At 36.9% G+C, this 57,671-nt stretch carries 56 protein-coding genes and 1 tRNA gene (2 of these 57 cut by a window edge); 24 read left to right on the top strand and 33 right to left on the bottom strand.

Annotation, left to right across the window (positions count from 1 at the left end; all coding sequences use genetic code 11):
• Positions 1-74, top strand: the end of a protein-coding gene (locus A3H37_03090) for a hypothetical protein (GenBank protein OGL50810.1). 565 nt of this gene lie to the left of the window's left edge; 74 of the gene's 639 nt are visible here — the last part of the coding sequence; its start codon lies beyond the left edge, outside the window; its stop codon occupies positions 72-74.
• A 7-nt stretch (positions 75-81) separates the two neighbouring features.
• On the opposite strand, the gene A3H37_03085 is transcribed toward A3H37_03090, so the two are convergent.
• Positions 82-1,053, bottom strand: coding sequence for a hypothetical protein (locus tag A3H37_03085; GenBank protein OGL50809.1), 972 nt, complete (start codon positions 1,051-1,053; stop codon positions 82-84).
• A gap of 223 nt (positions 1,054-1,276) precedes the next feature.
• Between A3H37_03085 and A3H37_03080 the strand changes: the two genes are divergently transcribed.
• From A3H37_03080 to ihfA, 3 genes are all read left to right on the top strand, one after another.
• Positions 1,277-1,606, top strand: coding sequence for a hypothetical protein (locus A3H37_03080; protein ID OGL50808.1), 330 nt, complete (start codon positions 1,277-1,279; stop codon positions 1,604-1,606).
• A complete protein-coding gene (locus A3H37_03075) occupies positions 1,607-2,821 on the top strand; it encodes a bifunctional ornithine acetyltransferase/N-acetylglutamate synthase (protein OGL50807.1) in 1,215 nt (404 codons plus the stop codon). It begins immediately after the preceding gene.
• Between the two features lie 97 nt (positions 2,822-2,918).
• Positions 2,919-3,197, top strand: a complete 279-nt coding sequence (gene ihfA / locus A3H37_03070; GenBank protein ID OGL50942.1) for an integration host factor subunit alpha — start codon at positions 2,919-2,921, stop codon at positions 3,195-3,197.
• A gap of 7 nt (positions 3,198-3,204) precedes the next feature.
• Here the strand turns inward: ihfA and A3H37_03065 are convergent, their stop codons facing one another.
• The gene (locus A3H37_03065) at positions 3,205-3,753 is read right to left on the bottom strand and encodes a uracil-DNA glycosylase (GenBank protein OGL50941.1); all 549 of its coding nucleotides are present in this window, start codon (positions 3,751-3,753) and stop codon (positions 3,205-3,207) included.
• Positions 3,754-4,022: 269 nt separating this feature from the next.
• On the opposite strand from A3H37_03065, the gene A3H37_03060 reads away from it, so the two are divergent.
• The 8 genes from A3H37_03060 to A3H37_03025 all read left to right on the top strand — a co-directional run bounded on the left by A3H37_03060 (position 4,023) and on the right by A3H37_03025 (position 9,716).
• On the top strand, positions 4,023-4,688 hold the full coding sequence (locus A3H37_03060; protein ID OGL50806.1) for a hypothetical protein: 666 nt from the start codon (positions 4,023-4,025) through the stop codon (positions 4,686-4,688).
• Positions 4,689-4,729: 41 nt separating this feature from the next.
• Positions 4,730-5,029: a hypothetical protein gene (locus tag A3H37_03055; protein ID OGL50805.1), complete on the top strand. Its 300-nt coding sequence runs from the start codon at positions 4,730-4,732 to the stop codon at positions 5,027-5,029.
• A 52-nt stretch (positions 5,030-5,081) separates the two neighbouring features.
• Entirely contained in the window at positions 5,082-6,560 is a 1,479-nt protein-coding gene (locus tag A3H37_03050; protein ID OGL50804.1) for an anthranilate synthase component I, read from the top strand.
• A gap of 8 nt (positions 6,561-6,568) precedes the next feature.
• The gene (locus A3H37_03045; GenBank protein OGL50803.1) at positions 6,569-7,153 is read left to right on the top strand and encodes an anthranilate/aminodeoxychorismate synthase component II; all 585 of its coding nucleotides are present in this window, start codon (positions 6,569-6,571) and stop codon (positions 7,151-7,153) included.
• Between the two features lie 28 nt (positions 7,154-7,181).
• Positions 7,182-8,195 (top strand): anthranilate phosphoribosyltransferase, encoded by a 1,014-nt coding sequence (locus tag A3H37_03040; protein ID OGL50940.1) that lies wholly within the window; start codon positions 7,182-7,184, stop codon positions 8,193-8,195.
• 93 nt (positions 8,196-8,288) lie between these two features.
• On the top strand, positions 8,289-9,092 hold the full coding sequence (locus A3H37_03035) for a DNA repair protein RecO (protein OGL50802.1): 804 nt from the start codon (positions 8,289-8,291) through the stop codon (positions 9,090-9,092).
• The gene (locus A3H37_03030) at positions 9,092-9,373 is read left to right on the top strand and encodes a hypothetical protein (GenBank protein OGL50801.1); all 282 of its coding nucleotides are present in this window, start codon (positions 9,092-9,094) and stop codon (positions 9,371-9,373) included. The genes A3H37_03035 and A3H37_03030 overlap by 1 nt, the downstream gene beginning before the upstream one ends.
• A 61-nt stretch (positions 9,374-9,434) precedes the next feature.
• Positions 9,435-9,716 (top strand): hypothetical protein, encoded by a 282-nt coding sequence (locus A3H37_03025; GenBank protein OGL50800.1) that lies wholly within the window; start codon positions 9,435-9,437, stop codon positions 9,714-9,716.
• On the opposite strand, the gene A3H37_03020 is transcribed toward A3H37_03025, so the two are convergent.
• Positions 9,717-10,445: a hypothetical protein gene (locus A3H37_03020; protein ID OGL50799.1), complete on the bottom strand. Its 729-nt coding sequence runs from the start codon at positions 10,443-10,445 to the stop codon at positions 9,717-9,719.
• Between the two features lie 177 nt (positions 10,446-10,622).
• Between A3H37_03020 and A3H37_03015 the strand changes: the two genes are divergently transcribed.
• From A3H37_03015 to A3H37_02995, 5 genes are all read left to right on the top strand, one after another.
• Positions 10,623-10,862 carry a cytochrome B5 gene (locus A3H37_03015; GenBank protein OGL50798.1) on the top strand — a complete coding sequence of 80 codons (240 nt, stop codon included), beginning with the start codon at positions 10,623-10,625 and terminating at the stop codon, positions 10,860-10,862.
• A 73-nt stretch (positions 10,863-10,935) separates the two neighbouring features.
• Positions 10,936-13,356, top strand: coding sequence for a DNA topoisomerase I (locus tag A3H37_03010; protein ID OGL50797.1), 2,421 nt, complete (start codon positions 10,936-10,938; stop codon positions 13,354-13,356).
• Between the two features lie 123 nt (positions 13,357-13,479).
• On the top strand, positions 13,480-14,415 hold the full coding sequence (locus tag A3H37_03005) for a hypothetical protein (GenBank protein OGL50796.1): 936 nt from the start codon (positions 13,480-13,482) through the stop codon (positions 14,413-14,415).
• A 14-nt stretch (positions 14,416-14,429) separates the two neighbouring features.
• On the top strand, positions 14,430-14,957 hold the full coding sequence (locus tag A3H37_03000) for an HslU--HslV peptidase proteolytic subunit (GenBank protein OGL50939.1): 528 nt from the start codon (positions 14,430-14,432) through the stop codon (positions 14,955-14,957).
• 45 nt (positions 14,958-15,002) lie between these two features.
• On the top strand, positions 15,003-16,370 hold the full coding sequence (locus tag A3H37_02995) for an HslU--HslV peptidase ATPase subunit (GenBank protein OGL50795.1): 1,368 nt from the start codon (positions 15,003-15,005) through the stop codon (positions 16,368-16,370).
• Here A3H37_02995 and A3H37_02990 read toward each other — a convergent pair.
• Positions 16,350-16,685 carry a hypothetical protein gene (locus A3H37_02990; protein ID OGL50794.1) on the bottom strand — a complete coding sequence of 112 codons (336 nt, stop codon included), beginning with the start codon at positions 16,683-16,685 and terminating at the stop codon, positions 16,350-16,352. The two genes, A3H37_02995 and A3H37_02990, sit on opposite strands and share 21 nt — an antisense overlap.
• A gap of 120 nt (positions 16,686-16,805) precedes the next feature.
• Between A3H37_02990 and A3H37_02985 the strand changes: the two genes are divergently transcribed.
• Together A3H37_02985 and A3H37_02980 are read left to right on the top strand one after the other, a co-directional pair.
• Positions 16,806-17,669 carry a hypothetical protein gene (locus A3H37_02985; protein OGL50793.1) on the top strand — a complete coding sequence of 288 codons (864 nt, stop codon included), beginning with the start codon at positions 16,806-16,808 and terminating at the stop codon, positions 17,667-17,669.
• Positions 17,670-17,763: 94 nt separating this feature from the next.
• Complete coding sequence (locus tag A3H37_02980; GenBank protein ID OGL50792.1) at positions 17,764-19,143, top strand: hypothetical protein; 1,380 nt, start codon at positions 17,764-17,766, stop codon at positions 19,141-19,143.
• A gap of 9 nt (positions 19,144-19,152) precedes the next feature.
• Here A3H37_02980 and A3H37_02975 read toward each other — a convergent pair whose 3' ends face one another.
• The 13 genes from A3H37_02975 to A3H37_02915 all read right to left on the bottom strand — a co-directional run bounded on the left by A3H37_02975 (position 19,153) and on the right by A3H37_02915 (position 34,394).
• Positions 19,153-19,884 (bottom strand): hypothetical protein, encoded by a 732-nt coding sequence (locus A3H37_02975; GenBank protein ID OGL50791.1) that lies wholly within the window; start codon positions 19,882-19,884, stop codon positions 19,153-19,155.
• A 133-nt stretch (positions 19,885-20,017) separates the two neighbouring features.
• On the bottom strand, positions 20,018-21,511 hold the full coding sequence (locus A3H37_02970) for an aldehyde dehydrogenase (protein ID OGL50790.1): 1,494 nt from the start codon (positions 21,509-21,511) through the stop codon (positions 20,018-20,020).
• Between the two features lie 77 nt (positions 21,512-21,588).
• Positions 21,589-22,332 (bottom strand): hypothetical protein, encoded by a 744-nt coding sequence (locus A3H37_02965; protein OGL50789.1) that lies wholly within the window; start codon positions 22,330-22,332, stop codon positions 21,589-21,591.
• A 32-nt stretch (positions 22,333-22,364) separates the two neighbouring features.
• Positions 22,365-23,915, bottom strand: coding sequence for a methylmalonyl-CoA carboxyltransferase (locus tag A3H37_02960; protein OGL50938.1), 1,551 nt, complete (start codon positions 23,913-23,915; stop codon positions 22,365-22,367).
• 127 nt (positions 23,916-24,042) lie between these two features.
• On the bottom strand, positions 24,043-25,287 hold the full coding sequence (locus tag A3H37_02955) for a beta-ketoacyl-[acyl-carrier-protein] synthase II (GenBank protein ID OGL50788.1): 1,245 nt from the start codon (positions 25,285-25,287) through the stop codon (positions 24,043-24,045).
• A gap of 70 nt (positions 25,288-25,357) precedes the next feature.
• Positions 25,358-27,721: a hypothetical protein gene (locus tag A3H37_02950; protein OGL50787.1), complete on the bottom strand. Its 2,364-nt coding sequence runs from the start codon at positions 27,719-27,721 to the stop codon at positions 25,358-25,360.
• A 337-nt stretch (positions 27,722-28,058) separates the two neighbouring features.
• Positions 28,059-28,535, bottom strand: a complete 477-nt coding sequence (locus A3H37_02945; protein OGL50786.1) for a hypothetical protein — start codon at positions 28,533-28,535, stop codon at positions 28,059-28,061.
• A gap of 42 nt (positions 28,536-28,577) precedes the next feature.
• On the bottom strand, positions 28,578-29,483 hold the full coding sequence (locus A3H37_02940) for a hypothetical protein (GenBank protein ID OGL50785.1): 906 nt from the start codon (positions 29,481-29,483) through the stop codon (positions 28,578-28,580).
• 199 nt (positions 29,484-29,682) lie between these two features.
• A tRNA-Leu gene (locus A3H37_02935) sits at positions 29,683-29,763 on the bottom strand.
• Between the two features lie 153 nt (positions 29,764-29,916).
• The gene (locus A3H37_02930) at positions 29,917-30,597 is read right to left on the bottom strand and encodes a glucose-1-phosphate thymidylyltransferase (protein ID OGL50784.1); all 681 of its coding nucleotides are present in this window, start codon (positions 30,595-30,597) and stop codon (positions 29,917-29,919) included.
• A gap of 87 nt (positions 30,598-30,684) precedes the next feature.
• Positions 30,685-32,496, bottom strand: a complete 1,812-nt coding sequence (locus A3H37_02925) for a glutamine--fructose-6-phosphate aminotransferase (protein ID OGL50783.1) — start codon at positions 32,494-32,496, stop codon at positions 30,685-30,687.
• A gap of 12 nt (positions 32,497-32,508) precedes the next feature.
• Complete coding sequence (locus tag A3H37_02920; protein ID OGL50782.1) at positions 32,509-33,705, bottom strand: hypothetical protein; 1,197 nt, start codon at positions 33,703-33,705, stop codon at positions 32,509-32,511.
• Between the two features lie 119 nt (positions 33,706-33,824).
• Positions 33,825-34,394 carry a hypothetical protein gene (locus A3H37_02915; GenBank protein OGL50781.1) on the bottom strand — a complete coding sequence of 190 codons (570 nt, stop codon included), beginning with the start codon at positions 34,392-34,394 and terminating at the stop codon, positions 33,825-33,827.
• Positions 34,395-34,530: 136 nt separating this feature from the next.
• Between A3H37_02915 and A3H37_02910 the strand changes: the two genes are divergently transcribed.
• Both A3H37_02910 and A3H37_02905 read left to right on the top strand, forming a co-directional pair.
• Positions 34,531-34,716 carry a hypothetical protein gene (locus tag A3H37_02910; protein ID OGL50780.1) on the top strand — a complete coding sequence of 62 codons (186 nt, stop codon included), beginning with the start codon at positions 34,531-34,533 and terminating at the stop codon, positions 34,714-34,716.
• Positions 34,706-35,230 (top strand): hypothetical protein, encoded by a 525-nt coding sequence (locus tag A3H37_02905; GenBank protein OGL50779.1) that lies wholly within the window; start codon positions 34,706-34,708, stop codon positions 35,228-35,230. The genes A3H37_02910 and A3H37_02905 overlap by 11 nt, the downstream gene beginning before the upstream one ends.
• On the opposite strand, the gene A3H37_02900 is transcribed toward A3H37_02905, so the two are convergent.
• Both A3H37_02900 and A3H37_02895 read right to left on the bottom strand, forming a co-directional pair.
• Positions 35,219-38,791 (bottom strand): DNA polymerase III subunit alpha, encoded by a 3,573-nt coding sequence (locus A3H37_02900; GenBank protein ID OGL50778.1) that lies wholly within the window; start codon positions 38,789-38,791, stop codon positions 35,219-35,221. The two genes, A3H37_02905 and A3H37_02900, sit on opposite strands and share 12 nt — an antisense overlap.
• On the bottom strand, positions 38,791-39,612 hold the full coding sequence (locus tag A3H37_02895) for a nucleoside triphosphate pyrophosphohydrolase (GenBank protein ID OGL50777.1): 822 nt from the start codon (positions 39,610-39,612) through the stop codon (positions 38,791-38,793). The genes A3H37_02900 and A3H37_02895 overlap by 1 nt, the downstream gene beginning before the upstream one ends.
• 233 nt (positions 39,613-39,845) lie before the next feature.
• Between A3H37_02895 and A3H37_02890 the strand changes: the two genes are divergently transcribed.
• Positions 39,846-40,586, top strand: a complete 741-nt coding sequence (locus A3H37_02890; GenBank protein ID OGL50776.1) for a hypothetical protein — start codon at positions 39,846-39,848, stop codon at positions 40,584-40,586.
• An 87-nt stretch (positions 40,587-40,673) separates the two neighbouring features.
• Here A3H37_02890 and A3H37_02885 read toward each other — a convergent pair whose 3' ends face one another.
• From A3H37_02885 to A3H37_02860, 6 genes are read right to left on the bottom strand one after another with little or no spacing between them, the layout of a single operon-like run.
• On the bottom strand, positions 40,674-41,438 hold the full coding sequence (locus A3H37_02885) for a tRNA pseudouridine(38-40) synthase TruA (protein OGL50775.1): 765 nt from the start codon (positions 41,436-41,438) through the stop codon (positions 40,674-40,676).
• Positions 41,439-41,446: 8 nt separating this feature from the next.
• On the bottom strand, positions 41,447-42,655 hold the full coding sequence (locus tag A3H37_02880) for a hypothetical protein (GenBank protein ID OGL50774.1): 1,209 nt from the start codon (positions 42,653-42,655) through the stop codon (positions 41,447-41,449).
• A 21-nt stretch (positions 42,656-42,676) separates the two neighbouring features.
• A complete protein-coding gene (locus A3H37_02875) occupies positions 42,677-44,038 on the bottom strand; it encodes a hypothetical protein (GenBank protein ID OGL50773.1) in 1,362 nt (453 codons plus the stop codon).
• 1 nt (position 44,039) lies between these two features.
• Positions 44,040-44,927: a site-specific tyrosine recombinase XerD gene (locus A3H37_02870; protein ID OGL50937.1), complete on the bottom strand. Its 888-nt coding sequence runs from the start codon at positions 44,925-44,927 to the stop codon at positions 44,040-44,042.
• A gap of 26 nt (positions 44,928-44,953) precedes the next feature.
• Positions 44,954-45,451, bottom strand: coding sequence for a hypothetical protein (locus tag A3H37_02865; GenBank protein ID OGL50772.1), 498 nt, complete (start codon positions 45,449-45,451; stop codon positions 44,954-44,956).
• A gap of 12 nt (positions 45,452-45,463) precedes the next feature.
• Complete coding sequence (locus A3H37_02860; GenBank protein OGL50771.1) at positions 45,464-46,561, bottom strand: LPS export ABC transporter permease LptG; 1,098 nt, start codon at positions 46,559-46,561, stop codon at positions 45,464-45,466.
• A 165-nt stretch (positions 46,562-46,726) separates the two neighbouring features.
• Here A3H37_02860 and A3H37_02855 point away from each other — a divergent pair, with 165 nt between their 5' ends.
• Together A3H37_02855 and A3H37_02850 are read left to right on the top strand one after the other, a co-directional pair.
• On the top strand, positions 46,727-48,913 hold the full coding sequence (locus tag A3H37_02855) for a recombinase RecD (protein ID OGL50770.1): 2,187 nt from the start codon (positions 46,727-46,729) through the stop codon (positions 48,911-48,913).
• A 191-nt stretch (positions 48,914-49,104) separates the two neighbouring features.
• Positions 49,105-49,512, top strand: coding sequence for a hypothetical protein (locus A3H37_02850; GenBank protein ID OGL50769.1), 408 nt, complete (start codon positions 49,105-49,107; stop codon positions 49,510-49,512).
• A 4-nt stretch (positions 49,513-49,516) separates the two neighbouring features.
• On the opposite strand, the gene A3H37_02845 is transcribed toward A3H37_02850, so the two are convergent.
• From A3H37_02845 to A3H37_02810, 8 genes are all read right to left on the bottom strand, one after another.
• Positions 49,517-51,094: a hypothetical protein gene (locus tag A3H37_02845; GenBank protein ID OGL50768.1), complete on the bottom strand. Its 1,578-nt coding sequence runs from the start codon at positions 51,092-51,094 to the stop codon at positions 49,517-49,519.
• A gap of 2 nt (positions 51,095-51,096) precedes the next feature.
• Entirely contained in the window at positions 51,097-52,113 is a 1,017-nt protein-coding gene (locus A3H37_02840; GenBank protein ID OGL50767.1) for a hypothetical protein, read from the bottom strand.
• Positions 52,114-52,116: 3 nt separating this feature from the next.
• The gene (locus tag A3H37_02835) at positions 52,117-52,992 is read right to left on the bottom strand and encodes a hypothetical protein (GenBank protein ID OGL50766.1); all 876 of its coding nucleotides are present in this window, start codon (positions 52,990-52,992) and stop codon (positions 52,117-52,119) included.
• A 125-nt stretch (positions 52,993-53,117) separates the two neighbouring features.
• Complete coding sequence (locus A3H37_02830) at positions 53,118-53,729, bottom strand: phosphoribosylglycinamide formyltransferase (GenBank protein ID OGL50765.1); 612 nt, start codon at positions 53,727-53,729, stop codon at positions 53,118-53,120.
• A gap of 275 nt (positions 53,730-54,004) precedes the next feature.
• On the bottom strand, positions 54,005-55,168 hold the full coding sequence (locus tag A3H37_02825; GenBank protein OGL50764.1) for a multidrug ABC transporter permease: 1,164 nt from the start codon (positions 55,166-55,168) through the stop codon (positions 54,005-54,007).
• A gap of 9 nt (positions 55,169-55,177) precedes the next feature.
• Entirely contained in the window at positions 55,178-56,332 is a 1,155-nt protein-coding gene (locus A3H37_02820; protein OGL50763.1) for an ABC transporter ATP-binding protein, read from the bottom strand.
• 1 nt (position 56,333) lies between these two features.
• Complete coding sequence (locus A3H37_02815) at positions 56,334-57,008, bottom strand: ABC transporter ATP-binding protein (protein OGL50762.1); 675 nt, start codon at positions 57,006-57,008, stop codon at positions 56,334-56,336.
• Positions 57,005-57,671: the 3' portion of a hypothetical protein gene (locus tag A3H37_02810; protein ID OGL50761.1), read on the bottom strand. Its footprint extends 575 nt past the window's final position; only the last 667 of its 1,242 coding nucleotides appear in the window; its start codon lies off the right edge, out of view; the stop codon is at positions 57,005-57,007. The genes A3H37_02815 and A3H37_02810 overlap by 4 nt, the downstream gene beginning before the upstream one ends.

Genomic DNA, 57,671 nt, shown 5'->3' with positions numbered 1-57,671 from the left:
TGAATCAAACTGATGGAGATGGTGTTATGACGCTGAATATAATAAAATGTTTTCAGATTAACAATGAACAATAGGTCATGATTATTTTAATACTTTTATTGCCTTTTCAAACGAATCTTCATCTTCAATACAATGGACTCTGACTTTGCGGTCAATCCATCTTATTTGCTTTGACAAAACTCCTCCACCGCCAACTTCCAGAAAACAATTAATTCCTTCAGCAATCAATGCTTTTATTGAGCTTTCGAAAAAAACAGGTTTTGTAATATGCTCAGAAAGAAGCATTTTTATTTCCTGCCCGGAATTAAACAGTTTTACCTCTGTATCACAAAAAACAGGAATATCCGGGTCATCAAAGTTTATGTTATTAAGTGTTTCATGCCATAAGGGTGATAATTTTAAAAAATTAGTATGTATCAAATAATCAGCTTTTAAAAATAATTGGCAGAAAGCATCCATCTTTTTAGATAACTCTATTAATTTTAAAATTTCTTGTTCATTTCCGGAAACAATGAAATGGTTTTGAGCATTGAAATGACTTATTGAAAGAGAGCTTTCTGACAGGGAATTTTTAATTAATGAAATAAGTGTTTTTTCATTTAGTCCTGAGATTTCAGCATATGCAGGGCTGATATTATCTGAGTTTTGAGAAATGCTGTCTATTAACGATTTTATAAGATAGTTGCTTTCATCAAAGCTTATGCTTTTAGCCGCAAAAAGAGCTGCATATATTCCAAGGCTTGAACCAAGAAACGCTTTAGAAGTGATATTATAGTATCTCAAAATGTTGGCAAAAAGACAGCTTAATATGTGCGATGAAAGTAGTTTTTTTATCTCAGAGTCATATGTGTAGTCAAATCCGTTAATGCACGAAGAAGCTAATTCGCTTCCAAAAGAGATATTCGCATTTGTAAAAATTCTTTCAGCCGCAGGATAGGATTTGAAGAAAATCTTTCCTATCCCATTAAATTTTGTAATTTTTCCGGGGAATACAATAGCTAATCTTATATTTTCCATTACTGTTAAATTATTTTCAGAATTCTTGTTTGTCAATACCTTTTTAGAACTTTCTTGAGTATATTTCAGGTAGAGACATTAATGAAAATGTATGGCGAACGAATATATAAAAACTTATTCATTACAATCTGAGATTTCATGCAGTTTGTTGCATGGAACTTCAATTGCCAAGAATTGTTTATTATTGACATTTTACTTATATCTATTTAAAAAACTAAAATCTGTTTCATTTTACTTAATCCTTTATCTGGAGGACAATATGCGCACAGATGATGATGTAAGGATGGATTTGAAACAATTCCAAAAACTTTTTCAGAGACTTCTAGTGGAGAAAGAAAGAGAAGTAGCTCTTGCAAGGTCAGATAAAATGCTTTTTGCTGCTGAGATAAGGGAGATGCGGGAGATTGAAGCTAACATTGAAGCAATCTTTGAGAGAAATTCAATTATAACAAATTTAAGAGTGAAAAAACTTATTGAAGCAGAAAAAAGCAAGTATGAACTGAGCATGAAGGGCTGGAAAAACAGAAAAGATTATGCACTGCAGGTATTTGAAAAATTATTAAAAAAGAAGGATACACCAGGAGAATAGATGGTTTTATCAAAAATGAAAAAAATCTCAGGAGGAATAAATGCAGTCAGGGGGTTTAAGTCCGCAGGAATAAATTGCGGGATTAAAGGGAATGGCAAAAAAGATCTACTGCTTGTTTTATCAGAGAAATTAGCTTCTGCTGCAGGAGTATTTACAACAAACAGGGTAAGGGCATCATCCGTTATCGAGACTATCAAGAGAGTAAAAAATGGAATAGCAAAAGCCATTATTGCTAACAGCGGTAATGCAAATGCATGTACAGGGAAGAAGGGCGAAGAAACCACATTAGAGATTATAGAATTTACAGGAAAAAATCTGAAGATTTCAGGTGAGAATATTCTGGTTGCTTCAACAGGAATAATAGGAAGGTTGCCTGAGGTTGATAAAATCAGAAAAGGGGTCATGAGGCTTATGAAAAAGATTGATTCTGGAGATCTCTCAGGTGCTGCAGATGCAATTATGACAACAGATACTTTTTCAAAAGAAATCGCAATAGAGATTGAATTGAAAAATAGCAATATACGGATTGCTGGTATTGCAAAAGGAGCAGGAATGGTTTGCCCTAATATGGCAACAATGCTTGCTTTTATAGTGACAGATGCAACAATAAAAAAGAATATTTTACAAAAGGCTTTAAAAGAGGCTGTAGATAAGTCTTTTAATATGATTACGATAGATGGTTGTATGAGTACAAACGATATGGTCCTATTGCTTGCAAATGGCATGTCAGATTCTCAGGAAATAAAAAAAGGTTCAAATGAACTAAGACTCTTCAAGGCAGGGCTAGATTTTGTTGCAGGAAAGCTTGCAAAAATGATAGTTTTAGATGGAGAAGGGGCAACAAAACTGATTAAAATATCTGTCTTAGGAGCAAAGACAAAAAAATCAGCAAAGAATGCAGCAATGGCAATTGCCAATTCAAACCTTGTTAAGACTGCCTTTTTTGGTGAGATATTAAACTGGGGAAGAATAACTGCTGCGCTTGGTGCTTCAGGAATAGAGTTTTCTCCTGAAAAGATTGATATATATTTTAGCGGTAAGAAAATTGTTAATAAAGGGTGCGGGTGCGGTTTTAATGAAAAAGAAATCAAAAAGATTTTGAAGAATAAAGAAATAACAATTGAAGTCAGTCTAAACAATGGGAATAAGGAAGCCATAGTTTTAACTTCAGACCTTTCTTGCGAATATATTAGAATTAATGCGTCGTATAATTAAAAGGAATATCAATATTTTACCTTGACAGAAAAAATGGTTGTGTTATGAAAAACATTATAAAAGTAATGACTTAGAACAAAAAAAAGGGGGAATAAATATGACAAGAGAAGACTTGAAAGACAAGGTGAGAGAAGATCTCGGCCTGACAAAACAGGAAGCATCAGAAGTTGTGGAAGGAGTAATAGATACAATAAGGAATGCGTTGAGTGAAGGAGAGGAAATCATAATAAGCGGATTTGGAAAATTTGCTGTACGTACAAAAAGAAGAAGAACCGGAAGGAACCCAAAAACCGGCAAGGAATATGATATTTCTTCAAGAAAAGTAGTAAGTTTTAAACCTTCGAAAATTTTTAAAGATCTTTTAAATACAAAATAGTTTTAAGTTAGCTGATTTTCTTTCCTAGTTCTTTCATAATAAGCTTAACATCTTCCCAAACGACTTTCTTTTCATTCTGGTTTCTCAGGAGATAGGCAGGGTGAAAGGTTGGCATTAATTTAATTCCTTCATATATATGAAACCTGCCGCGAAGGAGAGATATTCTATCCTGAGTTTTTAATAGAGTTTGAGCGGCAAAGGTTCCGAGCGCACATATTACCTTTGGTTTTATAATTGAGAGCTGTTTCATAAGAAATGGCTCGCATGTTTTTATCTCATCCGCTTCCGGATTACGGTTGTTGGGAGGTCTGCATTTTATTATATTTGCAATGTAAACATCTTTTCTGTCATAACCCATTGACTTGATAATTTTAGTCAGAAGTTCTCCAGCCCTTCCGACAAATGGTTCACCCTGAATATCTTCATCAGCTCCGGGTGCCTCGCCAACAAAGATAAGCTCGGAGTTTAAATCACCGGTTCCAAAGACAAGGTTTTTTCTTGTTGGATGCAGCTTACAGCGTTTACAGTCTCCGATATCGTGTCTGAGTTTTTTAATTGAAACCTCTTTTGACTCATTTCTGCTTGAAGAGACATCAATACCTATTATTTCATTTACTCCGAGTGATTTCTGAAAATTAAGGTAATTTTCAATATCCTGAAGAAGGTTAAAAAGACTTTTCATAAGCCCAATCCTAAAAAAATAAAATATCTGTCTTTCACGGCTATTTTATGATATAAAATTTAAAAATAAATTAAAACTAAAAAATTTGCTTCTATATTAATACCTGAAGGTTTTTAAAAAACAGAAACAGATAGAAGGAAGTTATGTATAAAGTTATAAAAAATTTAACAGGATTTATTCTCGTTCCTCTAGTTTCAAGTGCAACGTTATCATTTTATAAAACTGCAGAAGATTTTTCAAGGCGGGAAGAAAGCATTATTTATCTTTTAACAGGGATTATCTCATACCTTGTTATTAGATTGATAATTTCAAAGATTGGTTCCTCGATTATGGAGTTTGCAGAGGTTTTTTATCATGAATTAATTCACACTATTTATTCAGTAATATTCTTAAAGGGAATAAAATCTTTTTTTGCATCTGATGCAAAAGGTGGTGAGATTCAAACTTCAAGAAGCAATTTTATCATTGAACTCTCGCCATACTTCTTCCCTTTTGTTGCAGTTTTCTTTTCCCTGATAAAACCAATAGTTGTTGAAAAATATCATGGGTACCTGATTTTATGTGCAGGAACCGGGATAGGTCTTCATCTCTCATCAGTTTTTCACGACCTGAAGGTTAAGCAAAGTGATATAGATAAAAACGGTATTTTATTCTCTTTTGTTATCATATTCCTATTAAATATGATTTTTCTTGGAATAATCTTTTCCCTGCTGGATTCCGGTTATCCAAGAATTATGGAGTTTTTTGATGATTTTCTTGAAAATTTCAGAGATTTGATTAAATTTCTGACAAAGAAATTTATTGACTGAAAGGGTTAAAAAAAATAAGCTTGCTATAAAAGGAGAGTAACATGAAATTTAAAAACTTTGAAACATTGACCAGTCTTATTGTTTTAATCTTCTTACCTTTATCATCAGGATGCTATATAAACAGAATAAGCGAACTTGACAGTGAAATCCAGGAACTTAATGGAAGAATCGCAAGGATAGAAAAAGACAGGAGCGAGGAAAAACAGCAAATTGAGACAAGAATGAAGACATTGGAAGACAGCTTTAAAAACAACAGTTCAAGAATAGACCAGCTGATGCAGAGGTATCCATTGATTGGGGGAAGAGTAGAAGAAGAACAGATAACAGAAGGAGCAAAATAGAAAAACTTATAAATTAGAGCTTACAGCATGCTACTTTACAGCTTCAAAAAAAATGTTCTATCCTGATTTCAAAGAGTTTAAGAAAAAGGCAAAAGAGGGGAATCTTATTCCTGTCTACAAGGAAATATATGCTGACATGGAAACCCCTGTGTCAGCCTTCTGCAAGATAGACGACGGAGATTTCTCATTCCTCCTTGAAAGTGTTGAAGGTGGCGAGAAATGGGCGCGCTATTCATTTCTCGGATCAAGTCCCTCTATGATATTTAAAAGCAAGGGAAATAAAATAACGATAATCTCTGATAACAAGGAAAAAAGCTTTGAAGGTGAAAATGACCCTTTATCTGCTCTAAGAAATATCATGGGAGGATATAAGGCAGTAAAGGTGCAGGGGCTTCCAAGGTTTTTTGGCGGAGCAGTCGGTTTTATAGGATATGATTTTGTAAAATTCTTTGAAAAACTTCCTGATTGCACAAAGGATGAATTGAATCTTCCCGATGCATTTTTTATGTTAACAGATACCCTGCTGATTTTTGATAATGTAAGCCATAAGATAAAAATTGTATCAAATTGCTATGTTGACGGGAAAAAGAGCCTTGAGAAATTGTATGAGAATGCACAGAAAAAAATAACAAATCTAATAGATAAACTGAAGAAAAAGAATGTTCAGAAAACATGGTTTGAACAAAAGAGTTCTTCTGGAAATATAAAACCTAAATCAAATTTCAGCAAAAAATCTTTTGAGAAAATGGTTAACAAGGCAAAAGAATATATAAAAAGAGGAGATTTGATTCAGGTTGTTCTTTCCCAGAGGATGAAAACAAAAATCAGTAAATCGCCTTTTGATGTTTACAGGGCATTGAGAATAGTGAATCCTTCCCCGTATATGTTTTACCTGAAGATGAAAGAGTTCTGTATGGTTGGGTCATCTCCCGAGGTACTTGTGAGGGTTGAGGATAAAAAAGTTGAACTTAGACCAATTGCCGGAACAAGGAAAAGAGGCGAGACAGAACAGGAAGACATAAAGCTTGAGAATGAGCTTCTCAGAGATGCAAAAGAGAGGGCAGAGCATATAATGCTTGTTGATCTTGGCAGAAATGATTTGGGAAGAATAGCAAAGACCGGAAGCGTTGAGGTAAATGAGCTGATGATTGTAGAGAGATATTCCCATGTAATGCATATAGTTTCAAATGTGAGAGGAATACTTGCTGAGGGGAAAAATGCTTTTGATGTTGTCAGGGCTTGTTTTCCTGCAGGTACAGTAACAGGCGCTCCAAAGGTAAGAGCCATGGAAATCATTGAGGAATTAGAGCCGACAAAAAGAGGTCCCTATGCAGGAGCTGTCGGGTATTTCAGTTTTACCGGAAACATGGACACCTGCATAACAATAAGGACGCTATTTTTTAAAAACAATGAGGTTTATATTCAGGCAGGTGCAGGTATTGTGTTTGATTCAAAACCTGAGCTTGAATATAAGGAGACAATTAATAAGGCAAAAGCAATGGTTAAGGCTTTGGAATTGGCAAATGGGTAGGAGTTTGGATGAAAGTAAATATCCTTATAGATAACTACGACTCTTTTACATATAATCTTGTTCAGTATTTTGGTGAATTGGGGGAAAATTTCCTGGTTTTCAGAAACGATAAAGTTACTATTGGTGAAATTGAGAAAAAGAATCCGGGGAGGATAGTTGTTTCACCGGGGCCAGGAACTCCTCAAAAAGCAGGAATAACGATAGATGTTATAAAACATTTTTCTGGAAGAGTTCCAATATTGGGTGTGTGCCTGGGACATCAGGCTATTGGAGCAGCATATGGAGCCAGGATAATTCAGGCAAAAAGAATTATGCATGGAAAAACATCAGAAATTCATCATGACGGGAAATATATTTTTAAAAACCTTCCAAATCCGTTTACTGCCACAAGGTACCATTCATTGGCAATTGACAGGGAATCGCTTCCGCCATCTCTTGAGGTTGTTGCCCGCTCAGAGGATGATGAAATAATGGGAATCAGGCATCGGGAACTTTCAGTTTATGGTGTACAGTTTCATCCTGAATCTGTGCTGACAAATGCAGGAAAAGAGCTTTTAAAAAATTTTCTTGAACTTTCACTTGAGCGCTTGTAATGATTTTTTCAAAGAAAAACGCAAATCAATGATACGTAATGCTATTTCCAAGCTTGCAGATAGAAAAGACCTTTCAGAAGAAGAAGCTGGCGAGTCCATAAAAGAAATACTTGAAGGAAAGGCAACCAGTTCCCAGATTGCTGCTTTTCTGATGGGATTAAGAGTTAAAGGCGAGAAGATTCCTGAGATACTCGGAAGTGCAAAAGCCATGCGCGAAAAGGCTCTTACTCTTAAAGTAAATGCTGAAATGGCAGTTGATACATGCGGCACTGGAGGAGACAGAGCCAATACATTTAACATTTCAACAACAACTGCCTTTGTTGTTGCCGGTGCGGGAGTCCCTGTTGCAAAGCACGGGAACAGAGCCGTTTCAAGTCTATGCGGAAGCGCTGACCTTTTAAAGGAATTAGGAGTTAATATAGATTTATCTCCTGATAAAGTTGCAAGGTGCATTGATGAAATAGGCATAGGTTTTTTATTCGCACCACTCTTCCACACTGCAATGCAGTTTGCTGCAGGTCCCAGAAAGGAGATAGGGATAAGAACGATTTTTAATCTTTTAGGACCGCTGGTAAACCCTGCAGAGGTGAAAGCCCAGATTCTTGGGGTTTATTCAAGAGAATTGACAGAGCCTTTGGCGTATGTTCTTGAACGGCTTGGTACTAAAAGGGCATTTGTAGTGTGTGGTTCTGACGGGCTTGATGAAGTTACAATAACAGGTGAGACAGCAGTTTCAGAGGTTAGTAACAATGAAGTAAAAAGCTACATGCTTATACCAGAGGATTTTGGGATAAGAAAAAGTCCAGCAGATGAATTAACCGGAGGCGATGCTTTTTATAACAAGGAAATACTAATAAGAATTTTAAAAGGGGCAAAAGGCGGGAAGCGTGATATTGTTCTTGTAAATTCTTCAGTTGCTTTGATTGCAGGAGGAAAAGCGAAAAATTTTAAAGAAGGTGTCAAGATTGCTGAGGAATCAATTGATTCAGGAAAAGCCTTTAAGAAACTTAACGCGCTGATTGAGTTCACTAATAAAAAATGAGTTGTAAGTTATAAGCTGTAAGCCATTATTTCTATTCTGTGAGTAGTACCAAAATACTTTGACAAACAGCACTTCTAATGATATTTATTAAGCGTGGGAATTCAAAGAACAAAGGCAATTGTTTTAAAAAGCTTAAATTTTGCTGAAACTGATAAGATTATTACTCTTTACACGCAATCCTTTGGAAAAATAGGAACTATTGCCAAGGGTGCACGCAGAATAAACAGTAAGTTCGGAAGCAGTCTTGAGCCGGGAACTTTGCTAGATGTCATTTTTTATGAAAAAGAGAGCAGTAATCTGTCAAATGTCAGTCAGAGCAGTATCATAGATTCTTTCAGAGAGATAAGGGATGATTTTACACTGTTATCAGGGAGTTTTTATATACTTTCAGCTATTAATGAGATGACAAGGGAGAAGCAGAGCAATTATTTACTGTTTAATCTGCTTGAGGAGAGCTTATTGTTTCTTTCGAAAATAGGTGATGTTTTTAAATCAATAGCTTTCTTTGAAATTAAGATGCTTAAAATACTCGGTTATGAGCCAAATTTAAGCGAATGCTCGGAATGCAGGAAAGAGATTTACGGGAGAGAGGTGAGTTTTTCTGTTTCCGGCAGCAGTGTTGTTTGCAAGAAATGCACAGAGCCATGGGACAACCCAGTTACTGTATCTATGGGTACAATAAAGACCCTTGAAAAAATGAAGGAGTGGAGCATAAAAAAGTCAATAAACCTTAAGCTTTCTTCAACAAGCATGGAAGAGATAAAAAAAATATTATACCCGTGCATCAGGTATCATCTTGGAAAGGAAATTAAAGCGAGAAGATTTCTTGAGAACACGCATCAGGAATATTCACAAGTGGTTGCTGCAGAAGGAAACAGTTTTTTGGGGTGGGAGTGATGAAAACGCAGAAACAAATGGTGGACTTTTTAGCAAAGACAATAGTAACAGAACTTGTAAAACGAAGGAAAGTAATATTGAAGACGGAAGAGTCAAAGCTGATAGAAAATATTGCTGATATACTTCTAAAGGATCTGCATCTTGAAGAAGAAATAAATTCTCAGGTAAGAGAAATTTTAAAAGAACATAGCCAAAAACTGAACAATGCAAATGTGGATTATAATAGAATGTTTAATTTGATAAAAAAGAAGATTATGGAAGAAAAGGGATTAGAGGTTTAGAACTTAGCAGTAAAGTTCAAATTACAAAGCACAAAATCCAAAATAGCCACAGGGAACTATAGTGAGGTTTAGTCAGGAAAGAATAAACAAGGTTTCAAAGGAAATTACTCATAAGATTCTTGAAGACGGATTGGTTGTCAATAAAACAGGTGATGATAATGAACTGAGGGTAATTATAGCAAGAATTCTTACAGATGAGTTCAGGGTAGAAGAGTTGGTTGATGAGGAAGCAAGAAAAATTCTTGTAAGTTACTCTAAAAAGATTGTTGAAGGAAGCAGAGAGTGGGATATTCTGTATAAGAAGCACTACGAAGAACAGATGCAGAAAAGAAGGAGATTTTAATTAGAATTTATAAAAGCATAGTTCAAATTTAGTCCCGTCATATTTCAGATAAGAACGTTGTGTTAACCAGTCACCCAGATATATTAAAACCTTTTCCTTTCCATTTATATTTTTTTTCTGTATCTTGGGATTATGGCTGTGTCCAAGAATTATAACATCAGTTTCTTCAGAGAGTTTTTTCTCTGCAAAACGCTCATATGCTTCAATAAGTTTTTTGTTTCCACTATCAAGCCGGTTCCTGCTGAATTTTGAGACAATCCTTGCTATTTTCCACCAGAATCCAGGATGAGAAAGCCCTACAATCATATACACAGGAGGGTTTTTGATGAAAAAGTTTAAAACCTTGTGTCCAAGGTCAATTGTATCTATTGAATCGCCATGGGTCAAAAAAATCTTTTTGCTGTCTATCTCAGTTTCTAAATATCTTGGATGAACATTTGCTTTAAGCACGTTTCCGAAAAAGAGATCAAACCTGAACTCGTGATTTCCTTCGAGAAAATAAAGATTGATTCCTGCATTTTTGAGTTCAATGAGTTTATTTAAGATTGGAATATATTCGTGGTAAACTACACTTTTATATCCATACCAAAAATCAAAAAGATCACCCAGAATGTAGAGGCTGTGAGTAGTGTTTTTTATAGAGTCAAGAAACGAGACAAGGGAGAGATGGCACTCCTCGTCAATCTTTTGTATATGGACATCAGATAAAAAAATATGGTTTTTTGGCAAAACACTGCTCCTTTTAATATAATCTCTTATATAGGGGGGAAAAAACTTAGTCAAAAGAAAAATTAGGTTATGTTCTGGTTGACAAATAGTTTTTTTTAGGGCAGTTAGTCCAAAATATAGTTTCTTTAAAGCAAATTTAGAATATTGGCTTAATCCTAAATAAAAAAGGAGAAAATTATGGCTGATAAAATTTTCACTATTGATGAGTTAAAGAAGTTCGATGGTAAAGAGGGAAAAAAAGCATATGTTGCCTGTGATGGAAAGGTGTATGATGTAACAGTCAGTGATATGTGGGAAGATGGGGAACATTCAGGAATACACGAAGCAGGACTTGACTTGAGCGATGAGATTGACAATGCGCCTCACGGCAATGAAGTTATGGAAAGTTTTCCGGTTATAGGAATACTAAAAGGATAAAGAGAAAAAACTCTAATATGAAAGATTTCAAAGGTTAAGATAATAAAAAGTTTAAGAGAAAGGAACTCAGTAGATGTCAAAAAAGTCTCTGGTTATTGTTGAGTCACCTGCAAAGGCAAAGACCATAAACAAATTTCTCGGCAAGAGTTTTGTGGTCATTGCGTCTGTGGGCCATGTTAAGGATTTGCCAAAGAGTAAGCTCGGCGTAGATGTTGAAAATGATTTTCAGCCGTCTTATGAGATCTTAAAAAGCAAGACCAAGGTAATAAGCGAACTCAAAGAGGCCGCGAAAGATGCTGAAAAAATATATCTTGCGCCTGACCCTGACCGGGAAGGAGAGGCCATTGCCTGGCACATTGCCGAGGAAATTGGCGGTAACCGCTTAAAGATATTCAGAGTGCTTTTCAACGAGATAACTGAAAGGGCTGTGCTGGAGGCTATAAAAAATCCGTCAAAATTGGATAAAAATAAATTTGAGGCGCAGCAGGCAAGACGCATTCTAGACAGATTGGTCGGCTATGAAATAAGCCCGCTTCTTTGGAAAAAGGTGAGATACGGCTTGAGCGCAGGCAGGGTTCAGTCTGTTGCTGTAAGGCTCATCTGCGAGCGCGAAAAAGAGATAAAGGCTTTCGTGCCGGAGGAATACTGGAGCATTACTGCAGAGCTTAGCAGTGGGACAGGCGTCTCGCCTGTCCCCTTTAAGGCAAAGCTCGTAAAAAGAGCTAATAAAAAATTAGAAATTAAAAATAATGAAGATGCTGAAAAGATTCTCAAGAATCTGGAAGGGGCACAATATGTCGTAACTAATATTGAGACAAAAGAGAGAAAGAGGAATCCATTGTCGCCATTTATCACCAGCAAACTCCAGCAGGACGCGGCAAGAAAGCTTGGCTTTACCGCAAAAAAGACAATGATGTTGGCGCAGCAGTTGTATGAAGGCGTAGAGCTTGGACAAGAAGGCTCTGTGGGCCTTATAACTTATATGAGAACGGACTCTACAAGAATAGCAGACGAGGCGATAAAAGTAGCGCGAACATTTATTGAAAAAAACTTCGGCAAAGAGTATCTGCCTGCAAAGCCTACTGTATATCCAAGCAAAAAAAATGCCCAGGGCGCTCATGAGGCTATAAGACCCACATATTTTAAATACACGCCCAACTTCGTCAAACCGTGTCTGGGCAAAGACCATTTTGACCTCTATCAGCTTATCTGGAACCGTTTTATTGCCTGCCAGATGGCGCCTGTAATCCTTGACCAGACCACAATTCAGATAGAGGCAGGCAAATATCTTTTTCAGGCAATCGGTTCTGTTATAAAATTTCCCGGCTTTATGGCTGTTTATACCGAGGCAAAAGAAGAGGAAGAAAAAGAAGAGGAAGAAGGGCTCTTGCCTGCGCTGTCAAAGGGAGAGATATTAAAACTTCTCAGCCTCACACCGCAGCAGCACTTTACCCAGTCGCCACCAAGATTTACAGAGGCAAGCCTCGTAAAAGAGCTTGAAGAAAACGGCATTGGAAGGCCCTCAACATACGCCGCTATTCTGTCAACCATTCAGGAAAGAAAATACTCAATAAAGGAAAAAGGGAAGTTTATTCCCACAGAACTCGGCTTTCTCATCACAGACCTTTTGATTCACAGCTTTCCAAATATTGTAGATGTTAAGTTTACCGCGCACATGGAAGAAGAGCTTGATGAGATTGAGGAAGGCAAACTCCCGTGGTTGAATGCGATGAGGGAGTTTTATGAGCCGTTTAAGGAAAGTATGTTAAAGGCTAAGGTGGAGATGAAGGATGTAAAAAAAGAAGAGACCCCTACGGATATTAAATGCGAAAAATGCGGAAAACCAATGGTCATCAAATGGGGAAGGAACGGAAAATTCCTCGCATGTTCCAATTATCCTGAATGTAAAAACACAAAAAATTTTACCGAGGATGAGAGTGGGAAGATAATCCTGATGGAAGAAAAGGCAACAGGTGAGAAGTGTGAGAAGTGCGGAGGGGATATGGTTGTAAAATCCGGAAGGTATGGAAAGTTTTTAGCATGTGAAAAATATCCTGAATGCAGAAATACAAGGCAAATAATTGAAGGTGAGAAAGGGTCTGTTGAAGTGAAAGAAGTAAAAATGCTGGATGAGAAATGTCCTCAATGCGGCAGTCAGATGGCAATGCGGAATGGAAGGTATGGTTCCTTTATTGCGTGTTCGGGATATCCCAAGTGTAAGTTTATTAAACAGAAAGTAACCGGAGTTAAATGCCATCAGGATGGTTGTAACGGAGAATTGGTGGAAAAAATATCAAGAAAAGGAATATTTTACAGTTGCAGTAATTATCCAAATTGTAAATTTGCCCTTTGGGATAAACCGATTGATAGAAACTGCCCTAAATGCAAATCTCAATTTTTGGTTGAAAAACTCTCCAGGAAAAACGGTGTGGTAATTAAATGCATTGCTGAGTCATGCGATTATGAAGAAAAAGTCGCTGAGAACGTGGCTTGAAAAACAAATTAGACAAATTTGAAAAAGATTATAATTTGTAGAAGAACCTGCGTAATTTTAAGCGTCTCATAGTCTCTTCTAAAAAGCTTGATAATACCTAAAAATATGTAATACAATATTTACATGAATTTTTTTGTTGATAAATTCAAAATATATCTTGAAGATGAAAGGGGTTTTTCAAACCATACTGTTAGAAACTACCTGAGCGATTTACTGCAGTTTTATGGATTTTTTGAAGGAAAAAAAAGGTTAATATTTAATAAAGAAAATTCAGAAAGAAATGTAAAAAAAATTGATAGTTTCATTATAAGGGCTTTTTTGAGATTTTTAATGGAGAAGGGAAATAATAAGACTTCAATTGGAAGAAAATTGGCCACATTAAGAGCTTTTTTTAAATTCCTCTGCAGGGAAGGTTATCTGAAAAAGAATCCTGCTATTGAGGTTGCAACTCCCAAAAAAGGGAAAACATTGCCATTTTTTCTCACACTTGATGAAATAACCTGTTTGCTTAATATTAATTCAGCAGGAGGCTTTACTGAGGCAAGAGATTTAGCTATGATGGAACTCCTCTACGCAACAGGAATGAGGGCAGGTGAATTGGTATCATTAGATTTTAACGATATAGATTTTTCCCTGAATCTTATACGTGTAAGAGGGAAGGGGAAAAAGGAACGAATGGTATTATTTGGGAAAAAGGCTTCGGAGGCTTTGGGAAGATATGCAAAATCAAAAGAGAAAATCATAGATAAAAACAAGAATTATTCAGCAGATAATACTCCTTTGTTTATTAATCAAAGAGGCGGAAGACTAAGCACAAGGACAGTACAGAGAATAGTTAACAAATTAGTAGAAAGGAGCGGGATTAAGAAGAGAATAGGACCGCATAAATTGCGCCATACATTTGCTACTCATCTGCTCAACTCAGGAGTAGACTTGAGAGTTATTCAGGAGCTTTTAGGGCATGTAAGCCTTTCAACCACACAAAAATATACACATGTTGGAATTGATAAACTTATGGAGGTTTATGATAGTGCGCATCCAAGGGCAAAGATTGGTTAGGGGGTGTTAAAATGATTAAGGGGACAACTATTCTTTCAGTAAGACATAATGGTAAGGTTGCCATAGGAGGGGATGGTCAGGTAACGCTTGGAGAGACAGTTATAATGAAACATAATGCTAAAAAGGTAAGAAGGCTGTTTCATGACCAGATTATAGTTGGTTTTTCAGGAGCCTCAGCAGATGCCTTTACTCTTCTTGCGCGCCTTGAGGGAAAACTTGAGCAGTTCCGTGGTAACCTTCAGAGGGCAGTAGTTGAACTTGCAAAGGACTGGAGAACTGATAAGGTCCTGAGAAAACTTGAGGCTTTGCTGGCTGTTGTGGATAAGGAGAATTCATTTATTGTATCAGGAACAGGTGATATTATAGAACCTGATGACGGAATTATAGCAATTGGCTCAGGGGGACCTTATGCGCTTGCTGCTGCAAAGGCTTTGATAATCCATTCAAACCTCTCTGCAAGGTCAATAGTAGAAGAAGCAATGAAAATAGCCGGAACAATCTGTGTTTATACTAATCTTAATATTATGATTGAAGAAATTTGAGAGTTTCAGCTTTAATCTATAAGCTTGAAGCTTTACGAGGATAATATGGCATATTTAACACCTAAAGAGATAGTGGAAGAACTTGATAAATATATTGTCGGGCAGACAAATGCAAAGAGGGCAGTAGCTATTGCCTTAAGAAACAGATGGAGAAGACAGCAGCTTACTGAGGAACTGAGAGATGAGGTTGCTCCAAAAAATATTATAATGATAGGACCTACCGGTGTTGGGAAAACAGAGATTGCAAGAAGGCTTGCAAAGCTAGCACAGTCACCTTTCCTTAAGATTGAAGCATCAAAGTTTACAGAAGTCGGATATGTTGGCAGGGATGTGGAGTCAATGATTAGGGACCTTACAGAGTTGGCAGTTAAGATGGTAAGAGATGAAGAACAGGAAAAAGTTAAAGAGAAAGCTGAAATCATTGCAGAGGAAAGGATTCTTGACCTGCTTCTTCCTCCACTAAAAAGGAAGAATAATGTTCCTGTAAGTGATGGCTTATCTGAACAGAAAACTCCATTGGATGACTTTACATCCACAAGGGAAAAGATCAGAGAGCACTTCAGGGCTGGAAAACTCAATAACCGCTATGTGGATTTGGAAGTCCCTGATAAACCTTTCCCGTCAATTATTGAAGTAATATCAAGTACTGGAGGATTTGAAGAGATAGATTTGAATATCAGGGATATGGTAGGAGGGCTTTTCCCTAAAAAAATGAAAAGCAGGAAAGTTAAAATTCCTGAAGCTGTTAAGATGTTAATTCAGGAGGAGACACAGAAGCTGATAGATATGGAGCAGGTTAATCATCTGGCAAAGGAAAGGGTTGAACAGTCCGGGATAATATTCCTTGATGAGATTGATAAGATTGCCGGAAGAGAAAGCGGTACAGGACCTGATGTCTCAAGAGAAGGGGTTCAGAGGGATTTGCTTCCAATTGTTGAAGGGACAACAGTAGCTACAAAATACGGATTGGTCAAGACAGACCACATACTTTTTATCGCGGCAGGGGCTTTCCATGTCACTAAACCATCTGACCTGATTCCTGAACTGCAGGGGAGGTTCCCAATAAGGGTTGGCCTAGACTCATTATCAAAAGACGATTTCATCAGGATTTTAAAAGAGCCAAAAAATGCTTTAATCAAGCAGTATATTGCTCTTCTTGAAACAGAGAAAGTAAGGCTTGAGTTTACAGATGATTCCATTGAAGAGATAGCAGAGATTGCAACTCTGGTTAACGAGAAGAATGAAAACATAGGGGCAAGAAGACTGCATACAATAATGGAAAAACTTTTGGATGAAATATCTTTTAATGCTCCTATCCTTCAGAACACTAAATTTAAAATTAATGCAGAATATGTAATGAAAAAGCTGTCTGATATTGTTGCTGACGAGGATCTAAGCAGGTATATCCTGTAACTGCTCCTCAATCCATTTCAAATATTCTTCAGAACCCTCGGAGATAGGGACTGATATAATTTCCGGAATATCATACGAATGAATGGAAAGAATTTTTTCCTTAATCTTGGAAAAGAATTTTTGATGTGATTTTGCAATCAGCATTAGTTCAGGCTCAACAGAGATTTTTCCTTCCCATCTGAAGATTGATGTTATTGACGGAATTATGTTAACGCAGGCAGCTAGTTTGTTTTCTATTAATGCCTGAGCAAGTTTTTTTGCTTCAGAGTCAGAACCGGAAGTTGTGATTACTAATATAAAACCATTTTTGCTCATAGTATTGCCCTTTTAAAAATTAAATTATAGGATATATGTATTTAATTCAGCAGAAAGTTTTTTGTCAATAGAATGGGTATAAATTCTAAAGAAAAACATGAATAAGGTCCGGAGTGTTAAATGGCTAGGAAAAGAAAGTTCAATTATTTAAAGGTTAGTGATGATACCCTCGGTTCTTATCTTCAGAAAATAGGCAAGGTTCGTCTTTTGGAAAGGGATGAAGAGATAAAGCTGGCAAGGAGAATCCGGAATGGTGACAAGAAAGCCTTGAAAAAGCTAGTTGAGGCAAATCTTAGATTTGTTGTCAACATTGCTTCCAAATTCCGGGGTTGTGGACTTAATATACTCGATATTATAGATGAAGGAAACATTGGATTGATTCAGGCTGCAAAAAGGTTTAATCCTGACCGTGGTGTTAAATTTGTATCCTATGCTGTGTGGTGGATAAAGCAGGCAATCATTCAGGCTCTTGCTGAGCAGACTGGGGCTGTCCGTCTTCCGGTAAGACAAATGGCAGCAATGAATAAAATAGGTGAAAAGTATGATATGCTCCTTCAAAAACTCGACAGAGAACCAAATGAAGAAGATTTAGCAGCAGTATTAAACCTTCCAATAAAGGATGTAGAATTATTGCTTTCTATTTCAAAAAACGCTATTTCTCTTGAAAATCCATTTGGTGAAAACAGTGATTCAGGCAGTTATCTTGATTTTCTTCAGGCTGAAAATCTTTCTTCTGCAGATGATGAAATGGACAAAATAAAGATGGAAAAAGAGCTTGAAGAGTTGCTCAGTAATCTGAACCCGAAAGAATCTGAAATTTTAAGAAGAAGGTTTGGTATTAATAACGAAGAGCCGGAAACACTTGAAAAAATAGGGAAAGATATGGGGTTGTCAAGAGAAAGAATCAGACAGATAGAGGAAAAGGCAAAGAACCGCCTGAGAAAACAAACTAAGAGCGCAATCTTAAAGGAATTCCTAAAATAGATTTCAGTTTCTATCTTCAGAATTTATTATAAATTTCCACTAACAAATTAAATCTTTTATTTAAATAAAGAGCAAGGTTTAATATAAAGCAGTCATGAAAAATAATAAATTAATAAAATTGATTGAAGAAAAAATTCAGAGAAACAAGGAAATCAAACTGATAAAAGAGATAGCTGATGAATTAAAGCTGCCTTTATATCTTGTTGGCGGTTTTTTAAGAGATGCAATTTTATCCAGAGATAATATTGATCTGGATTTTATTGTGAACGGTGAACCAGATAAGATTTCTAAAAAAGCGGCTGAAAGATTAAGGGCAAAGATGATTGTTATGGATAAGGAAGAGATAGTTAATTACAGGGTTGTAAAAAAAGGGCTTTCTCTTGATTTTGCAAAAGTTTTTCAGGGAAATATCCATAAGGACCTGGCAAGAAGAGATTTTACTATAAATTCAATTGCCTATTCTTTAAGTGAAAAAATATTGTATGATGATTTTTATGGGCTTAATGACATAGAAAAAAAAATTATAAAGATGATATCTGATAATACATTTGATGATGACCCGCTCAGAATGCTACGGGCTGTCAGATATTTTACAACTCTTGAAGGGTTTTCTATAGAAAAGAGAACCTTATCTTTTATAGCTTCAAAAAATGACCAAATCTCCAGGTCTTCTTCAGAGAGAATAAAGGAAGAAATGGATAAAATTATTCTCTCTCGTAACCCTGTTAATGGGTTAGTTTTGCTTATTGAAACTAAATTGTTAGAAATTCTGTTTTCAGGTAAAGGCTCAGGCAGAGCAATAAAGATGCTTGAAACACAGGAAAAAAAAGTAAATTTAATATCTATATTAAAAACTTTAAGTGAGTTGATTGATAAAGTTTTTTTTGATGGTAGTCAAATGGTTGAGCTAAAATATACCTCTGATGATAAAAAAGTAATATATTATTCTGCCATTATCTCATTTTCAATTACAGGAAACTTTGAAAAATTATGCTCTTTGGAAGCAGAAACTAAAAATATCAGCTTTGCGCTTAAAAATATGCGTTTTTCAAACCTTGAAATTTCAAGGATTTGCAAAGTAATTGGAGGTTTAAAATATTTTTTTGAATTGTTTGAAACAAAGGAGCTTGAAATAGATATAAGAAAACTTATCCACAATACCAGAAAGGATGTTTTGATTTTAATGGTTTTAGGGAATGCAATTTTAAGAACCTTAGGGAAGGAAAACTATAAGAAAACGATTATTGTCAGAACCATGATTCTGAGAATTTTTAATAATGAGGGAGACGCAATTATTAACCTGCAAAAATTAATAGATGGGAGAGATATAATAAGGATATTAAAATGTAAAGAGGGTGAGAGGGTTGGAAAGATACTCAAAAAAATCAAAGAGCTTCAAATTGAGAATAAAATATCTACAAGAAAAGAAGCTATTGAATTGGTTGAAAAGATCAGGGTTGACTCATTGAATTAATGAATAATATTAAATCGCTTCCAGGTACTGCTGAATAACATTATGATGATTGGCTGAGACCTTTGTGAATTCTACTCCTGTATAGTAAGCAGGGATTTCTATTTCATTTTCTTTTGAGTTGCGTACCGTACCGGAGGTTATTATCTTTTTGCCTCCCAAAACAGGGTGAATTTCTAAAATTTTATTAATTTCAAAAGGCAGGCAATATTCAATAAGCAGGCCTGAAAGACTGAGATTAACTATTCTTGCACTGGTTCTGGATTTCTTGTTCTTTTCTTTCTGTTTTTGAACTATATATGCTGGTTCGTCTACTGAAAACCTCGGATGTTTTCTTCTGTCGGTTGTCGCTATTTTAGTATTATCTATTTTTCCCTTAAGTGTTCTTTTTACAATTGAAAGCATTTCCTTGAATTCAATAGGCTTATTTATGAAATCTGCTGCGCCGAGTTTTGATGCCCTAATGTAATTATCAACATCACCAAATTCAGTATAAATTATTACATCAGCCTGATAGTTTAATGTTTTTATCCTTCTTAAAAATTCCAACCCGTTAATTTGTGATGATTTTATTCCGGTAATAACCAAATCAACTTTTGTTTTTTTTAGCTCTCTTAACGCCTGTTCGCAGCTGGAAAAAAATAAAGCACCGAACCCGGCTTTTTTGAAATTTTTGGTTAGTTCTTTTCCGGAAACAGGGTTTTCTTCGTCAATAATAAAAAGATTTGCGTTGTCAAAAAGCATGTGAAGACCTTTTATAGCTGAAAGAATTAAAACACCCTTTAAAGTAAATATAGGAGATTAAATGGTTTTGTCAATTTATTTTTAGACAATTGAGATATGGCTTTATTAACTTTTTATTAAAAAGAAGATGGGGCTATTTATCAGTATCTATCTGGGCTCTCTGGAGTCTTCCGCTGTAATCAATGTACACTGTTTTCCATTCGCTAAAAATATCAAGGGCTGTTACTCCGGCTTCTCTGTGGCCATTGCCGGTGTCCTTTATTCCTCCAAATGGAAGGTGAGATTCAGCACCAATTGTTGGACTGTTTACATACACGATGCCGCTCTTAATTCTTTCAATCGCTTTAAATGCCATATTAATATCTTTTGTATATATAGATGCTGAAAGTCCATATTTACTGCTGTTTATAGCAGCTATTGCTTCATTAAAATCCTTTACAGGAATAATTATAACAACAGGCCCAAAAATTTCTTCCTGTGCAATTCTCATTTTTATGTTTCCATTAGTGAAAATAGTGGGTTTGTAGAAAAATCCCTTTGAGCATTCACGGTTATTGCAAGATTCACCTCCAATAAGAAGCTTTGCCCTGTCTTCATTTATTCCTATATTTACATAATTGTGAACTTTCTGGCGCTGTGCTTCATTTATCAAGGGTCCCATCTCAGTTGACTCATCTAAGCCATTACCAATCCTGATTTTCTTAGCCCTTGTGATTAATCTGTGTGTGAATTCATCAAGGATTTTTTTATGGATTATTAACCTGCTTGTAGCAGTGCATCTTTGTCCTGTTGTTCCAAAAATTCCCCAAAGAGCGCCATCAATGGCAAGGTCAATATCAGCATCATTCATTACTATTTGTGCATTTTTTCCTCCCATTTCAAGAGCACATTTTTTTAATCTCTTTCCGCATTCAGAAGCAATAAATCTTCCTGTTTCAGAGGATCCGGTAAAAGATATGAGGCTGATTTTTGGATGTGTTACAATTGCTTTTCCAACTTCAGAACCAGAACCAAAAACAAGGTTCACAACACCATCTGGTACACCGGCTTCAATTAAAATCTCAACCAGTCTCAGCGCCGACTCCGGGGTATCAGTTGCAGGTTTGAAGACGATAGTGTTTCCGCAGATTAATGCAGGAAATATTTTCCATGCAGGAATTGCAACTGGAAAGTTCCAAGGGGATATTATCCCGACAACCCCTATAGGAGCCCTTAATGACATTGCGAATTTATTGCTGAGTTCTGAAGGGGTTGTCTGACCAAAAAGCCTTCTCCCTTCACCAGCCATGTAAAGGGCGGTATCTATTCCTTCCTGAACATCTCCTTTTGTTTCAATAAGAATTTTACCCATTTCCTTTGTGGCAGTCTGTGCTAATATTTCTTTTCTTTTAAGAAGAAGCTGCCCTGCTTTAAGGATTATTTCTCCTCTTTTTGGCGCAGTGATTTTGCTCCATTTTTCAAAAGCAGCGTGGGCGGATTCAACGGCTTTATGTACATCTGTTGCTGTTGAATCAGGGAATACTCCAAGCAGGTCTTCTTTGTTGGCAGGATTTATGTTTTTAAAATATTTTCCTGAAGATGGCTCAACCCACTTGCCATTGATAAGATTTTTGAACTTTTCAGCCATGATTTTTATTTTAACATATTTATTATAAATATTCAGAGAAAGAGATTTATGACATATAATTAAGATTTTACAGCTTGTTAAGAAAAGTTTCCCTCTTCTGATGCCTTGACAGAAAATTCCCTGTTTCCTTCAACTGGTTTTAATTCAGTAATTGAGTCCATAACTTTTTTAACAATTCCAAGCCATGTTTCTTTTTCATCAGGAAGAGCATAAAATGGACTGAAATCTATAGGCTTTCCAAAGACTACTGTAATCTTTTTAAAAATTCTCGGAAAGTAAGAACCTATTGGCAAAACCTTTTCCATTCCAAAAATTCTAACTGGAATTGCTGTTGGTTTTGAATTGTAAATTAGTTTTCCAACTCCTGGCTTGCCATTTCCGAGTTTGCCTGTACGGCTTCTTGTTCCTTCAGGGAAATTTATCATTGTTCCGTCAGGTAAAAGCTCAATCATTTTGTTTAGGACCTCAAGGTCTTTTCTGCCCCGTCTAACCGGTATGGCTTTCCAATTATTTGCTATCCACGCAAGAACAGGATTGCTGAAGAAATTTTCTTCTGCTGCAGGACTCCATGGAATAAGCCACGGTTTTATTATTACTTCAGGATAAAATGCAGTTGTGCCAACAAGGAAACTATCTATCATTGTAAGATGGTTAGGCAGAAGAAGAAGATTCTTTTTAAAAGGTATATTTTCCAAGCCATAGACTTTTGTTCTGTTTAAAACCCTGAACAGTATCCAGGCTATTGTAATAGTACTTATTACCAAGAGATAAGATATTATATCTTCCAGTGTTTTTAAGAATCTGTTTTTACTTCTGCTCAAATTGTTTCCCGGAATTTTTAAATCATCAATTTTCAGAGCGGAATATTCCCATGTTTCTTAGCAGGGTTTTTATCTGTCTTGTTCTGAAGCATCTCGAGGGCTTTTATAAGCTTTCTACGGGAATATTTTGGATAAATGACTTCATCAATTATGCCAAGTTCTGCTGCGATGTATGGGTTTGCAAACTTTTTGCGGTAGTTATCAACAAGTTCGTCTTTGGCCTTTTTTGGGTCTTCAGCATTTGAAATCTCTTTTTTAAAGATTATATTTACAGCTCCCTCTGGACCCATTACAGCAATTTCAGCTGTCGGGTAAGCAAAGTTAATGTCTCCCCTTACGTGCTTGCTTGACATAACACAGTAAGCACCGCCGTATGACTTGCGTGTAATTATTGTTACCTTTGGAACAGTGGCTTCTGCATATGCGTAGAGAAGTTTTGCGCCATGCCTTATTATTCCTCCTGTTTCCTGGTTAAGCCCCGGCAGAAATCCGGGAACATCCTGAAGGGTGATAAGAGGAATATTGAAGGCATCGCAAAAACGTATGAATCTTGCTCCCTTTACAGAAGCATTTATATCAAGTGTTCCTGCAAGGACTGCTGGCTGGTTTGCAATTATTCCTACAGCTCTGCCGTTAAGCCTTCCAAAACCTACTACAATGTTTTGGGCAAAATGTTCCTGAACTTCAAAGAAATAGTTTTCATCTACAAGTGTTGAAATCACCTCTTTTACATCATAAGGCTTGTAGGGATTAATCGGGATTATTTTTTCTATTTCAGGAGTTTCTCTGTTTGAAGGGTCACTTGTTGGTTTCAGCCTTGGCTCTTCCATATTATTCTGAGGGAGAAAGGCAAGAATCTCACGAATCATCAGCAATGTATCCTTATCATTTTCAGCAGCAAAATGCGCAACTCCGCTAAGGCTGTTATGGGTCATTGCTCCTCCGAGCTCTTCTTTTGTGACCTCCTCATGGGTAACAGCTTTTATCACGTCAGGACCTGTAACAAACATATAACTTGTATTTTTAACCATGAATATGAAATCATTTATCGAAGGTGAATATACAGCTCCTCCAGCACAAGGTCCCATTATAGCTGCGATTTGGGGAATAACTCCTGAGGCGAGAACATTTCTCAAAAAGATTTCAGCATATCCTCCAAGGCTTGCAACTCCTTCCTGAATTCTTGCACCACCCGAATCATTGAGCCCGATAATAGGAACTCCTATCTTGAGCGCGAGGTCTAAAATTTTACATATTTTTTTTGCACATGTCTCGCTCAGCGACCCTCCAAAAACGGTGAAATCCTGAGCATAACCATAGACAAGCCTTCCGTTTATTGTCCCATAACCGGTTATGACGCCGTCACCTGGAATTTTTTCATTTTCCATCCCGAAGTTGTTACATCTATGAACTACAAATTTATCAATTTCTTCAAACGAATTTTTGTCAAAAAGTATAGCTAATCTTTCTCTTGCAGTAAGTTTGCCCTGCTGATGATGAATGGCGATTCTTTTTTCTCCGCCGCCGGATTCAGTAATTTTCTCTCTTTCTTTGAGATCTTCAATATAATCTTCAAAGCCAATTTTTTTTGGCAAGATTTATTCCTCCCTTAAATAGTGTTAAGTATCAAATCCCAAGCACAAAGATGCAAATAAGTACAAAATTCAAATTATCGAATGACCGAAGCATTTGAAATTTGTGATTTGGAATTTATTTTTCATATTTTTTAAAAGCAAGGCACGCATTTGTCCCGCCAAACCCGAATGAATTGCTCAAAGCAACTTTTATTTTTGCTTTGCGGGGTTTATTGGGAACATAGTCAAGGTCGCATTCAGGGTCAGGATATTCGTAGTTTATTGTTGGAGGTACTTCCTGATTTTCAAGAGCGAGAATAGTATAGATTGCTTCAATTGCACCGGATGCCCCCAGAAGATGACCTGTCATTGATTTTGTTGAACTTATTGGAATGGAAGATGCACGCTCTCCAAATAGTTTTTTAATTGCTATGGTCTCAAATTTGTCATTTAAAGGTGTTGATGTTCCGTGAGCATTTATGTAATCAACCTCTTCTGGTTTTACTCCTGCATCTTTCAGTGTGGATGCCATACAGCGTACAGCTCCTTCTCCGTCAATTGATGGTGAAGTCATATGATATGCATCGCAGGACTGACCGTAACCGATAAGTTCTCCTCTTATCCTTGCACCTCTTTTTTTTGCAAATTCAAGCTCTTCAAGAATAAGTATTCCAGAACCTTCACCCATAATAAATCCATCTCTTTTTAAATCAAAAGGTCTGCTTGCTTTTGATGGTTCTTCGTTCTGTGTTGAAAGCGCACGCATTGAGCAAAAACCGCCTATGGCAAGTGGAGTAATAACAGATTCACTCCCTCCGGTAATCATCACATCCGCCTCTTCTCTCTGAATGGTTCTGAATGCTTCACCGATTGAATGGTTAGAGGTTGCACATGCTGTAACAACACTTGAATTTGGTCCTTTTGCGTTGAACATCATTGCAATTTGTCCTGGAGCAAGGTTTATTATTACTTGAGGAATAAAAAATGGGGATATCCTTTTTGGTCCCTTTTCAAGGTATATCTTGTAATTTTTTTCAATAAGAGGCATTCCGCCAATACCTGAACCAACTATTACTCCTGCCATTTCAGCAATTTCGTCACTAATTTTAAGCCCTGAATCCTCCATCGCCATACAGCTTGCTGCAAGGGCATACTGGATAAAAGTATCCATTTTTTTTGCTTCTTTGGGGTCAATGTATTTGTGAGGGTCAAAGTCTTTTACCTCACCGGCAATTTTACAGGAAAAATCAGTGGTGTCAAATTTGCTGATTTTATCAATTCCTGATTTTCCAGCAAGCAAATCGTTCCAGTTTTCTTTAATCCCTATGCCGATTGGCGAGATTATACCAATTCCTGTTACAACAACTCTTCTTTTTCCCAAAATCCTTCTCCTTGGCTTTTTAAAGTTATAATCACGCTGATAAAAAAGCAGAGATGATATTACTCATAATCTAAAGAAATGAATTCGCTGATGTTCCTTTCCGTTGATCAATAGCGGAAAGAAATATCTTTATATCAGAAATCAGACTGTTAAAATTTAAATCTTCTCTAAGCTGTAATACTTTGAGCGGTTTATTTATTTTAACATCATCATTATTTTCAATTAAGCTTCTTGTGGTTTTTGAAGAAAAACATCCTTCTGACCCAAGAATTATGATTCCGTCAATTGTTGAATCTGAAGAAAATTTATGCGCCATGTCAAACAGAACGTTATCGCTGCTGCAAAAAAACTCCTGAACGTTTAAATCCGTTCCATCAGGGAGATAGCTTATGCTGATATTTTTGTCAGTTAAATGGTTGAGTTCTTTTTCTTTTAAAAAATTCAGAATAGGCCCTGACAGATTTGAATTATGAAGAATATAGGGTGGTGAAAGAAAAGCTATTTTAAGCGATTTCTCGTCTTTTTTAACTCCAAAGTCTTTCAGAGACTTTAACTTTTCCATTATTGTTTCTTTGTAATTAGAAACAGCATTATGATAGGAATTATGAATCTTTTTTATATTCTGAGTAAACAGCAGTCCTACTTTTGAACATGCCTGATAGCTTGGTCCATTGACAGGATCAAAAAGAAAATTGACAATTGGGGGAAAACCATCTTTCAAGGTTTTCATTTTTTCAATAAAGCTTGAAAGATGCTGGCAGTACTGGTTGGGTATTTTTGCCTTTATTTCAGGTATTAAAATAATATCAACTTTGTCTTTAAGCTCAGAAAGCTGGTTAAAGGTAAACTTAACCGGAAGACAGGCGTCTTTGAAAACAGAGCCTGAGTTTTTCTCGGAATTGATATTTTTCCAGATATCAGCGAATTTGAAATTGACACCAACTTCTCCAAAAAAGCTTTTCAAAAACTCTCTTGAGCCTAAATGCAAAGAAGCTCCTGGAATACCGATTGTCTTTAATTTTGAGCGGATTGAAAAAGGAAACAGATGTTTTTCATCTTCACTCTGGTAAGGTACTCCTGATTTCATATCCTTCATATATGAGTAGTTATCTTTCTTCCATTTTGAAATTATATTTTTTGCATATGTTTTAATAACTACGTTGTAAGCATCTCTTGCCCAGACTCTTTTAAGTATCTGTACCCAAGAATAGAATTTATTCATTGCTTTAAAAGTTTCCTTTTGAAGTTCAAAAGGAGTCATTTTCTTTGGGGTATATACTACATGATGAGCATCATAAAGATTCCAGTCATAGGTCAATATTCTGGATTCTTTTTTATAGCTTTCATATGTTTGTGTTCCTGGCAGGGGAGTGAGAATCATAAATTGTACTGAATCGATATTAAGTCTTTTTGCAAAGGCAACCGTCTCTCTAATGGTTTTTATGTCATCTTCATCAGAACCAAAAACAAACATGCCGTGAATTTGTATATTTTCTTCATGAAGCTTTTTTATGCTCTGTTCAATATCTTCAAGCTGTTGTCCCTTTTTAAATAGCTTTAAAGTATTTGGGTTTATTGACTCAAAACCAATGTATACATTGTAGCAACCAGTCCTTTTCATAAGTTTAAGGAGATTATTGTCATTAACCACATCAACTCTTGCCTGTGCGCTCCACTCTGGAGCAACATTTTTGCTTAACATATATTCAAGAAGGGTTTTTGTCCTCTCTTTGTTTGCGGTGAAGTTGTCATCAACAAAAAAGACATGTCTTCTATTTGCTTTTTTCAGTTCTTCTATTATCAGTTCGTGGTTTCTGAAGCGGTAGTTTTTCCCGTTTATTGCAGTAACTGAACAGAAATTACAGTTAAAAGGGCAACCTCTTGAAGTTGAAACAGGAAGGACTTTCATTTTTTTATAACCATCTATAAGAGACAAATCAGGAACAGGATAGAGATTGAGATTGTCTTGTAAATTTCTGGGAGGGTTGTGAACGGGGGTTTCATCTTTTTTGAAAGAGAGCCCATGGATTTCGCTTAAGTCTTTTCCGTCAATTAAAGCATCAATCAGTTCTTCAAATGTCTCCTCTCCCTCACCTCTGACTATATAATCTGCATATTTTAGTCCTTCATCAGGGAGGAAGGTATTATGTACTCCGCCAAGGATAACCGGTATTCCTCTTTCATTAGCCTTTTTTGCTATTTCATAACCTCCTGTAGCAGTAGTGGTTATTGATGAAATCCCAATCAGGTCAGAGCTCAGAACATCATCAAAGTTAATTCCATTAAGGTCTTCCACATAAATTTTTACGTCAAAACCTTTTCTTGCAAGAATAGTTCCGAGTATTGGCAACCCAAGCCTTGGAATAGGAATTCTTGAAAAGACATGAATTCCAGGCGATTTGGGTTCAATTAGAGTTATCTTCCTGATATTCATTTTTCAAATAAAAAAAAGCTGTAAACCTTTTCTTATATCTTCTTTCTAAGCTTAAAATGTTTAGAAAACCTGTATTAAAAAATAACCCGAATCAGAGAATTATGCTGAACTGCCTGATTCAGGTTTAAAAATTTTTATCATTGAAAATCTAAAAAGTCAACAGAATCTTAAGGGAAAAGTTGTTTGTTTGGAAAAATGTGACAGGTTCGAACAGGCTGTTTAGACAAGTTATTACATTTTATGTGGGTGGAAATAGTAAGTTCGGCAAATAAGATTGCTTTGTCGTTACACTTCTTGCAATGACTTCTGCTCTTCCGGGCTTAAAGCATTCTATAACTTACGGCACCTTATCACATTTTATAGTCTTTATATGAATTCCTTTAACTCCGGAATAGCCTGGATATATATCCCCTGTTATCTCAACTTCATTGCCGACAACATGAACAAGGGTTAGCCAGGTAAATTTCTTTTTGTTTTGAGCATTGATTTGAGCTTGAAGCTCTTTTCCAAAGATGCGTGTAATTCTCGGGGCATTCATGTTTTGATTCAGGAATATTGCGGATTTTTCTCCTTTTTTTGGAGCTGGATAGTAGAGAGTACCATCTTTGGTAAGGAGGAAAAGCTTGCCTCCTCTCTCAGCATTGGTTTTAGCAACAACAAGTTCTTCCTCAGTATAAGGCTTATTCTGCGGACTGTAGGCGTTATTAAACAGAGTATTCCCATCTATAACAACAGCCTTAAGAGTTTCGGCATTAAGCAATGCTGCTGTTGACATAAGCAATATAAAAAAAATCATTATTTTTATATTTTTCATTTTTACCTCTTTAAAGTTATAAGTTACAGGTTATAAATTATTTTATATTTCCGCCTGTTTCAAGTCTTCAATCACTGGCATTGTTTCCTTGCTTCTTTTTGCAGACAAATCTTTGTAGATAAGATAACTTGAAAAGCAGAAACCAAAGATTATTGCTAACATAATAGGCCAGTTGATATGAACCCAGGGTTCTTTTAGCATGCCCCATTTAGCAAGGATCTCAATATCGTTCCAGAATATCAAAACTACAGGAATGGAATACCTTAGATTTGCACCGAACGTATCAAAGTTTAGTAACTTGTATGCAAGATAAAAAGCTACTGCAAAAGAACAAAAGAACACGGCATAAATGAATTTACCCTTTGCGCCAAAGATCGCTTCATCGTAACCCATAATCAGCAGGACATAGAAAAACCACGTTGTCATAATATATTCAAAAGCGGTTCGTGGTCCATAGTTGTCTATTTTTCCGGTTGCTACAGCACCTCTCATAAGATGGAGTTTTCTTCTGAGGTAAGCAAAAAGATTGCACCTTACGCTTTCCTGAAACATAAGATACATGCAGACCATTAACAGAACTCCAACTGACCATTGCATCATCCTGTATTCTGGATAGCTTCCGTTATAGGTATAAGATACCCCCAATCTTTCACCGCCATAGATAAGCCCATATTCAAAGGATATCCACATTCCTGTGCCGCCTAAAACCCCGAAAAAGCTCTGCCACCCGTCGCTTTTAAAGAATCTTGTTAAGACAATAAAGAGAAACCCGACAACCATACACCACTGCCCAAATGACCACATTAATTCGGGATGCTCCTTATTGATTATCACCATAACCACATGGCCTAAAGCAACAGTAGCGAAGATCCATATTAGTGATAGAGCGGTATAAAATACAGCTTTTAGTTTAATAGGTTTCTGTCTCATTTGTTTTATTGTTGTCATTAAAGGTCTCCTTACAAAAACAATATTTTTATCTCAAAAAAACAAGATACACAATTTTTGATTAAAAGATAAATATAATTAACTTTTAATTTATAAATAAAATATGGAAATATTGTAAATTTTTGTAAATTGAATGTAAATAATTAATCTTAAAATGGATTTTTGATTCTTCAAGGTATCTGATAAATATTATGATAGATGCCGAAGGGGGGATTCGAACCCCCACGGGAAACCCGCCACCCCCTCAAGATGGTGTGTCTGCCAATTCCACCACTCCGGCGTTTGAAAAATCAAAAATTTAAATTAAGTAATCCTGATTAATATTTCCAGCAAAAATCTGAGACAATAATATTTATTACTAAAAAAAAATCAAGATAAAAGTTGCTGATGTTAAGGGAAGAGATGCGTTTGTAATTGAAATTCTTAAAAAATTCTATCTTAGTTTTTTTATTTCAATGTCCTGCCTTAGCTTGACTACTGTATCAGGTGGGATATAACCATGTGCCGATGCAAGTGGATAGATTAAAGACCTTTTTCCTACAAGGGTTCCCGGATTTAAAACAGCATTGCACCCTGTTCCAGAGTTATCTCCCATAATGGCTCCGAGCTTTATTAAACCTGTATCATAGAGCTTATTGTTTATTTTTATTTTTATAGATTTATCAATAGATATCTTATAATTTGAGAGAATAGTTCCAGCTCCGAGATTTACATTGTTTCCAAGAACACTGTCACCAAGATAGTTGAAATGAGGCGCATTGGAACCATCAATCATTATGCTGTTTTTAATCTCTGAAGCATGACCTATGACACAGTTATTACCGACAATAACATTTCCGCGTATATATGCACAGGAACGGATTTCAACATTATTACCAATAATTGCTGGTCCTTTTATTACAGTGCCGGGTTCAATTGTAGTATTTTCACCAATAAAAATGTCATGCCCTTGCAGATAAACACCATCTGTAATTTTGGAGTTGATTCCGGGTCTTAAATTATTTTTCAGGTAGTCAGGAAAAATCTTTAAACAGTCCCAGACAAACTGAAGACCTTCAAACAGTCTCTTATGCTCAAATCTGCTCAGGTCAAAAAAATCTGATGGCAATAACATTAATATTTTTCTCCAATTACCCTTCGACAAGCTCAGGGTGCTTTTTCTGCTGACTCAGTATGAGAGCATGGTGAGCTTGTCGAACCATCATGCAACTGTTACAGATTTTGCAAGAGAACGCGGTTTGTCAACATTTTTTTTAAGCGCAGTAGCAGAAAAATAAGCAAAAAGCTGACCAGCAATAAGCTGCATCAGAGGAGCTATCAGATGAGGAGATTTTGGCAGAATTACTTCTTCATCAAAAATTCCTTTTGCATCTCCAAAATGAAGCCCTAAAACAAAACCTGTTCTTGCCTTTATCTCTTCAACATTCCCAAGAGTTAAAGAAAATAATGCGTTATCTTCTTTTGGTGGCATAAAGATTAAAGAGTTAATGTCTTTGTCAATTAATGCGATTGTTCCATGCTTCATAAAACCACCCGACATACCCTCTGCATGGTTGTAAGTGACTTCTTTCATTTTCAGGGCTGATTCAAGCGCTATGGCGCTGTAGATTCCTCTTCCAAGATAGAGCCAGTTTTTAACACGGGCGTGTTTGTATGCTATGTTTCTTATGATTGCAGAATGTTCGTTCAATATTGTTCTTATTATTTCTGAGCCTTCTTCAAGTTCTCTGTGAAATCTCTGGTAGGTCTTTTGAGAAATATTTTTTCTTATTTTCTGCAACTCAATGGCAATGCGAATCAGGATTACTATCTGTGAAAGGGCAGCTTTTGTGCTCAATACACATATCTCCGGTCCTGAATCCTGCATTATGGAGTGATTTACCTCTCTTGCCATTGAAGACCCGACAACGTTAACTATTGCAGATGTTTTTGATTTATTTGATTTGGAAAACCTCAGAGCCCTTAATGTATCGTATGTCTCTCCTGACTGGGAAATTGCAATTATAAGCGTTTTTTCATTTACCTCAGCGATGTATTCAAATTCATCAGAAGATATGGCAGGGATATATTTGCCTGTCAGACTTGAAAAATAATACTGTGCACACAGAGCAACATAATATGTGGTTCCAACTCCGACAAAGTATGTCTTTTCGCTTTCAAGTATCATTTTTGCCAGTGTCAAAATTGATTCTTTTTCTATATTGAGGGCATTGATTATTGTCTGTGGCTCTTCATAGATTTCCTTCAGCATGTAATGGGGATAGCCGCCCTTTTTAGCCATTTCAGCATCCCACTCTATTTTTTTGATTTCCCTTTCTTTCTCTTTTCCTGTAAAAGCGTCTTTTATTTGGAAGTTATCTTTTGTGACAATGGCATATTCTCCGTCATTCAGAAAAACAATATTTTTTGTATATTCGATAAAAGCATTTAAGTCAGAACCAATAAACATATCCCCCATACCAACTCCCAGGACAAGAGGGCTTTCATTCCTTGCGCAGTATATTGTTTCAGGAGAGTGGACTGATATCAGTGCAAAAGCATAGGTTCCTGATAATCTTTTTATTGTTTCTCTGATTGCTTTTTCCACATCTCTGAATTTGCTGTAAAACTCTTCAATCTCGTGGACAATTACTTCAGTATCTGTTTCAGAAAGAAATTTATGCCCTTTTTTCTGAAGCTCTGATTTAAGTTCCCTGTAATTTGAAATAATGCCATTATGTACTATGGCAAATTCCTTGTTGCAGCTCGAGTGAGGGTGTGAGTTCTCTTTTGAAACACCTCCGTGTGTTGCCCATCTTGTATGTGCAATCCCTATTTTCCCTGACAGTTCAAGAAATTTTTCTTTTTGGTTTACTTCATCCACTGCGCCGATGTTTTTCTTTATTTTGATCTGTCCGTCTGAAAGCACAGCAATTCCGCAGGAATCATAGCCGCGGTATTCAAGATTCCTTATGCTATTATAAAGTTTTTTCGTTATATCTGCTCGTCCGATTAATCCGCTTATTCCGCACATAAACAAATCTCTTCAGATAGATCCCTTGTGAGGGATTTTGGCTTTGTGAGGGATAATGGTTCCAGGCAAGATTGTGTTTGAAGCACCTATAACAGCATCGTCTCCGATAAAGGCTCCGAGCTTTTCAAGTTTGCTGTCAATGTATTTGCCGTTTATATGAGTTTTGATGGTTTTCTTTTCTATATCAGTATTTACTGTCATTACTCCTGAACCTATATCAACACTGTCACCAATAATGCTGTCTCCTATAAAAGAAAGGCGCCCTATCTTTGCCTTATCAAATATTATGCTGTTTTTGATTTCAACCCCGTACCCGACAAGGCTTCTTGCCCCGAGTGAAGTATATTCCCTTATAAGGGAGTTGTTGCCAACAAAGGAATCAGCGCCTATATAACAGGGACCGTTTATAGTAGCTCCGGCTTTTATTGTTACATTGTCCTCAATGAACACTGGCCCGTTTATACGCACATTGTCTTCAAATCTTGCGGTAGTTGGAATCGTAGTTTTAACTATTGACTTCATCAAAATCTTATTTGCATCAATAACATTCCATGGATATCCCAAGTCTATCCAGTCCTCTTCAAAGATTGAAGCGTGAAGCCCTACATCCTTGACAAGAAGGTCAAAAGCTTTTTCCATGTTGCTTTTAACTTTTGACAGCAGCTTAAAGAAATCGGTTGGAAGGATAAAGACTCCAGCCAAGATATAGTTTCCGAATTTCCTGTTAACCGGTTTTTCTATAATCTTGGTTATCTGAACTTCCTTGTCCATATAGATGTTGCCGTAAAGTCCCGGGGCAGGGGGAAGACAAATGGTTGCAGTAGGTCCCTTTATTGAGTTGAATGAGATTAGGGTGTTAAGGAATATGTTTGGGGAAAAAACAATGTCTCCATAAACAAGAAAAAAATATTCGTTTTGAGAAAATAACTTCTGCGCAGACATTACTGCGCCACCAATGCTTGTAGTTTCCTTCTGCTCGGCATAGGTTATTGAAACCCCACATCTATCACCCCTGCCAAAATATGATTTTATCTTTTCTTTCTGGTGCCCAAGCACAATAATCTGGTCATTGATTCCAATGTCCTTCAATCCAAGGATGATATACTCCAGAACAGGTTTACCGCAGATATTTATCATTGATTTAGGGCGGGTTTCTGTGATTGGGACCAGGTTTCTCCCTTTGCCACCTGCTAAGATAAGAGCTCTCATAAAAAATTTTTCTCCTTAAATTAAGGATACATTATCTAATGAAATTAAATGAACTCAGTCTTATTGTCAATGAAAAATAATAATAGGAAGGAATATAGTGAAAGTATTTTAAATATATTTTATTCATAACGCCTTTCAAAAAGCATATCAACAAGGTTTCCCATGCTTTCTCCCTGATGCCTGCTGATTTCATAGAGTCTTTTTACATCTATTATTCCTTGTGAATTGTATTGCATGTTAAATTCCGAACCTATTACGCTGTCAATCTGTGAGTATATGCTATCAAGATGTTCTTTTAGCAGACCTTCAGCTTTATTCATTGTTTCTTCAAGAAGGAATAGATTCTTGTCGCGGCTTCTTTTTACAAGCTCTTCTTTCAATAACTCGTATTCCTGTTTGTATTGATTGAAAAGAGGTGTGTGTTTGCCTATTATTCCGGGTACGGTTCCTATTCTTAAATCTCTTGCCGTAGATCCATCACTTACTTTTTTGAGAACCGGATATCTTGCTGAAAAGACCTGAACAAAGATTACATCATCAAGGCGTTTAAGAAAATAATTTTTAAATTCATCATCAGTAAACCTTTGCATCTCTGCGGCTGGAAGTAAAGGTTGATAATGCGTGCAGGAGGTTATTGATAAGAATGAAGTTAAAATACAGTAAAAGCAGAGATACTTCAATTTAAGCATAAGAAGACCTCCAAAAGAGTGAGGTAAAAAAACGGAAAGACAGTTTTATAAATTATTTTTTTGCCTGTGATAGTTTAATTATGCTATAAATAATATACTTTCTGTCAAGGAAAATGAACTGAAATCCAAGGAGCGGTTGCGCAAGAACCCAGAAAAAGTCTGTTATTCGCCATTGAGCACCTCTGTACTTGTTATGTTTGATGAGGTTGCAGAAGCAGTAATGATTATATCAGAAGTAAATTACCACGTGCTTCCGTACAGGGTATTCAGGTTGTTTCTTTCATTAAAAGAAAATATAAAAAGGAATCTGCTTGGAATCTGAAATCCTAAAAACATTTAATAAAAAGATAATCATTTTCATTATTATTCTAATTTTAGTTGCTGGTTGCGCATCTCAATCAGACAGGAGAAAGGAACTATTAAGAGGTAATATCCATAACCTGCTTGGCACTCCGTACCAATGGGGAACTATTTCTAAAAAAGGGATTGATTGCTCAGGATTTACTCAGGAGGTTTACAGGAGGGCAGGGGTGGCTATTCCAAGAACTGTTCAGGAGCAGTTTGAAAAGGGAAGGGAGGTTGAAGAGGATGAGCTTGAGTACGGGGATTTAGTGTTCTTTCATGCAAAGCCGGGAGATAGTTTAGATTGCTGCCTTTCTCTATGTATCCTGCCTAATTTAAAAGTTCATCGCTCAAAAACGGCTACCCATGTCGGAATATATCTTGATGGAAGAAAATTTGTGCACGCCTCCGCAAGCCGGGGTGTGGTTGCTGACGATTTGAATAGTCAGCACTGGAAAGAACGGTTTGCCGGTGCAAGGCGTTTACTGGATTAGGCACTGAACAGTGCCTCCTCCAGTCAGGTTTTCTATTTTCCTGAGTGTTTCTTTTTTCGGATTGATTTTTATTTCCTGATTCAGGTCAATTATTACTGACAATTTCTGTGGTGTTGCTATTTTGAATACAACAGTGCATTTCCCTTTTTCGTTTACAAAAAGCTCCCTGAGTTCATTAAGGGAGTCTTTTGTTATTCCTGTTGCCGTAAAATCAATCAGTATTTTTGAAGCCATTTCTTCTTCAGCATTTTCAAGAGATATGATTCTCTCTGCAATGATTTTTGGTGACTGGCTTTTATATGTAACTTTTCCTTTCACTAATATCGGGCTGTCTTTTTCCAAAAGGTTAGATGACTTTTTGTAAACTTCAGAGAAAGCAACTATTTCAACCTCTCCTGTCATATCTTCAAGATTAATAAATGCCATCTCCTCATTTTTCTTGTTTAAATGTTTTTTGCAATTCTTGACCATTCCTCCTAAATAAACAACATCCCCTTCTTTTTTTGAAAATTTTGGATTTTCCTGAACTATTACTGATTCCTCCTCTTCCCCGTTTGAGCCGTTATTCTTAAAGGACAGGGTTTCACATTTGCAGTTTGTTATTCTCTCAATTATCGATGCATAACGTGCAAGAGGATGTCCTGTGAGATAAAAGCCGAGAATCTCTTTTTCCTTTGTCAGCAGTTCATGCTCGGACCATTCAGGACTATCAGGCATTGATACTGAATCATTTACAATCGGTTCCTCAGCGCTGGAAACATCAAAAAGATTTGTCTGCCCTGATTGTTTTTCCTTCTGTATCTTTTGAGCTTTTTCCATGAATAAATCTATGCTCAAAACCATCTGGCGACGGTTCCCTCCAAGTTTATCAAATGCCCCTGCAAGGATCAGGCTTTCAATTACTCTTTTGTTGACAACCCTTAAATCAACATTTGTACAGAACTCAAAAAGGCTTTTAAATCCTTTGATTTCATTTCTTGTTCTTATGATAGATTCAATAGCCTGAACTCCAACATTTTTTACAGCTGTAAGACCAAAGTTTATGGAATTTCCCTTTATTGTGAAATCCCCAAAACTTTCATTTATATCAGGAGGCAGAATTTCTATTCCCATTTCCCTGCAGTCAGAGATGTATTTTACTATCTTGTCATTATTGCCCACTTCACTTGAAAGAAGCGATGCCATGAATTCAACCGGGTAGTGTGCCTTGAGATAAGCAGTTCTGTAAGCTATCAGCGCATATGCAGCGCTGTGTGATTTGTTAAAGCCGTAACCGGCAAATTTTTCCATAAGGTCAAATATTTTTTCAGCCTTTGAAGGATTGATTCCGTTTTTCTTTGCCCCTTCAATGAACTTTTCTCTCTGTTTGCTCATCAGCTCGGCTTTTTTCTTTCCCATTGCACTTCTGAGGATGTCAGCCTCTGCAAGAGAAAAGCCTGCAAGTTCATTTGCGATTTTCATCACCTGTTCCTGATAGAGAATCACCCCATGGGTGTTTTCAAGAATATTTTTTAAAGCAGGAACATCATAAGTGACTTTTTTCTTTCCGTGTTTTGCCATTATAAAATCTTCACCCATACCGCTCTGAAGAGGTCCGGGCCTGTAGAGCGCAATGAGAACAATCAGTTCTTCATAAATGCCGGGTTTTAATTTTCTCAAAAGGTCTCTCATTCCTCCACTCTCAAGCTGGAACACACCGGCGGTGTTTGCTTCAGAGAGCAGTTTGTAGGTAAGAGGGTCGTCAAGGGTAATCTGGTCAAGCAAAAGTTCTGTGCCCTGATTGTTTTTAATCATCTCAATTGTTTTTTTGATGACAGTCAGGGTCTTGAGGCCAAGAAAATCCATTTTTAAAAGGCCTATTGTCTGAATGTCATCCATAGGAAACTGAGTAAGAATTTCTTCTCCTGACTTGTTGCTTCCTCTCTGTTCTGATGATTTGTAGAGCGGCAAAAACTCTTCAAGCGGCTTTGGAGAGATAACAACTCCGGCAGCGTGGGTTGATGGTTGCCGTGACAAGCCTTCAAGGATTTTTGCAATTTTGAAAAGTTCGGCAACCTTTTCATCCTGCTGCATTAATTCATTTAGCTTTGGCTCTTCTGCAGTAGCCTGCTCTATAGTTATTTTAGGGCGAAATGGAATAAGCTTTGCAATGCTGTCAACAACAGCATAGGGCATTCCAAGCACCCTGCCAACATCTTTTATGACTGCTCTTGCCATAAGGGTTCCAAAGGTGATTATCTGTCCAACATTGTTTTTGCCGTATTTATTCTTCACATAGCTTATCACCTCGTCCCTGCGGTCCTGGCAGAAATCTGTGTCTATATCAGGCATACTTTTTCTTTCAGGGTTTAAAAACCTTTCAAAAATAAGACCGTATTTGATTGGGTCAATGTCAGTTATGTTAAGGGCATAAGCTGCTAAACTTCCTGCAGCAGAGCCCCTTCCCGGACCAACAGGGATATTGTTTTCCTTTGCATATTTAATAAAATCCCAGACAATGAGAAAATAGCCTGAGAAATTCATTTTTGTTATGACATCAAGCTCATAATCAAGCCGTTTCCTGTAAAGGGAAGTAATCTCCTCAAAATCCTTTTCTTCTGCTTTTGTTTTTATCTTTTCAAGCCTCTTCTCAAGTCCTTCCTTTGCGAGGGTTATGAGGTATTCATTGAGGCTCAGATTTTCAGGTGGATGATAGACTGGAAGATATGACCTGTCAAAATCGAGGATGAGGTTGCATTTTTCCGCTATCTTAATTGTATTGTGTATTGCATCAGGAATTTCCTTGAATGAATTCCACATATCTTCAGGCGATTTAAAGAAAAACTGGTTTGAAGAAAAAGAGAGTCTTTTTGTATCAGAAAGGGTTTTGCCTGTACCGATGCACAGAAGCACTTCGTGGGCTAATGCATCAGACTTTGAAAGGTAATGACAGTCGTTTGTGGCAACTAGAGGAAGGTTAAGCTTGTTTGCTAACTCTATAAGTTTTTTGTTCACTGATTTCTGGGCTTCAATGCCGTTATCCTGAAGCTCAATGTAAAAATCATCTTTTTCAAAGATTCCTCTGTAGAATTCTGCAACATTGCAGGCATCTTCGAATTTGTCATGGTTTAAGAGAGAGGGGATTTCTCCTTTCAGGCACGAAGTCATCCCTATCAACCCCGAGGAGTATTTTGCAAGAATCTCCTTATCAATTCTTGGCCTGTAATAGAAACCTTCAAGATATGATTTTGTAACAAGCTTAATAAGGTTATGAAAACCTGTCTGATTCTTGACAAGCAATATAAAATGAAAGGATGCCTCGGAGATTCCTTTTGGAGAAGATTTTTCATGCCTGCTTCCTGGCGCAACATATACTTCACATCCGATGATTGGCTTTATTCCCATGTTAAGAGCTTCTTTGTAAAACTGAATGACTCCGAACATATTCCCGTGGTCAGTGATTGCAAGGGCAGGCATTCTGAATTCGTTGGATTTTTTTATCAGGTCCTTTATCTTTAAAGCCCCGTCCAAAAGACTGTACTCTGTGTGGACGTGGAGATGTACAAAATCTGAATGTATCATTAAAGTTCTCCTGAGATTTCTTTCTCTTTAGCCTTTTCCCATAATTTATCAAGCTCATCAAGAGAAAATTTCTCTATGCTCTTTCCGGTTTTTCCAATCTTTTTTTCTATGAAGTGAAATCTTGAAATGAATTTCCTTGCAGTTTTTTTAAGAGCGTCATCGGGGTTAATTTTTAAAAACCTTGAAATGTTTATTAAAGTAAAAAACAAATCCCCAATCTCTTCTTCTATTTTTTCTTTTTTGCCTTCTGCATATGCATTTTCAAACTCTGACAGCTCTTCTTTGAATTTTGCAAAAACCTGGCTGATATTTTCCCAGTCAAAGCCAACCCTTGAAGCTTTGTCCTGAATGCGCTGTGCATAGAGGAGTGCAGGGAGGGTTTTTGGTATTCCCCCAAGGAGAGATTTTTTCTTTTTTTCTTTGTTTTCGCTCTTCTTGATTTCCTCCCATTGCTTCAGAACTTCTTTTGAAGATTTTGCATCCTGACCTTTAAACACATGGGGATGGCGCCTTACCATCTTGTCGTGAAGAACATCTAATATTTCTTTTATTGTAAACTCATTGCTCTCTTTTGCAATCTGTGCGTGAAATATGACCTGAAGAAGGAGGTCTCCGAGTTCTTCTTTAATAAGCTCAGGGTCCTTTTCCTCTATAGCTTCCAGCACTTCGTAAGCCTCTTCGATTAAAAGCGGTTTGATTGACTCCCGTGTCTGTTCCTTATCCCACGGGCATCCATTTGGTCCCCTGAGGGTTTCTATCACCTTAACAACCTTGTCAAAACTATGCTGTTCTTTTTTCTTATTTGATTTTTTGTGTGGCAAAAAAGTCTCCTTTTTAGGATTTCATTAAATAACTATCAAAAGAAAATCTGTTTTGCAATTAAATTTAGAAAAGTTTTTAAACTTGCCTTCAACGTGTAGAGACTGTAAATTTATTTGTATGAAAAGAGACCCCTGCAGACTGACTGAAAATGTCATTGCGATACAGCCTGAATGACAAAAAGGGATTACCTTGAAAGTCTGTTCTTGACAAGCCTGAATAAAGGAACTTTTTGATGCGCTACGCCATCATATCTGATATCCATTCAAACCTTGAAGCCCTTGAAGCAGCACTTGAACTGATTGATAAAGAAAGGGTTGATAAGATTCTGTGCCTTGGAGACATAGTTGGTTACAATACAAATCCAAATGAGTGTGCTGAAATAACAAGAGAGCGTGGAATTAAGGCAATAATGGGGAATCATGACAGGGCTTCCTGTGGAATGTCAGAGCCGGATAATTTCAATGAATATGCAAAAGAGGCGGTTTTATGGACAAGAAAGCATCTCGCAAAGGAAAATTCTGACTACCTGAAATCTTTTAGGGAAATGTTTCTTTTTGAAGACAGATTCCTTCTGGTACATGGTTCACCAAGAAATCCTGATGAGTATATCTTAAGCGCACGTTCTGCAGGAGAGAACCTGCAATATATGGAGAATAATTTTGAAGATATAAGCATCTGCTTTTTTGGGCACACACATGTAAAGGCTCTCTATTGTTCACAAGGAAAGCAGGGTGTTGTTTCAGATTCAGAAGAGGGAATAACGTTTTCTGGTGAAGAAACATTTCTTGTAAATCCCGGCTCAGTTGGCCAGCCAAGGGATGGAGACAAAAGAGGCTCCTTTATCATCTTTGATTCAGAAAAAAGGCTCATATGGTTTAAAGCGGTTCCTTATGATATAGAAAAGACAGCTTCAAAAATAATTAGAGCAGGGTTGCCGGTTTTCCTGGCAGAAAGGCTGTTTATAGGGTGGTGATGTAGGTGTGTTCACCGAACCGCATTACTCCGGCGTTGTTGGCCACCATGTCCTATAGAAGTAGCAGAGCAAGGCTCTGCGGCTACATTAATATTTCACTTCCACCAGAAAAAGCCCTTTTGCAGGGGCTGTGGGACCAGCAGTCCTTCTGTCTTTTGCATTGAGGATGTCTTTCATTATATGAGGACTTATTTCTCCTGTCCCGACTTTTACAAGGGTACCGACCATGTTTCTTACCATGTGTTTCAAAAAACCAGAACCTTTAACCCATATTTCAAAAAGCTCGCCATTGGTTTTTATCTCAATAAGGTCAATCCTTCTTACAGTTGATTTTGCATCACATCCTGTACCCTGAAATGATGCAAAATCCTTTTCACCAACAAGATATTTCGCAGCCTCCTTCATTGATTCTATATCAAGTTTATACCATATGTGCCAGGAATAGGGATAATAAAACGGGGAGTGGATTGGAGATTTCCATATCTGATACTTATAAACCTTTCCTTTAGATTTAAAGCGGGAATGAAATTCTTCATCAACAGCTTCAATATTTTTTACTGAAATATCTTTAGGAAGAACACAGTTTAAAAATCTTAAAAAGTTTTTGTTATTCTGCCACAAAAAAACATTATCTGATGATAAAAAAAGTTTTGATGAATGGAAATTTGCTACCTGTCCAAGAGCGTGAACTCCGGCATCAGTTCTTGCCGCACCTGTCAGATTTATCTTTTCCTGAAGGAGTTTTTCAATAGATTCTGTTAAAATCTTTTCAATGGTTACAGCATTTGGCTGGACCTGCCATCCTGAATAATTGGTTCCGTTATACTGAATCTTCAGTTTGAAATTAGTCATTATGATTTTCAGAAACCTTTTCTTAGAAAGAAAAAAATCCCAAGTGATGTTATAAAGATTAAAATGATTGGTAGCACCATTTTTTTATAGATTCCTGAAAATTTGCTATTGAAATACTGGCGGGTCAGTACAAGGCAGAGATGTGTTGGCGATATGAGCACTCCAATAAACCCTGAAGCGTATGCAAGAGGAAGAAATGTTATATCACTTGATAAACTCAAAAGAATGGGGAAGGTCATCCCTACAAAAGCCACAGTTATGCCTGTGAGAAGACCTATTATGAATGGCATCAGGATTGCAAGCCATACAAGGGAGAATCCAAGGTTTTGAAAATCATTAGATAACAATTGGATAGCACCGCTTACTTTAAGGATATCTTTAAAATACATTACAGCAAAAACAATCAAAAGCATTGGAATGGAAAAGTTATTTTTTGAGATTGAGAAAAAACTCTTAAGCGGGATGCGGTAAATAACAATACTTAAAATAATTGTAATTATCAGGACAAGGCAAATGTCAATTTTGAAAATAAGAATAAGTGCGAGAAAAACAATGAGAGGGAATGCAGCAAAAAGAAAAACAAAATGCCCGACTCTTTCAGGTTTTTCGTGTTCTTCAAGGTGTGCTTTGCTGATTCCCCATAAACCTGCACCAATGCCTCCTACAATAGCAGCAGCAGAGAGCAAGGAATTGTAAAAAACAACAGTTGAAATTCCGCAACCAAGAATACTGGCTGAAAGAAGAACACCGGGATAGGTCGGAAGGCAGTATTCCCAGAGATGCCTGAACCAGAAATTGATGAATGCCTTGTGCTCATTCTTAAGGTTGAGTTTGGCTGATGACTGGTCAACAAGTGGCGCAGAAAGGTATGCGCCGCCCATAATTGGCATAAGCCCCATTATTGCAGGGAGCATTGCCATTGTGATTCTTGAATCCTGAAAGATATGCTCAATTTTATTTATCACCATATTAAGCTGTCCTGATTCCTTCCAGAGGTCATTGAATATGAGAACAAGAATGATGGCTCCACCAAGCTGGATTGTTTCATAAGAAAGAATGACATTAGGAATTTCTTTGAAAAAGGATTCAAAGGGCAATGAAAACAGAATTCCAAAAAGCACAGCAGATGAGAGTATGGAAAGCCCTAAATCAAGCTTTCTCCAGACAAGGAAGATAAGCAGGGCAAGCACAATTAGAATTTTCAGCAAATCAAGCATAAAAATCTTTCTTTACGGATTCTATCCTCGTATTAATTTCTTTTTTAATTCCTCTTCATCCACATGGAATTTAAAGGCTTTTTTGCCATTGATGAATATTATTGGTATCTGTTCCTTGTATTTTTCTAAAACTGAATTGTCAGACGAGATATCAATCTCTTTTAATTCAAAATGGAGTGTTTCTTTTACTTTCAACAAAATTTTTTTTGCCTCCTCACACAGAGAGCAGTGGGGCTTGGAGTAGATTTCAACAAGGGGAAGTTTCGGGTTTCGTGACTCGTGGCTCGTGGCTCGTTTGTTTGAGGAGGCAGGGTGAGGATTGAGATGGGCAGACGCAAGGTCTGCCCCTACAGTTTCACTCCGAACTTCATTTTGACTTTTGATTTTTAATTTTTGCTTTTCCTTCAGTTTCCACCTGTCATGCATCCATGCCCACTGGGATGGATATTCGGTTATCATTCTCTCAATTGCTTTTGTGAAGTTTAAAGTGTTTGTGTAGATATCCTTTTCCCTGTCTCCTGTAATGACTACTTCTTCCGGCGGATAGAATTTAATCAGAAAATTATCCTTATCCCTTCTTATAACGCATCCCGGCAGGACTGATGCACCTGTCTTCATTGCAAAGACTGCAGTACCTGTTGGAGTTGTTGCCGGTTTCCCGAAAAAATCTACACACAGAAAACCTCTTCTTGTGTACTGGTCAATCAAAAGCCCCAGAATTTCATTATTGCGAAGAGCCTCCAAAACTTCCTTCATCATATGATTTTCATAGCCTTTTTCCCTGACAATAACCTTTGTTCCGTGAAAAACTCTCAGGTTTTTCAAGATTTCATCAATCCATTGGTTTGAATAACGACGTGAAATTACTGCAGTAGGGTATCCCATTAATGAAATAGAAGCTGGAAAAAACTCCCAGTTTCCAATATGTCCGGTTATTACTATTGCACCTTTCCCTTTTTTTAATGCTTCATCAAGATGTTCAAGACCTTCAACAGAGACATAGTTTTTTAAATTCGAAAGATTAATCTTTGGAATATGGAGTGCTTCTATTCCATTTCTGCCAAGGTTTATAAAAGAGATTTTTGCAGTGTCTTTTATTTCCTTTTCAGAAAATTTATTTCCAAAAACAAACTTTATATTTTCTTCTGCTCTTTTGCGGTCTTTTCTTAAAATCAGATAACAGACCCATCCTCCAAAAGCGCCAATGGAACTTTTAGCTTTAAAAGGAAGATACCATATTGACAACACGAGCAACCTAACAGCTAAATATACAAAGTACCTTCTTGTTTTTTTAATTTGTTTTTTTATTAAATCCCCCCATCCCCCCTTTGCTAAGGGGGGGGTAGGGGGGATTATTACCTTTTTTGAAAATGAATTTTTCATCTCAAGCCCTCGGATGATGTTTTTTATAGATTTCCCTGATTTTTTCAGTTGTAAGATGTGTGTAGATTTGGGTTGTTGAAATGTCTGAATGTCCAAGGAGTGCCTGAACAGACCTCAAATCAGCGCCGCCTTCAAGGAGGTGGCTTGCAAAGGAATGCCTGAGAGTATGAGGGGATATAGTCTTTTTTATTCCGGCTTTTAAAGCATACTTTTTTATAATTTTCCAAAACCCCTGTCTTGTCATTTTTTTTCCTGACCTTGTAAGAAAAAGGTGATCAGATGTTGATTTTTTTAAAAGTATAGATCTTGCCTCGTCGAGATAATTCCTGACACATTTTACTGCAATTTCTCCAACCGGAACAACCCTCTCCTTTGAGCCTTTCCCAAAACACCTCAGGAACCCGACTTCAAGGTTTATGCTGTTAGTGGTAAGTTCAACCAGCTCAGAAACCCTGAGCCCGGCTCCATACAGAATCTCAAGCATAGCCTGGTCCCTTATACCTACAGGGATTTTAGTATCAGGCTGGCACAAAAGCGAGTTAACTTCTACTATGTTTAATGTATGAGGAAGCTTTTTCCATGTTTTCGGCGACTCGATATTTACAATGGGATTATCCTCAATAGCGCCTTTCATCTGCAGGTATTTGAAAAAACCTTTTAAGGAGGCGATTTTACGAATGATGGTTTTTGTTGACAGGCTGTGCTTTCTTGAATCTGATATATATGACCTTATGTTTTTTGAGGTAATGGATTTTATATCTTTGAATCCCTGCTTCTCGATTGATGATGCAAAATCTATCAAATCATGCGAATAGGCTTCAAGGCTGTTTTTTGACAATCCCTTTTCGATTGCCAGGTAATCAAAGTAACTTGACAGGGTCTCATCAATATTTGATGTATCAATGCCAGGCATAGTTAAGGACCGGTTTTCTTGTTTTTAATATTCTTTAAAACTACGAAAATAATCAGATAGCTGATAAAAGAAGAAAGAAATCCAAGCACCACTGTTCCTACAGCAAAGGGTTTTGCAATAATCAAAAAATCGTAGAACAGTAATTTAAAGGCTTTTAGATTAAGAGCAAACAAGGCTTCTCCGAAATCGTTTGCAAAGTTCAAAATATAATTCAAAGTGACCGGTGAGGCGCTGCCTACCAGCTTATTTCCTACAACAAGATTTCCTCCATAAATAAAGGGAATGGTCCATGGATTGTGTACTAAAGTTCCAAGTGCTGCCACTCTGATTCTTACACGGAAAAACCATGCCAAAACTACAGCCAGAATGAGATGGAACCCAAGAAAGGGAGTGAAGCCTGAAAAAATCCCAATTGCAAACCCGAGCGCTACCTTGTGTGGCGGGTCATCAAGCTTTAATATATGTTCAAATCCTTCTTTTAAACTCTTTAATAAATTCATTTAAAAAAAATATCATTCAAGATGAAAAAAAAGATATATTCCTGTTACTCCAAAAATTACCGCAGGTGCAAAAGAGGCAATCATCGGAGGGAGTTTTCCTCCATGGCCAAGAGAAATGCCAAAATGAAAAATAATCCAGTAACTGAACCCGAGAATTATTCCCAATACAAATCCTATAACATTTCCCTTTATGCGTCCTGATTTGACGGCAAAAGAGATTCCGATTAACATCATAACAAGGCATGTTGCAGGCATTGATATTTTGGAATACAGATCAACAATGTAAGTCCTGTACTGGTTATGAGCCAATCCGCTCAGTCTAAGTCTTTTTAAATAAGCACTCAGTTCAAAAAAGGACATTGCCTCAGATTTTTTTGCAATACGCTGAAAATCTTCAAAGCTTTCATTAATTGGTATCTCTTTCTGTTCAAATCTTTCCTTTATAGTCCAGTCATTTCCATTAAAAATCCTGTGTACTCCATTAATAAAGATCCATTTGCCATTCCGATAAAGAACTTTCTGCGCATCAAGCCGCTCTTTGAGTTTAAACTTGTTATCAAGATGGTAAATGGTCACTTTATATATTTCTTTTGAAGATTTTATAAGCAAATCCATATTGAAAAACTGGTTTTTTGAACCTCTGTACCATATTTCCTGTACAGAATCTTTTGATGGATTATAAAATGGATTTATTTTCCCTTTTATTTCATATCCCAAATCATAAAATTTCTGGTTAGTGGTTGGGAGAATCAATTCATTAATTCCAAAAGTCAGAAAAGTTAATAAAACACCAAGCAGAACAAGAGGAATAAAGACTCTGTAAAGACTTATGGCGTTTGAAGTTACTGCTATTAATTCATTCTGGACTATGAAATTTCTTATTGTTAGAAGAGTTGCAAACAGAATAGCAAAAGGAAAAACAGAAAAAATCATAAAGGGGAGTTTGAATGCGTAATAGCGCAGTAGAAGGATTATTGAAGAATGGTTTTCGATTATGTCGTCTATTCTTTCAAACAGGTCTGCAATCAGAAAGACTGACAGAAAAACAAGCAGTATTATTCCGAATGTCCGCAGAAACTCTTTTATTACGTATCTATCAAGGATTTTCATAAATTTAGTTTTGAGCTTTTAATCTTTAATATTTGCACTTTTTCATAATTATGAAAAGATAACATTTTTATAAGCCCATTGTAAACTGTATTTAAAATTAAAAAATAATTGTTTATTATTTGCCATTAATTATTTAAAATAAGTTTTTAGTTATAAAAGGAAACTATGAAGGAAAGATTAACTACAGTAGAGGGAATTATTGAGCGGGTTGTCTATACAAGCGAAGAAGACAATTATACTGTTGCAAGGGTGAAGCTCAGCGATGAATATAAAATCATCACAGTTGTCGGGAATTTATTTGGAGCAAACCTTGGAGAGACTCTTAAGCTCACCGGTGAGTGGGTAAATCACAAGAAGTTCGGAGAGCAGTTTAAAATTGAAAGCTATGTTCCTGTTATACCTGCGACAACAAACGGAATTGAAAAATACCTTGGTTCAGGGCTTATAAAGGGAGTTGGCCCTGTTATGGCAAAGAGGGTAGTTAAGAAATTTGGTCTTAATACACTGGATATAATAGAAAACGACATAGAAAGTCTTAAAAAAGTTGAAGGGATAGGTAAGAAAAGAATAGAGATGATAGCCTGCGCGTGGAATGAGCAGAAGGGGGTAAGGGATGTTATGATTTTTCTGCAGAGCAACGGAGTAAGCCCAGCCTATTCAGCAAAAATTTTTAAGACTTACAAAAATCAGTCTATCTCAATTGTAAAAAACAATCCCTATCGCCTTGCAACAGACATTGTTGGGATAGGATTTAAAATAGCAGACCAGATTGCACAAAACATGGGGATAGAAAAAAACTCTATTGAAAGAGCAAAGGCAGGTGTTGTTTTTGTTTTAAAAGAGCTGGCTGAGGACGGGCATGTCTGCTATCCCTATGAGGAGTTAAAAAATGAGTGCTGCAAGCTTCTTGAGACAGAAGCTGATGTGATTGAAAGTGCCCTTGGAGAACTTGAAAGGACAAAGAACGTTTTCATTGAAAGAAGAAGTGAATATGGAGAAGAGAAACAAGAAGCAATGGTCTATCTGCTCCATTTCTATATGGCGGAATCAGGCGTTGCTGAAAAGATAGCAGATTTGCTAAGGACTCCGTTTGAGAGGGAGATAAAGGACATTGAACATGAGCTAAGCAATGCACAGAAAGGACTAAATATAAAGCTTGCAGATGACCAAGTAAAAGCAATCAAGAACGCTGTTTCAGAAAAAGTTTTAATTATTACAGGAGGACCCGGAACAGGCAAGACAACTATTATCAGGTCAATACTGGGCATTTATGAAAAATTTGGAATAAGAGTAATTTTAGCAGCTCCGACCGGAAGGGCAGCAAAGAGACTTTCAGAGTCAACAGGCAGAGAGGCAAAAACAATTCACCGGCTTCTTGAATATAATCCGCAAAAAGGTGGTTTTGGAAAAAATGAAAATTCAAAACTCAAGACTGATATGGTGGTTGTTGATGAATCCTCGATGGTTGACATTCATCTGATGTATAACCTTCTTAAAGCAATTCCTGAAACATCAAAGTTAATTCTGGTAGGAGATATTCACCAGTTGCCTTCAGTTGGAGCAGGAAATGTTTTAAAGGATATAATTAATTCAGGGAAAGCAGTGGTTGTGCATCTTAAGGAGATTTTCAGGCAGGCTGCCGGAAGCATGATAATTGTTAATGCCCACAGGATTAATCAGGGCAAATTTCCAATAATTCCAAAAAACGAGAGCGGGAGGCTTTTTGATTTTTATTTCATTGAAGAAGAGGATGGTGAAAAGATAGTAAAAATTATAAAAGAGCTGTGTGTTGAAAGAATTCCAGAAAGGTTCAAATTCAATCCAATTGATGATATTCAAGTTTTAAGCCCCATGCATAAAGGTATTACAGGAGCTTCAAACCTCAATCATGAACTGCAGGAAGCGCTGAATCCTGGCGGTGTGGAATTTGCAAGGGGAGGAAGGGTTTTCAGGATTAATGACAAAGTGATGCAGGTGAGAAATAATTATGATAAGGATGTTTATAATGGTGATATAGGAAGGGTAGTGGAAATTGATTTTGAGAAACAGGAATTAAAAGTGTTGTATGATACTGGCATAGTGGGCTATGATTTCTCAGAGCTTGATGAAATATATCTTTCCTATGCAATATCTGTTCACAAGTCTCAGGGTTCTGAGTATAAAGCTGTAATAATACCCCTACTCCCGCAACACTACTTCCTGCTTCAGAGGAACCTTCTTTATACTGCTGTTACCAGAGGGAAAAGGCTTGTCATTTTAGTGGGTACAAAAAAGGCAATCGGAATGGCACTGAGCAACAACAAGGTTCAGGAAAGATACACCTTGCTGAGACAGAGATTGATAAAGCATTAAGTAATTGACATAAATGGTATTAAATCCTAAATTTAAAATCCTAAGTTCTAAACAATTTCAAAAACGAAATATAAATGTTAAAATCTGTTTTGGATTTAAGTAATTTGAATTTTGGATTTGTTTACCTGTCTGCCGGCAGGCAGGGAATTTAGATATTAGAATTTAGAATTTCTATTTTTAGGGGGAGTATTATGAAAGAAAAACCAAAGGTTAAGTTCAGAAAGATAAATTCTCAGGGAAGCCTTGTTGCGTCAGCAACAGTTCCATTAATACCTGAAAAGGGAATATGGATAAGGGACTGGCTGATATTCAATACTAACGAAAAAATATCAAGTTCACCTCCAAGCAGAAAGTATCAGGACAATCAGGGGAATACAAAATATGCTTCATATCTGAGTTTTGACAGCAAAGATCTTTACTGGAAATGGTGCAATAAAATAGCTGACCTCTACAAGGAATGGATAGAAGCAGGGGGGATTGAAGAACCTGTTCAGTATCAGCAGAACAGAGAAGAGAGATTTATTGATGAAACCGTTAAAGAAGAACAACATAACACTGTAGATATTAATGAAGACGATGAATTCAAGGTTCCGTTTTAAAGATTTAATCTAAGGTAATTAATTCTATTCTGCAATTTTTTTCTATTACTTTTCTGAGAACAGATTTGACACTCAAGGCATCATGATTTTTATAAAAGATAATGTCGGCAGAAAAGAGAACCGGGGACTCCCTTTTTAAATTTTCAGGTGAAATGATTTGCTCTGAGAGGGTGTTGTTAAAAGCATATACAACAGGGAAGGAGTTGCTTTCTGAAAGGAACTGCAATGCTTCTTTTATATTTTGAAGGGAAGATAAAGTTTTAAAGTCAAAGAGCACAATTGTTCCTATCCTGTTAGAAGAAAGCAATTCCCAGAGAGGTGAGAGTTCTACTGATGACGGGAAGGCGCATAATGAGATAAAGGCTTCGTGTGTTATCCTGAAGCTGCCAATATCCCTAAACTCATTTTCTGTCCGGTAAATTTTCCTTCCTGAGCTAAAGTCCTTAAAGCCTGTTTCAATGGATTTAATAAAATCTTTTTCCAGTTCTTCGTCTGATGAGATTATCAATAATTTAGTTGTGAGGATTTCGCCTTCTCTCCACTGTATGCGTTTGAAAAACTTCCTGAGTTTAAAAAAATCTTCTTTTCCAACCAGGGGGTCAAAGTATTTTCCTTCTTCCTTTTCATTGGCGCTGTGAGGCTTAATGATGCCATTTACTAATAGTATCCTTAGCCCTTCGTAGACATCAAGGTCAGGAAACTGAGAATTGTCTATGAGTTCTCTCATAGATATTTCAGTCTGACATAACCTTATTATATCTGCCAAGACTTCAGAAGATTTCAATTGTGAGATATCATTTGTTCTGTTTACTGTAATTACGGTTTCAAGTGGCGGGAGGGATTCTTTTATGCTTTCAATTTCATCGATTTGACACATTCCATCCAAGAGGAGTTCTTCAGTGTTCATTGATAGATTAAGGGTTTTTGGTATCTCATTTGTATCAAATTCAAAGCTTCCGTGTTTTAGGGTCATCAGGCGGAAAATCGCTTTCAGTCCCTTGGTTTTCCCCATTGAAGCAAAAACTACTGAGCCTTTCTTAAAATATATTTTTGCCATATCTGTCTGGTATGAAACAGTCAAAAGACCATTTCTTTTATTCATAAAAAAAATCTGGATAAGATCTGTCAAGGAAATCTGTGTAAGGTCTCCCCTTATGGTCCTTTCTTTTGAAGAGAACAATATCTCACTTTTCTGTAATGATGATATTGTTTTGTTTATCAGTGAAAGCGTCGTGTATAGATTAAATGGTCTGAGAATAAACCTGTCAGATGTGCTTACAAATTTTGGTGCCAAATCGCCGCAGATATCTTTTGGAGTCAGAAAAATAAAAGGAATTTTATATGATAATGGATGGCTTCTTAATGCTTCACACAGGATGAATTCTTCAGGATTTATTTCTTCCAGATCAACTATGATTAAATCAGGTGTATCTTTTAAAATGTTATTTTTTGATTCTTCTGAGTTTGGAAGAAATTCAACGGAAAAATCTGAGTCCAAAAGAACTTTTTCAAGAGATACTATATAGTTCCTCTTGTTCCCGAGAATTAAAACATTTTTTCCATTTTCAACTGCTTTTGACATATTTAATAAAAATAATATTGCTGAAGTTTTGATATGATATGTTCTATAAAGTAGAAATCAGAAGAGTGAAATCCTGTAAAATAATTTTTATTTTCTTCTCTTCCTATCAAGCCATAGGCATATTTATCGCAAAGAAAAAATATGAAGCGGTAAAAACTGATTTTTTCATCACGAAGATACACAGGAATAATATAGGGCATAGGCAGGGGATGTTTTCCTTTGAGCCCCATAATGTATGAGATTGTTTTAATGTTCTTTAAAGCGTGATAATTATGAACTCCTATTTCAGGGTTTGAAAAATTTTTTATTCCTATGAACAGCATTCCGTTCCTGTCTTTGTTGAGTATTATATCCTGAAGGACAGATTTCTGGACCTGATCAATAAAAAAAGAAGAAAAATGGAACTGAAAGGTTTTCTGCAGGGGTGGATATGAAGAATTAATTTCAGAATGAGGCAGATATTTTTTTTCAATAATCGAATCGATAAGCTCCCAAAAACTTGAATTCATTATCTTAGCATTAAGAGCAAGGCTTTTTCTTTTTTTTTCGTTTTTCTCTATGGCTTTGATGATTAAATCAGCAAATGTTTTACCTTCATCAGGAGCAGTTGAGTGCACTATGTTTAACTTGAAACAAAGTTCTTTTCCGTCAGGGTTGTTTTCAGAAGAACGGAAAAAGTTTTCTATCCGTTTTATCAGCATAATTGACCCGAAGGAATCTGTCTCAGTTACATGAATTCCAAAAGAGTTATGGGAGAGGCGGGAAAGAAAGTCAGATTTCCTGAGAATGGAACGAAGGCTGTGACAGAAGAATTCTATTTGGTCTTCTGCAAAGTCTTTTCCGTCAGAATTAACGATTTCATCAAAGTTTTCAATAAAAACATAAATGAGGGATGTCTTACGGTTATATCTCTTTGCGATGGTAAGGAGGTTTTCTCCCATTACAAAGAAGAAATCCTTATTATAAATTCCTGATAGTTGATCCAGAAAAAGCTTCTCGTTTATACTTTCATCAAACATATTTCACTTTAACATTTCAGGATAAATTTTAACATTATATTTGCTTTTTAAAGCAGCTATTTCTTCGTCCATTACCTTCAAGAAATTTTCTCTCTCAAGAGTATTTTTTATTGTATCTTTGACAGCATCAAGGTCAACATACTTATCAGGTTCTTTCCCTATAAGCTTTATTATATAATAGCCGTCACTGGTTTTGATTGGTTTGCTGATTTCCCAGAATTTTAGCGAGAAGGCAATGTCAATGAATTCCTTGTTCCTTCCAACTTTTGGCATTCCTTCATCCTTATAAACACGGGAAGGAGATTTAACTTCGTATGAAGATTTTATTCCACTAAGCTTGCTCCTGGCAATTTCCTTAAATTCATATCTCTTGAGCATACCAGAGACCTGCTTTGCTTCTTTTTCTGTTTCAGTCCTGATATAATGGATGTCAACATATCCCTTCTTGAAATATTTATCATTTTTATGTTTCTTATAATATTCTCTGATATCATATTCAGAAGGGGTAGCTTTTGGTTTTATGTATTTGTTTATGTATAAATCCCTGACAAGCAGTTTCCTGAAGTTATCAACCTTTAAAATAATTTTTTCATTCCTGTCCATGGATTTTTCCTTGCCTGCAAGGAAAAGCATTTCAGTTGTCAGGATGTCCTGAAGAAGATTTTTTTTATCATTAAAAGTCCTGAACTGTGATTTATATTCCTCCGGAAGAATCTCAATGTTTTTCTTGAGATCCTCCATTGATATTTTATCTTTATTTATTACTGCCAGTATTTTTTCCTTATCTGAGATTTTTTCACCTGTAGATTGGCTTCCGCAATAGGAAAGACAAGAGGATATGATTAGGAATACTGAAATATATTTTAGAATATTCTTCATTAAATTAGAAAATGTCCATAAATGTCATTGCGAGCCATGAGCTTGTCGAATGGCGAAGCAATCTCGTTTATCAGTTTTCAGTTCTCAGCAGTCAGCTATTAGTTAAAAAAGTTATAGGTTATAAGTTAATTTTTAATAATTACCTTTCTCCCCTTTATCTCAATCTTTCCCTCAGCAAAAAGCATAATGGCTTTTGAATAAAGGATGTGTTCTTTTTCAAGGATTCTTGATGAGAGAGATTCTTCTGTGTCATTGTCCAAAACAGGAACTGCTTCCTGAAGGATTATTGGACCTGTGTCTGTTCCCTCATCAACAAAGTGAACTGTACAGCCAGCGATTTTTACTCCATAGTTGAGGGCTTGTTTTTGTGCGTGAGTTCCTGGAAATGATGGAAGCAGTGCAGGGTGAATGTTAATTATTCTGTGCTTGAATGTGTTTATAAAAAATGAGCTCAGAATTCTCATAAATCCTGCAAGGCAGACAAGTTCCACTCCTTCTGTTCTCAATACTTCAATTATTGATTTTTCAAATTCTTCCCGGGACTTGAAGTTTCTGTGTTCTATAACTTTTGTTTTTATGCTGTGCTTTTCTGCCCTTGAAAGCGCATATGCACCAGAAATATTACTGATGACGATTGCGATTTCAGCAGGGATATTTCCGTTTTTAATATTATCAATTATGCTCTGGAGATTTGTTCCCCTTCCTGAAACAAGAACTCCGATTCTCAGTTTATTCATAAAACTTTAATTTTTGCCTTAGGGTAGCCGCAGGTGTTCAACTGAGCTCACAACTAAGTCTTCAGCCTGCGAGAAATAAAAAAAATTGCATTCTGTAAGAAAAATTTATATTCTAATTCTTTCGATTTTGCAATTGAAATTCAATTGTAAAATAAATATATGAGAATAATCACTTAATAAGTTTCTATAATAACTTTTGCGCTTCCTGTGGCTCCTGTATTGGCAACTGCCCAAACAGGGCTATAATCAGGAGAGGAAAAAGCCACTTTCATCCGCTAACTTCGCAGTGCCCGTATTATATCTATCCTTGATGCCCTGACTGCCGGAAGAAAGCCTCCTATGATTCCCATAACAATGGCAAAAACCATTGACTCGATTGCAATGCTTGGTGTCAGGGTGAAGGAGAAGGCAAGCTCTGAGAATGTCTGGAAATTCATTGTGGATATTGTGATAAGCTGCATGAAGGATGCTGCCACAAGCCCTGCGAATCCTCCGATTGCAGATATAAAAATTGATTCCATGAGAAAGGCAACAAGGATATTTCCACGCCTGAATCCGAGCACCCTGAGTGTACCGATTTCTGTAACCCTGTTTGCAACAGAGCCGTACATTGTCACCATTGCCCCTATCATTGAGCCGAGGCTGAAGATGATGGTGATTGCAAGTCCAAGGATTTTCAGAAAAGATGCGAGTATTTCTGATTGCTCTGCATAGTATTTCCTTTCCCGTTTTACCTCAAGGGTAAGACGAGGGTCATTTTCCAGTCTGGTTTTTATCTTTTCAAAAAAACTTATATCTTTAAGTTGCACTGTTATTGAAGAATAAACAGGCCTGCGGAAGGCTGCCATTACCTGATTCACGTCTCCCCAGACTTCAGAGTCAAAACCACTTCCTCCTCCATCAAATATTCCGACAACTTTCCAGTCCCTGAGGGCAAAGCGTAATGTTTTGCCAAGCCTGATTTCGCTGAAGTTTTTTGCAATCGAGCTTCCAACAATTATCTCCTGAAGACCCTCACGCCAGATACGCCCTTCCTTTATTTTTATCTGAGGCCTCATTGTGACTGACACAGGAGAAGTTCCGCGCACAGTTACATTGGACAGATTCTTTGTTTGTTTTTTAATAAGAGAAATAAGAACGATTACTTCTTTTGAGACCATTGCTTTTCCTTTTTCATCTATTACTATTTCGGGCTGGGTCTCGACTACCCCTGCCTGGTCGCGGCTTATGCTGCTTTGCACTTCCGAGACAGAAGACCTCCTGATGACTATTGCATTTTCATCTGAACCTGTATCAACAAGGGTTTTTTTAATCCCGTAGGCAAGCATTAGCACATTCGCGAAAACAAAAACGACAAGGGCAACAGCAATTGAGGTCAGCGCGGTAGTAAACTTTCTTGCTGTGAGATTTTTAAGATTATAATAAACGGGGATTGCCATAAATAATATTTATCCGACCTTTCTCAGGCTTTGTGCAATTGACAGCTTTATTGCCCTCATTAAAGGAAAGATTGATGATGAGATTCCAACGACAAGTGAAATCAGAAAGCTCAAAGCAATGGTATTGTTTGATATTTCAAATACTGGAAGGAATTTTTCAATGGCTTTGCCAAATAATTCTACGATGGGAAAGGTCAGGATTATTCCGGTAAGCCCGCCACACAGCGCAATCATAATGGATTCACCACCAATGAGTGAGATTAAATCCCTTGCGCCAAAACCCATGGTTTTTAATGTTGCATATTCCGGTATTCTTTCCCTTGCAGTCATTGCCATTGTGTTTGAGAGCACAATGAGGATTATTCCAATAATTATAACAGAAACAACCTTCATTGCTTTAATAATTGTTTCAACCATTGAAAGGAAAGACAGCTGAAAAGCCTTTTCAGTTTCAGTTATTGTTTCGTAGAGGGAATTTTTAAAAGTTGAATCTACTGTCTTGCTTATAATGGCAGCATCATCCGGGTTTTTTATATTTATCAGAAACCACCCCACATGGCCTGCCCTTGAAGGGGATTCCCTTTTCATCCTTTCATCAAGGTAATCCCATCTGAAAAAAAACATTGTCCTATCGGTTGATTTTTTTGCACCTCTGTAAATTCCTCTAACAACAAAATCCCAGTTGCCCGGAAAGATGTTTCCTATTATCCTGACAGTGTCTCCGATTTTCCATCCAAATCTCTTTGCAAGGTTCTCACCTATAATACAGGTATTTTTCTGTGTTTCAAATACCTTCTTTTCCTCAGCAGAAAGAAGGAGTTCAGGATAGAGGTTTAAATAGTGCGGATTAATTGCAAAGTCTGAAAAGAAATTTTTTTCCTCTTTGTAAAACCCGCCAAACCATGTCCCGTGTCCTACTGCCGTGACTCCGGGAATCTTTGCAATTTTTTCTCCGTAAGCAAGCGGGAGAGGGGAGATTAGAGAGATGGCGCTTCTGGTAACAAGCCGGTTTTCAGATGACATTTCAACCCCGAAATACCACGCATCAATAACAGTCCGCAAAAGGGCAAAGGCGGTAACCGCTATGGCAATGCCGAGCATTGCAAGAAAAGAGCGCAATTTATGGCGAAAAAGATTTCTGGCTATGAGTTTTGAAAGATTCATTTTATATCAAAACTCCTTTGTCAAGATGCCTTCTTGTATGGGCTTTTTCTGCTGCCCGTGGGTCGTGGGTAACCATTACTATTGTTTTTCCGAATTCCTTATTAAGCCTTCCAAGAAGATTTAAAATATCTTGGGCAGACTGTTTGTCAAGTTCCCCTGTTGGTTCGTCAGCAACGAGAAGTGTTGGATCTGTCACGATTGCCCTCGCTATTGCAACACGCTGTTCCTGCCCTCCGGATAACTGACGCGGATAATGGTCTACTCTGTCAGACAGACCAACAAGGTCAAGAGCTATCCTGACATGTTCCCTTCTTTCTTTCTTCGAGAGGTTTGTAAGGAGAAGCGGAAGTTCTACGTTATCGTGGGCTGTGAGAACAGGAATAAGATTGTACGACTGAAAAATGAATCCAATATTATGGGAGCGCCATTTTGCAAGCTCGGTTTCATTCAGCCTGTTAACTTCTATTCCTGCAACCTTTATTATACCGCTGTCAGGGCGGTCTATGCCTGCAATCAGGTTAAGAAGAGTGGTTTTCCCTGAGCCTGATGGACCCATAAGGGCAAGAAATTCCCCCTCTGGTATTGAAAAGGATATGTCCTGCAGAACAGGAATTTCAATATGGTCTCTCCGGTATGCTTTATAAATATTTTTTAGCTCAACAACATTTCCGTTCATTTTTCCAAAATCTCAATCTTCATTCCGGATTTTAACCCTTCCTTTGGTTTTAAGACAACCTTGTCTCCTTCAGATAGTCCTTCAAGAATTTCCGTCTGGTCTCCAAATTGTTCACCTGTTTTTATGGTTTTTTGAACTGCCTTGTTCTTTTTTAGAATGAAAACGGCTTTTCCGTTAGCGATTGAAAAAACCGCTTCTGAATTAACTGCAAGCTTTGGGGTTTTAACCATATTGTCGGTGACTTCGTCTGAGAGAAAGGAAACTTTTGCGCTCATTTCCGGAAGAATCCGTTTGTCAAAATCCAGAAATTTAATCTTTGTAAGGATTGATGCTTTTGCCCTGTCAGCAGTGGGAACTATCATATGGACCATTGCACGGTATTTAATTTCAGGATATGCATCAAGGGATATTACACAGGGCTGATTTACTCTTATCATTTTAACATTTGTCTCTGAAACATCTGCTTCTACAAGAAGGGAGTTCATATCTGCCATTGTTATCACCGCAGCTTTTGCGTTAACAGAGGAACCGAAAGGCGCAACAACCTCCCCGACATCTGCGTTTTTTGTTAAAACTGTTCCGTCAAATGGCGCCTTTATGAAAGTATTTTCAAACTGTACAGAAGCCTCATCTTTTGCAGCCTTTGCAGCCTTTACTGAAAAC

This window comes from Candidatus Schekmanbacteria bacterium RIFCSPLOWO2_02_FULL_38_14, assembly GCA_001790855.1.
GTDB lineage: Bacteria > Schekmanbacteria > GWA2-38-11 > GWA2-38-11 > GWA2-38-11 > 2-02-FULL-38-14-A.
This window is presented reverse-complemented; position numbering and strand designations above follow the sequence as displayed.

What these genes read in the sequence shown, in the direction of transcription:
- A3H37_03075 (OGL50807.1), top strand. Translation starts at nt 1,607, where the DNA reads ATGGTTTTATCAAAAATGAAAAAAATCTCAGGAGGAATAAATGCAGTC.
- A3H37_02950 (OGL50787.1), bottom strand. Translation starts at nt 27,721, where the DNA reads ATGAATATCAGGAAGATAACTCTAATTGAACCCAAATCGCCTGGAATT.
- A3H37_02885 (OGL50775.1), bottom strand. Translation starts at nt 41,438, where the DNA reads ATGACTAATTTCAAACTGAAGATTCAGTATAACGGAACCAATTATTCA.
- A3H37_02970 (OGL50790.1), bottom strand. Translation starts at nt 21,511, where the DNA reads ATGGCTGAAAAGTTCAAAAATCTTATCAATGGCAAGTGGGTTGAGCCA.
- A3H37_02975 (OGL50791.1), bottom strand. Translation starts at nt 19,884, where the DNA reads ATGCTTTTTGACAACGCAAATCTTTTTATTATTGACGAAGAAAACCCT.
- A3H37_02925 (OGL50783.1), bottom strand. Translation starts at nt 32,496, where the DNA reads ATGTGCGGAATAAGCGGATTAATCGGACGAGCAGATATAACGAAAAAA.
- A3H37_02915 (OGL50781.1), bottom strand. Translation starts at nt 34,394, where the DNA reads ATGCTTAAATTGAAGTATCTCTGCTTTTACTGTATTTTAACTTCATTC.
- A3H37_03050 (OGL50804.1), top strand. Translation starts at nt 5,082, where the DNA reads ATGTTCTATCCTGATTTCAAAGAGTTTAAGAAAAAGGCAAAAGAGGGG.
- A3H37_03015 (OGL50798.1), top strand. Translation starts at nt 10,623, where the DNA reads ATGGCTGATAAAATTTTCACTATTGATGAGTTAAAGAAGTTCGATGGT.
- A3H37_02920 (OGL50782.1), bottom strand. Translation starts at nt 33,705, where the DNA reads ATGAGAGCTCTTATCTTAGCAGGTGGCAAAGGGAGAAACCTGGTCCCA.
- A3H37_02990 (OGL50794.1), bottom strand. Translation starts at nt 16,685, where the DNA reads ATGAGCAAAAATGGTTTTATATTAGTAATCACAACTTCCGGTTCTGAC.
- A3H37_03055 (OGL50805.1), top strand. Translation starts at nt 4,730, where the DNA reads ATGAAATTTAAAAACTTTGAAACATTGACCAGTCTTATTGTTTTAATC.
- A3H37_02995 (OGL50795.1), top strand. Translation starts at nt 15,003, where the DNA reads ATGGCATATTTAACACCTAAAGAGATAGTGGAAGAACTTGATAAATAT.
- A3H37_02985 (OGL50793.1), top strand. Translation starts at nt 16,806, where the DNA reads ATGGCTAGGAAAAGAAAGTTCAATTATTTAAAGGTTAGTGATGATACC.
- A3H37_02825 (OGL50764.1), bottom strand. Translation starts at nt 55,168, where the DNA reads ATGGCAATCCCCGTTTATTATAATCTTAAAAATCTCACAGCAAGAAAG.
- A3H37_03040 (OGL50940.1), top strand. Translation starts at nt 7,182, where the DNA reads ATGATACGTAATGCTATTTCCAAGCTTGCAGATAGAAAAGACCTTTCA.
- A3H37_02855 (OGL50770.1), top strand. Translation starts at nt 46,727, where the DNA reads ATGAAGGAAAGATTAACTACAGTAGAGGGAATTATTGAGCGGGTTGTC.
- A3H37_02860 (OGL50771.1), bottom strand. Translation starts at nt 46,561, where the DNA reads ATGAAAATCCTTGATAGATACGTAATAAAAGAGTTTCTGCGGACATTC.
- A3H37_02850 (OGL50769.1), top strand. Translation starts at nt 49,105, where the DNA reads ATGAAAGAAAAACCAAAGGTTAAGTTCAGAAAGATAAATTCTCAGGGA.
- A3H37_02880 (OGL50774.1), bottom strand. Translation starts at nt 42,655, where the DNA reads ATGCTTGATTTGCTGAAAATTCTAATTGTGCTTGCCCTGCTTATCTTC.
- A3H37_02840 (OGL50767.1), bottom strand. Translation starts at nt 52,113, where the DNA reads ATGTTTGATGAAAGTATAAACGAGAAGCTTTTTCTGGATCAACTATCA.
- A3H37_02930 (OGL50784.1), bottom strand. Translation starts at nt 30,597, where the DNA reads ATGTTATTGCCATCAGATTTTTTTGACCTGAGCAGATTTGAGCATAAG.
- A3H37_03080 (OGL50808.1), top strand. Translation starts at nt 1,277, where the DNA reads ATGCGCACAGATGATGATGTAAGGATGGATTTGAAACAATTCCAAAAA.
- A3H37_02835 (OGL50766.1), bottom strand. Translation starts at nt 52,992, where the DNA reads ATGAAGAATATTCTAAAATATATTTCAGTATTCCTAATCATATCCTCT.
- A3H37_02945 (OGL50786.1), bottom strand. Translation starts at nt 28,535, where the DNA reads ATGAAAAATATAAAAATAATGATTTTTTTTATATTGCTTATGTCAACA.
- A3H37_03045 (OGL50803.1), top strand. Translation starts at nt 6,569, where the DNA reads ATGAAAGTAAATATCCTTATAGATAACTACGACTCTTTTACATATAAT.
- A3H37_02830 (OGL50765.1), bottom strand. Translation starts at nt 53,729, where the DNA reads ATGAATAAACTGAGAATCGGAGTTCTTGTTTCAGGAAGGGGAACAAAT.
- A3H37_02890 (OGL50776.1), top strand. Translation starts at nt 39,846, where the DNA reads ATGCGCTACGCCATCATATCTGATATCCATTCAAACCTTGAAGCCCTT.
- A3H37_02980 (OGL50792.1), top strand. Translation starts at nt 17,764, where the DNA reads ATGAAAAATAATAAATTAATAAAATTGATTGAAGAAAAAATTCAGAGA.
- A3H37_02875 (OGL50773.1), bottom strand. Translation starts at nt 44,038, where the DNA reads ATGAAAAATTCATTTTCAAAAAAGGTAATAATCCCCCCTACCCCCCCC.
- A3H37_02940 (OGL50785.1), bottom strand. Translation starts at nt 29,483, where the DNA reads ATGACAACAATAAAACAAATGAGACAGAAACCTATTAAACTAAAAGCT.
- ihfA (OGL50942.1), top strand. Translation starts at nt 2,919, where the DNA reads ATGACAAGAGAAGACTTGAAAGACAAGGTGAGAGAAGATCTCGGCCTG.
- A3H37_03030 (OGL50801.1), top strand. Translation starts at nt 9,092, where the DNA reads ATGAAAACGCAGAAACAAATGGTGGACTTTTTAGCAAAGACAATAGTA.
- A3H37_02820 (OGL50763.1), bottom strand. Translation starts at nt 56,332, where the DNA reads ATGAATCTTTCAAAACTCATAGCCAGAAATCTTTTTCGCCATAAATTG.
- A3H37_03005 (OGL50796.1), top strand. Translation starts at nt 13,480, where the DNA reads ATGAATTTTTTTGTTGATAAATTCAAAATATATCTTGAAGATGAAAGG.
- A3H37_02815 (OGL50762.1), bottom strand. Translation starts at nt 57,008, where the DNA reads ATGAACGGAAATGTTGTTGAGCTAAAAAATATTTATAAAGCATACCGG.
- A3H37_02865 (OGL50772.1), bottom strand. Translation starts at nt 45,451, where the DNA reads ATGAATTTATTAAAGAGTTTAAAAGAAGGATTTGAACATATATTAAAG.
- A3H37_03060 (OGL50806.1), top strand. Translation starts at nt 4,023, where the DNA reads ATGTATAAAGTTATAAAAAATTTAACAGGATTTATTCTCGTTCCTCTA.
- A3H37_02845 (OGL50768.1), bottom strand. Translation starts at nt 51,094, where the DNA reads ATGTCAAAAGCAGTTGAAAATGGAAAAAATGTTTTAATTCTCGGGAAC.
- A3H37_02900 (OGL50778.1), bottom strand. Translation starts at nt 38,791, where the DNA reads ATGATACATTCAGATTTTGTACATCTCCACGTCCACACAGAGTACAGT.
- A3H37_03010 (OGL50797.1), top strand. Translation starts at nt 10,936, where the DNA reads ATGTCAAAAAAGTCTCTGGTTATTGTTGAGTCACCTGCAAAGGCAAAG.